The sequence below is a fragment of the Acinetobacter shaoyimingii genome (assembly GCF_011578045.1).
In the GTDB taxonomy this organism is placed as follows: domain Bacteria; phylum Pseudomonadota; class Gammaproteobacteria; order Pseudomonadales; family Moraxellaceae; genus Acinetobacter; species Acinetobacter shaoyimingii.
In genome coordinates, this window is record NZ_CP049801.1 from 3,402,611 (window position 1) to 3,460,281 (window position 57,671).

Here is a 57,671-nt window from a genome sequence, read left to right on the forward strand (position 1 = left end):
CTTAGTGTTTAGTCAAAGAATCAGAAACAGACAATAAAAAGAAAGATGAGAAGAATATTCTCATCTTTCTTTGTCTAAATTGAATGTTTTTGTCCCTTCGAATTAATTTCTACTTTTCACATAAATCATTGCGGCGATACCACAAATAAGTAATTCAACGAGAAAAGACCAATGGAAAATAAAGTTTAACCACCAAGGTTCATAACGTGGCGTCACTTCGAAAAAAACATAAGCTTGATCAATAAATGGTGCAAACAACCAAACATCACCGACAAAAGTATCTAAACCAATGTGCAGTAGTGCTGCTCCAGAAAACAGTGTCGCAATCAGTCCAAACTTAGAGCGATACTCAGAATGTCTTAAATAAAAATAAGACATCAAAAATATTGGAATCCAAAAGGAGAACCAGTGTAAAAAATATTTATGATGATGTACCGATCGATTATCCAATAAATAAAAATAAAACAGATCAATATCAGGGAAAACAGCACCGATCATGATGATTGTAAAAAATAGCTTTTTACTGATCTCATTTTGTTTTAATTTTTTCTCTAATACTTTTGCCAGAATATAACCCGATGGCAAATGTGCAATAAACATTTGTTATTTTCTCTTCTCAATGATCTTAAAAAATTTCTTTTTTACGTTTAAATTCACCAAAATATTACATATAAACGTGATGTAGCTAACATATATAAGTCTATTCACATATCACTTTTCAATAAATCGATTAGCGAGATTCAGACCACGCACTTTGTTTTATCAACTTGCCATCTTTAAGATGTAATAACAGCGTATACTGCGCAGCACCACCATTGGAAAGGCTGTTTAAGATATAGATATCATTGCCTTTACTATAAATTTCCGACAATTCATGATCGTGGAAATTATCTTTTGCCAAAGGTGTATTCGGGAAAAAATATTGCTCCAGATTCTGTTGTGGAATAATGATGGTTTTACCCTTATAAGTTATTTTAATTTCACGTAACTGATACATGCCATCTTCACTAGGCAACCCGCCATCCGTTCCAAAAAATGGTTTATTTTTATAATGTGTATAGGCTTGTGCCGTCTTTTTAAAATCCTGAATAGCGACTTCAGCAGGTTGAACAACTATACGAATTTGATTCTTTCCAGACTGATAAATCGCCTTATTAGAAATGGTTTTTATAAATTTCCATTTTTGAAATCCATTGAAGAAATTTACTCGACTTCTGTGAATAAAATCAAAATTTACTCGACCATTTACATTATATAAAGCATCACAAAAAGAAGAATCCCCTTGTTCGCCTTTCTCAAAACTGCATGAAACCACTTCACCATTCTTTAACTTATCCACGACTTTAGCTTTAAGTGAAGCCTGAGCTCTCACATTCACATAACCATCTGGGTCTTGAATAATGCCGTAATCTGCATACGTTTCTGTGAAGACTAAGAATGGAATTAAGTACAATAATTTTTTTATTTTCATGATCTAATTTTCTTAACTTTTATTGATTCATCATAATAAAAAACCAGCATAGATGCTGGTTTTTTTGATCTCTTTTGATCGCTTAAGGGTATTTCCTAAAGATTTGCCAGATACTGATCAACGCCAATACTGCAAAAAACAAGAATGACCAAACAGGTAATGATTGCCCCAAGAACGTCCAATCGACTTTGGCACATTCTCCCGAACCTTTTAGAACTTGTTCAAAAACAGATTTGATGGGCAAAGTATCTAGCCAATAATCTAGTCCTGGACCACAACTAGGTACTTGATCAGGTGGCAAATGTTGCAACCACACATGACGTGCAGCAACACCAGCAGACCACAAGATCGACAGTGTACCTAAAACAGCATAGAAACGTTTTAGACCATCCTTCGCTGGATGATGAATGAAAGCAATCAACGAAATCAGACCTAAACCAATTAAACCAATCCGTTGGAATACGCATAAAGGACATGGCTCCAAGCCTTGCACATGCTCTAAATACAATGCAAATGCCATCCCGATGATACTGCCTAAAAACAAAAGACCGCTAACCACACGGTAACTCGCCCATTGCATATCCAACCCTCTTGATTGTTTTATATGGTTATCTAAATGCTGCAAGATACTCATCAAATGTTTGAGTACATTGTTGCTCTAATTGTTCTTGTTGTTGCAAAGAACGCTGTGTCAGCTCATTAAAATAAGCAATGGTTTCATCACTTAAATCATGTGCATCATACGTTTCCTCATGCAACTGTGCCATATGGCTACCAAATCCCCAAGTACCATTATATTTTTTCGTATCTTCAATCACTTGTGAAGACAAAGTATGATCAACTTCTTCCACACGCGCTTGCATCACACCCAAAGCATTACCGTAAAGATCTGTCGCATAAGCCTGATTCAGTAAATCTGCTAATGGTTTCATCTCACTTAAATAGCGTTCCGCCCACGTTTCAATGAAAATTGATTCACCATTTTCTTCAATAAATGCATTTGGCGCACGACCGCGATTGACCACTTCGGTTTGATTGCGTTCAACCACTTCCATCTCATCATCCAATAAATCTGGACTGTCTTTGAGTAAGCAATACAACGCTAAAACTTCTAAGAAGCCTGCTGTATCTTCATTGATACCAATCGGGCTATACGGATTGACATCGACTGCACGCAATTCAACATAACCTACACCTCGGTTTGCCAATGCTTCTGACGGCGTTTCACCAGCCTCTGGCACCTGTTTTGGACGAACCAAACTGTAGTATTCATTTTCAATTTGAAGTACATGATCATTGATCTGAATTGGATTTCCATCCGCATCATTCAGACCCAAAAGGCTAAAAGCTTTATACGGCGTACGTACCGCTTTTTGCAAACCTTCTAAATATCCTGACAATGTATTGTAATGGATACCTAACTCTTTTTGCGCAGAGTTTTGATAGCCAAAACGTCCCATACGTAATGCTGTCGCATGCGGTAAAAATAATGTTCCACTAATCAGCGGCAGCAATTGATGCTCACGCCCCGTCATAAAACAACGGCACACCGACGGACTTGCCCCGACCAAAAACATCACCAATGGCGTTAAACGAATAAAGTTACGAATGAGGCCAAAATAACGATGACTACGATAATCTTGCAAACTTAATGCTTGAAGCTTTTCATCTGTTTCATTTTGCTGGAGCGTTTCGAACAATTCATCTGGAAATGACACATTGTAATGCACCCCTGAAATGGTCTGCATACGACGACCATAACGCACGCCAAGACCATGACGATACAGCGTTTTAAAACGACCAATATTGGAGGTGCCATATTCTGCTAAGCGAATATTTTCTTCTTCATCATCCAACATGCATGGCATCGAAAGTGGCCAAAGTTTTTCATTATTTTCTAAATTTTTATGTGTGACTACATGAATGTCTGTTAGAAAATTTAATGCTTCTGGAATCGTTTCTTTAGGAGGCGTAATGAACTCCATTAACGCTTCCGAATAGTCAGTGGTGATATGCGGATGTGTCAGTGCCGAACCCAAAGTTTTTGGGTGATCTCCTTGAGATAAAAATCCATTACTTTGCATTCGCAGGCTTTCACGTTCAATACCACGTAACATGCCTTTTAATAATGCTGAATCTACCCAATTTGGTAATTCAAATGGAGAGATGGCTTCGGGCTGACTCATTACTTACTCGCTTATCTTAAAGTATGACTTTGAATAAAATGATTGATTTATATCAAGTATACCGTGATTTACCGACCGCAATGCAGATTAGGCATGCATTTGAGCCGAACAAATTTATAAATTTGGCAATTTTTTATCACAAACTTCACCTTTAAGACATCTGATATTTGTGATTTTATTGCAGAATAACAGCTAATGAATTGTAAATATTATGAATTACCAACAAGTATTAGATTTTTGGTTTGCACCTGAGACCAAAGAAAAGTGGTTCGCCAAAAGTGATGAATTCGATTTGGAGATTGAAACTCAATTCGGTCACACCTTAGAACAAGCCTTACAATGTGAACTCTGGACTTGGCGCGAGAGCATTCAAGGTCGACTTGCCGAAATTATTGTCCTTGATCAATTTTCACGAAATATTTACCGTGACCATCCGGCTTCATTTGCTCAAGATCCTCTGGCGCTGGCATTAGCGCAAGAAGCTATTCATCTTGGTTTAGACTTAGATTTACCTGCAGAACAACGTATTTTTCTTTATATGCCTTTTATGCATAGCGAATCTAAAATCATTCATATTCAAGCCTTAAAGCTGTTTGAAGCTTTAGCAATTCCAGTCAATTTAGACTTTGAGAAAAAGCATAAAGTCATCATTGATCGTTTTGGACGTTATCCTCATCGTAATGAAATATTGGGACGTGAATCAACTCTTGAAGAGTTAGAATTCTTAAAACAACCCAATAGCAGTTTTTAAAAAATGTTATGATAAAGGTCATTATTATGATCTTAAAATGCGTACATTTGTGTACAACATTGGGAGAACAATATGAAAAAGACAATGATTGGCATGGCCATAGTAATAGCTATTGCACTGTCAGGTTGTACCACAACGCTATCAAAACCTCGTACATTTGATCAATTGGGTAGTTTTACCACCACACCACTGAACAATAAGACTTTTCGTGTCGGTTATCAGGGCAGTCCCAATATGGGCTTTGGTACTGCTGAAGAAATTACTCTGGTCAAATCTGCACAAACCACTGTTCTCAACGGCTTTCAATATTTCAAAGTCTTAAATGACCCGAGTAATCGTAATCAGCAACGTCCACGTCAAGCTGTGGTCTACCCTGCCCCAATGTATCCTTACTACGGGTATGGTTATGGGCACCGTCGTTTTCCAGGTTATTTTGACCCGTATTACAACATGCCACCGCAAGTGGTCAATGTAGATCCCGTGCAAGTGTCGTATACCATTGAATGTTTCAAAGACAAAAAATCTGCACCGAGTGATGCTTTTGATGCTCGTCTGATTTTACAAAATTTAGGACAAAAGTACGGTGTCAGCCCAACAGGTCAAGTATTACAACCTGAATCTGCCACAGCCCCGACCCAAAAGTAAGCATTTAGGACACTGAATGAACCCCACTGAAGAATATACTTCGCCTAATCTGAACAAAAGTAAACGTTATGCTATGACGGCGCTGATTAGCGCTGTTTTGGCATGGATTGCTTTAATGATTGCTGCAAAGCTCTTACCTGATTATGTCTGGCTCATTCATATTCTGATGTTATCTGCGGAAGCAGGTGTGGTGGGTGGTTTGGCAGACTGGTATGCCATTACGGTGTTGTTTCGAAATCCCTTTGGCAAAATTCCAATTCCGCCCTTTTTAAAAAACCATACGGAAATCATTCCACGTAACAAAGCCCGAATTGCGGAGTCAATGGGACGCTTTGTACAGGAAAATTTTCTGTCTCCTCAAATTGTAGAACAGAGCTTAGCGCGTACCGATATTAGCTTGGCTGTGGGGCAATGGTTAGCCAATCCTAAAAACAATACCCAAGTCACCCAAGTTATTCAGCAGACTGTACCAAAACTTTTTGATTTTTTTGGTCAGGATCAAGTCGGCCGTTTTATTCAAAATAATAGTGTGCAATGGGTTCGTAACACACAGGTCAATCACCTTGCCAGCGAGATGTTACGTGCGGTGTTGGAAAATGATTTCCATCAAGATGTATTACAGCGTGGGCTCGACCTTGCACATGAATGGGTCATTCATCACCCTGAACAGACCCGCGAACTGACCCGAACTTTATTTAAAGAGCTCGGGGTGTGGCGACTGGCAAAAGGTGCGAGTTGGATTGGAATTGATGTGCAGCAAAGAACCATTGATTCTTTGGTGGAACGTGTGGAATCCATGCTGGCTGATCCTGAGCATCCTTGGCGTCAAAAAATTGAGCAAGTTGCGCGTGAGATGATGGTTCAACTAGCAGATGGCGAAAGTTCAGCAAGCCAGCGTTTAAATGACACTAAAAATGCCTTACTCAATAGTCCACAAGTTTTAAATTTTATCAGTGGTGCTGTGGTGATTTTGTGTAATGCCATTCGAGATGATTTACTTAAGCCAGACTCAGGTATTGCAGAAAACTTACGTGTCGCAATACAACAGGTGGGACAAAATATTGTCTCAAACCCATCCATTCGTGAATTGTTGAATGAAAAAATGAGTGGTATCGCAGTTAATTTGAGTGATCAATACAGTGAAAAAGTGATTCTTTTTATTAGTGAACGAATTCATGAATGGGATTCGCGTGAAATGATTGCCAAAATCGAAAATGAAGTCGGTGGCGATCTGCACATGATTCGCGTCAATGGCGTGGTCGTGGGGGCTTTTATTGGTTTAATTTTGGGGATTATTCGGGCGATGGTGGAATACTTTGTTTAGTTCATTTAAATCAATTGCATACAAAAATTCAGTATATTTTAAACACAAGCATTCACTCGAATTTATGCTTAGTTTGATGATATCAACCCAAATCCGTAAAGATTAAAAATTCCAATAACACTAAGAAACATATATCCATCACTCTATAACTTTAGAACTACTTAATATTGCATTCTTAACACAGAAGTATACAATTCCATCAAATTGGGTGGAATTTATGCAAAATAAGAATTTTAGACGTGATATTAATGGTCTGCGAGCAATCGCTGTTATTGCTGTCGTATTGTTCCACTTCAATGCATCTTGGATGCCCGGTGGCTTTGCTGGTGTAGATGTATTCTTTGTTATTTCAGGGTTTTTAATGACTGGAATAATATTTAAAGGAATTGAACAAGAACATTTTTCTGTCCTAAAATTCTATGTTGCTCGAGCAAATCGAATCATTCCAGCCTTAGCTGTATTGTGTTTATCTTTATCCGTTTTTGGATGGTTTTATCTTACGCCTATCGAGTATGAGGCCTTAGGAAAACATATTGCCAGCAGTGTAACTTTTCTTTCCAACATGGTTTATTGGAAAGAGGCTGGTTACTTTGATGCTGCTTCTCACGAAAAGTGGTTATTACATACGTGGTCACTTTCAGTAGAATGGCAATTTTATATTCTTTATCCCTTAGTTCTTGTTGCCTTATGTAAGTTTATGTCAATAAAAGCCATGAAATACTTACTGCTAATAGGCACAATTTTAGGTTTTATACTCTGTATTATTTCAACATATAAATGGCCAAATCCATCGTATTACCTTCTGCCTACACGAGCATGGGAAATGATGATGGGCGGCATAGCTTTTCTGTTTCCTTTTCAACTCCAAGAACATAAAAAAAAGTTGATGGAATTATTGGGCATAGCCTTAATTTTAGCTTCTTACATCTTTATCTCAGCAGAAAATCTTTGGCCAGGTTATCTCGCCATATTCCCTGTACTAGGTGCATTTTTACTGATACAGGCAAACCGTCAAAATAGTGTAATCACCAATAATGTAGTCTTTCAAAAAATCGGAACTTGGTCATATTCAATTTATCTATGGCACTGGCCACTTGTTGTAGCGATCTATATTTTTGCTTTGAGTGAAGAGTATTTATATTTAGGGATATTGCTCTCAATCATTTTAGGTTTCCTGAGTTATCACTTTATTGAACGTATTAAGTTTCAAAATGATTTTACGCATGTCTTAAGCTATCTAAAATGTAAACCGATTTATTGTTCAGGACTATTATGTCTCATTGGTATATTACTCTTCAGTAAACAATATGACCTCATGCCGTTTCGCTTATCCAATGAAGAAATTGTGATTGTAGAACAACAAAAACGTGATCCACGTGAAGCGTTCTGTGGAAATGTCGTCAATGGAATATCTCCCGAATGTAAATACGGAACAGGGCCTGTAAAAGCGGTTGTCATTGGAGACAGTCACTCACAGGCTCAAAATATGGCAATTGGTGAGCGAGCATCTTTAGCTGGTGGAAGTATCGTCAGTTTCGGTTTATCTGGATGTCCAACCATTAAGAACAGTTACTCATATGATGAAAAGCATAAAATTGCAGATGATAATTGTGGCAAACTTATTGCGAATGCAATCAAAATAACAGCGCAAAAATATCCCAATATTCCAATTATTGTGATTAACCGAAACTCTCAATATTTATTTGGACATAATGAAAATAAAGACTTTCATTTAAAGCCACCTGTCAATTTTGTCGATCAAGAATTTGATCAAAGAAATGCGGCTTATTTAGAAAATATCTCAGCACATATGATCAATACACTCTGCGAGTTTAGTGAGCATCATCAGGTTTATTTAACTCGACCAACACCTGAGCTGATCACTGATGTTCCAAAAACGATGTTTAGACGTTTAGCGCTCCATCAAACAGCTCAACACTTGAAGATTTCACGTGAAGCTTATATGCAACGTCAACAGGTTGCTTTTGATATCCAAAACAAAGCTGTTCAACGTTGTGGTGTAAAGTTGCTTGATCCTCTTCCTTATTTATGTGACAGTCAATATTGTTACGGCGACAAAAATGGTATCCCGCTCTATTTTGATGATGACCATTTAAGTACGTATGGTTCTAAATTGGTTGCTCCAATCTATGATGAAGTTTTTCAGTAGGTCTATAAAACTTGGTTGAACACGCACCATCTATGTCGATGGTGCCGTGTGGGCAGGAAGCTTTATAGGTTGAGGATGAATCTAATTTTTAGCACTACCCTCATTTTTTTCGATTTCATCAAATATATATCTACCAACAATATTAGCTCCATATATAGATAAATGGCTTGTATCCGTATATATAGGCTCTCTATCTTGGTTTAAAGTTCGACATTGAGCTTTTTCACATAACACAGCATTCGGATCGATATAACGAACCTGATTCGATTGTTTATGTTGAACATAGTGTTTTAACTTTTCATTGTCTTCAATAATCTTGAATGGCTCTTGAACTTTACACGGCGCCATTAATTTTTTTGGAAGCATTAACTGCTTTTCACCTAAACAAGCGTACAGAGATTTTTCTGTTCCTTGTGTTCTTCCAATTAAATATACAGTTGCATTGCTATTCAAAATGCTGGAGACCATATCGTCTAATTCTTGATTAAAGAAAGCGTCAATGAATTCGTGATCTAAAGATTTGGTTGTCCTATTTATGGCAACATGAGGGAACTGGTAAGAGATGATAACTTTCTTATGAGGATGATTTTTTATGAAACTCATGGCTAAGTCATACATTTTACTGCATCTTTCTTGATCATAAGTAGCGAAAAAATTTTTAGTGGATAAACACCCATCTAATGTAATTTCTGCAAGTTTTAAATGATCATCATTTATATAAGAAAAGAAATGCCGAGCATGGCTATTTCCCAAAAGAATATACTCAAAATCTTTTTCACTCGAATTAAAGTATGTCACTTCAACGTTATTTGGACGGTTTAAATGCCCTTCATATTGATTTCTAAATTGTTGCTGAGTTAATTTAAATTTTGAATCTACTCTAAACGAGGCGCCATTGGATTTATAAATAATCAAAATAATAAACAGTACAACAACCACACTATAAATAATTGATCTGGGGCTGAACTGACGTTTTTCGATAAAATAATATGAAACTATTCCACAAACTAACGTAACTAAACAGAATGTAAAAAAATTAATTTTATAACTAAAATAGTTAGAAATTGATAATATTGACCAATGCCATAAGTAAAGAGAATATGACCATAATCCTAATTTTTGAAAAACAATATTATTTGTAAAAATTGATTTCTGATTATTGGCTTGGATTAATATAAAAGCACCTAATGTTGGTAACAACGCTGCATAACCTGGCCAGATCGTATTTTCTGTAAAAATAAAAAATGATACGAATAAAAATGTAATACCTAATATTTCTAAAAAAATTTTCAATGATTGTTTTTTCAATTCGAAAGAATATAAAAAGGCTATACCTCCCAATAGCATTTCCCAGCCTCGTGTCGACAATAAAAAGTAAGATGCGATTGACCATCTTTGAGAAGCATAAATAGAAAAAATTACAGCTAAAACAGCACTAATGACAATGATTTTTTTAACAATCTCTTTGTTAAAATACTTGAATAAAATGAATAAAACTATGGGATAAATGACATAAAACTGCCATTCAACAGACAAAGACCATGTATGTAGTAAGAACTTTTCTCTTGCAAGTGCATCGAAATATCCAGACTCGTTCCAATACACAATATTAGAAAAAAATAAAAGACTACTGCCTGAGTGTTTTGCCAAGCTTGAATAAGCAATAGGACCTAAGAAGAAATAGCCAAATATCATTAAAATAGTGACTAAAAATAATAAGGCAGGAATAATCCTCTTAACTCGAGCGCTCAAAAATTTTCGAATTGAAAATTTATTTTCTTCAAAACCTCTAAAAATAATAGAAGTCATGAGATAGCCAGAAATGACAAAGAATACATCTACACCAGCAAATCCACCTGGAAGCCACTGTCTATTAAAATGAAAAACAATAACAGCAAGAACAGCATAAGCCCTTAATCCATTAATATCTGTTCTAAAACGCATTTTTGATCTTTTAAAAAATTTAATTAAATAATATTCTAGCTACAAATTTTATCTTTGTTGATCTGTTTCACAATATTTTTTGTAGACTTTTTAGTTTATTATTTTTTTCAGAGAATATTTTCACATGATTAATATTATTTAAATACAGTTATTAAGCAACGATAAAACATACCTTTATATAAGGATAATTGAATTCTTCTATAGACCATTTTTATTCAATCTTTCACATGCACCCTGCTACACTATTCCTAACACATTCCAACAAATAAACTCGTCATGATCGACATCCAATCTAAACTCCCTGCTCAGGGTGTGACCATTTTTAGCATCATGTCTGCATTGGCACAGCGTCTCAATGCCTTAAACCTTTCACAAGGTTTTCCAGATTTTCCTGCACCACCAGCCCTGCTCGATGCACTCTGCAAAGCCACTTTAGATGGATTCAATCAATACCCACCAGGCGATGGCTTACTCACCTTAAGACAACGCGTCGCAGAACAATTTCAACAACGTGACGGCTTGAACATTGACCCAATCTCAGAGATTACCATTACCCCAGGGGCAACCATTGGCATTTTTGCAGCCATTCAAGCTACCGTTTCCCAAGGGGATGAAGTCATTATTTTTGATCCAAGCTATGACAGTTATGCACCCAGTGTAAAACTGGTAGGAGCAATACCCGTTCATATTGCACTGCATCATCCCACATTTACAGTGGATTGGAATCAGGTCAAATCTGCCATTAATGACAAAACCCGCATGGTGATTGTCAACACCCCGCACAATCCTACAGGGGCGATTTGGTCAAAACAGGATTGGTACAACCTCATTGAACTTATTCAAGATCGAAATATTTTAGTACTGTCAGATGAAGTGTATGAACATCTGATTTTTGATGGTCAGAAACATTATTCAGCGCTGTCATTCCCCGAACTCCGTGAGCGCAGTTTTGTGGTCGGGTCTTTTGGGAAAACCTTTCATGTGACTGGATGGAAAACGGGTTATTGCATTGCTGCACCAAAACTCATGTCAGTGTTCCGTCAGGTTTATCAATTTGCCAATTTCTGCGGTGTACTACCTATACAAGTTGCACTTGCAGCGTTTATGCAACAACATCCTGAACATATTCAGGAACTTTCTCAGTTTTATCAAAACAAACGCGATTTGTTCAATTCGAGTATCCAAGACTCTCGTTTTAAACTCACTCCTTCTCAGGGCACTTATTTTCAAAATCTAGATTATACCGAGATCAGACCGGAACTCAGTGATGTAGACATGTGCCAATACTTAGCAGAACAGCATAAAATTGTCGCAATTCCTGTGTCGGTGTTTTATCAGCAACCACCAAAAGATTTAAAATTGATTCGTTTATGTTTTGCCAAGAAAGATGAAACTTTGATTCAAGCTGGTCAAATCTTATCAGCAGTTTAAAGGTACGAAAACAGACTGCTCAATCACGACTGATCATTTGATTAAAAAGACACAATTGCAAAGCCTGAGTTACTTAAATGCTCAGGCTTTTGTCTTATCTGCTATGTTAATCTGTTCAAATAACTCTGTTTTTTGGATATCGCAAGAAGATGGCACCTCGTTTAAGCCCCATTGATGAACCTGGTTTTTGGAAAGTTTTTTTAGTCTTTCTTTTACCACTCATCGCCACCAACATTTTGCAAAACCTGTCAGGTACCATTAATACGGTTTTTGTCGGTCAAATGTTAGGGGTCAATGCCATTGCCGCTGTGGCTGTATTCTTCCCAATTCTGTTTTGTCTTATGGCCTTTGTCATTGGACTTTCAGCAGGATCAACTGTACTGGTCGGACAAGCATGGGGCGCGCAAAACATAGAAAAAGTGAGAAGTGTTGTCGGTTCAACCATATTTATGACCGTCATTGGTGGCAGTATTATTGCCATTTGCGGTGTGTTGGCGTCTAAATGGTTATTAACAGCTTTAGGCACTGACCCAGATGTTATGCATTTATCTTTGCCCTATGTGCAATGGATGCTAGCAGGTAGTCCGTTGTTGTTTATGTATATTATTTTCACCTCCATCTTACGTGGTGTCGGTGACAGTGTTACCCCTCTCATTGCCCTAGGCATGACCAGTATTATTGGATTATGTACCACTCCTATTTTAATTAAAGGTTATTTCGGTTTTCCGCAATTAGGGATTATTGCACCTGCAATTGCCACTGCGGTCGGTTATATCTCCGTATTGGTATTCCTCTATATCTATTTAAATCTGAAGAATCATCCATTAAAAATTGATGCTGAACTCATTAAACATATTCGTTTCGATGCTCCGTTGATTAAAAATATTCTACGTTTAGGTGTTCCAACAGGAATTCAAATGGTCACAACATCTGTGGCAGGTTTGGTGATTGTAGGACTCGTGAACCGATACGGCTCAAATGCCACGGCTGCTTATGGTGCTGTAAATCAGGTACTCAACTATATTCAGTTCCCAGCATTATCCATTTCAATTGCTGCCTCTATTTTTGCAGCGCAAGCCATTGGCGCGGGTAAAGCCGATTCATTGGCTCGCGTGACCAAAACAGCATTGGGTATGAACATTGTGATCACGGGGATTTTAGTTGCATTGGGTTATTTGTTTTCCAAATACCTTATGGCGTTATTTATTACCGATCCAAATGTGGTCATTCTGGGGCAACAACTGCTGTTTATTGTGCTCTGGTCAATTTTATTCTTTGGTGCCAGTGCGATTTTTGCGTCTATTATGCGTGCCAGTGGAACCGTGACCATGCCAATGATCATCAATGTCATCGCCATTATTGCCATTGAAGTGCCTTGTGCATATCTCTTTAGTTCGTGGTGGGGATTACCTGGAATTTGGTACGGCTATGCTTTAGCCTTTGTCTGTTTATGTGTAATGCAAGGGCTGTATTATCAATTTATTTGGAAAAAGAAAGCCGTAAAAGTGCTTATTTAAAACCCATTATTTTGATATGAATTTATATAAATCAATATTATATGATATTTTTCTTATGAAAAAAATTCACACTGATTTATATTTAATTCCTATGGTAGAAAACAGATAAGATTTGAATTTAATCATATTTTAAAGCTGAAAATAATCTTGTTATAACCGTATAGATCGTGAACAAAACACTATAAGGTTATAACAATGTCAAAACGTCAAATTAAATTGGGTGCATTTATACCAACCACATCTCAACATGCAGCGGGTTGGCGCCATCCTGAATCGCGCCCACAAGATCACTTAAATATTGATTACGTCATTGAACTGGCAAAGACAGCTGAAAGAGGTTTGTTCGATGCCTATTTTCTTGCGGATGGTCTTTCTGTCCGTTGGGGGTCAGCGACGGAAGGTCAACTCGGACTAGGCGACAAAGGTGTCGGCTTTGAGCCTGTGACCTTATTTGCAGCATTATCGACAGTCACCAAAAATATCGGTTTCATTGCAACTGCATCGACCACCTATGAAGACCCTTACATCTTAGCGCGTAAATTTGCCTCACTGGATCATATCAGCAAAGGTCGTGCGGCTTGGAATGTTGTGACCACAGCCGCCGCAGATACAGCTCGTAATTTCGGATTAGAAGATCATCCAAATCCTAAAGTTCGTTACGAAAGAGCAGATGAATTCATTGAGGTGACGCAAAAACTTTGGGATTCATGGGAAGATGATACTTTTATTTATAACAAAGAAAGTGGTCAATTTTTCCAAGCAGAAAAATTACATGAGCCATTACATGAAGGTAAATATTTCAAAGTCGGTGGCGCATTAAATATCTCTCGTCCACCGCAAGGTTACCCTGTGATTGTACAAGCAGGCCAGTCTGAAGATGGTCGCGAACTTGCAGGAAAATATGCGGAAGTCATTTTTACTGCTCAGCAAAATCTTGCAGATGCACAAGAATTTTATCGTGATGTAAAAAGTCGCTTATTAAAATATGGTCGCCAACCTGATGACTTAAAAATCATGCCCGGTGTTTCGATTTTCGTCGCGAAAACTGAACAAGAAGCCAAAGAAAAATATGAACTTTTAAATAGCTTAATTCATCCTAAAGTTGGGCTCGCACTTCTTTCTGGCTTAGCGGGCGGTATTAATTTAGCTAAATATGATTTAGATGCCCCATTTCCAAAACTAGAAGATACTGACATCAATTTCTCAAGTCGCCAGCAAATGATGATCGATATTGCACGTAAGCACAATTTCACGATTCGTCAGTTATATGAATACATCGCTTCCGCTCGTGGTCACTGGACTTTGATTGGCACACCAGAACAAGTGGTCGATCAGCTACAAGAATGGTTTGAAAATGATGGTGCCGATGGCTTTAACGTCTTGCCACCAACAACACCTGCAGGCTTAAATGACTTTGTCGATTTTATTGTGCCTGAGTTACAGCGTCGTGGTCTATTCCGTACTGGATATGAAGGTACAACGTTACGTGACAACTTAGGCTTAAAACGTCCTGAAAACCAATATGTATTACAGCGTGAACAAACTAAAGCCTCTTAAAATGATGATCAAATACATCATATTTGAAATGAAGAATCCCTCACATTGAGGGATTTTTTTATAGATACAATCTAAATCACATAAAAAAGTCTGCGTTTGCAGACTTTATTGACTGGATAATTAAGCTTACCAAGCAAATTGATAATCTGAGAATGATGCTGGTGCTTTTGATTTTAATAACTCATCTTTAATTGGGTCAGTAAAATCAACCAAAATATTATTCTTAATATTGGTGAGGCGAACATCATCTCGTTTACGTGGATGTGGTACAGGAACATTCACAATACGTTTAATACGTCCTGGATGCGGCTGCATCACCACAACACGATCACCTAAAAAAACTGCTTCTTCCACATCGTGTGTCACAATGATCATGGTGATTTTTTCGGTTTGCCATATGCGTTGTAATTCATCCTGAAGATTTTGACGCGTTAAAGCATCCAGCGCACCGAAAGGTTCATCAAGAAGCAGTATTTGTGGACGATTGACCAAACTCCTCGCAATGGCAACTCGTTGATTCATCCCACCTGAAAGCTGCGAAGGATATGCATCTTTAAAATTTGTGAGTTTCACCAACTCCAAATGTTCATCAATAATTTTATCTTCTTCTGTACGGCTTAAATTGCTTTGATGCAATGCTACACGAATATTTTCTTTGACACTGAGCCAAGGAAAAAGTCGATGATCTTGAAAAATAATGCCACGGTTTAAACTGGTGCCTTTAATTTTTTGACCAGCTGTTAAAATTTCACCTTGATATTGATTTTCTAGACCAACCAAAAGACGTAATAAAGTTGATTTACCACATCCACTGCTCCCAACAATACTGATAAATTCACCCGCTTGAATATCTAAATTGATATCTTCTAGAACAGTCAAATCCTCATTATTATTGGTATAGGTTTTACTGAGTTTTTGAATCGAGACCGCACCTGCCTGATGTTGTGATGCCATTATTAAATTCTCCTCAAACGTAAGTCTACGTGCGATTGCATAAACTTATAATTTCGCGAGTGAAACTTCAGTCGATTTAATGAGAACGACCACTTCTGAACCGATTTTAAGTTCAAGGTCTTTGACTGAACGGGTGCTAATAATTGAAGTAAAGTGCCCTGCTTTCGTTTCCACATTTATTTCTGAAACGACATCGCCTAATACGATTTCTTGAATAACACCTTTAAATTGGTTACGAACATTGACTGATGTAATTGTCATTATGATTACTCTGTTGTTTATGATTTTCTTAATATAAAAGATTTTATTGCAATCATTTATCTTGATTTAATATTTAGTTATCGATGCACTTTTTATCTGTTATTCGTATATATATTTCTAGAATTACTTTTATCTTACAAACCGATAATTAAATATCGATTTATTATTTATTATTCGCAACTAATTATTCCATTATGACCCTTATTTTTATATCGAATAAAAACAATATGTCTATATTAACTCATCCTAGCGTAAGCGCCACTGTTCGCTATGAGCGAGCGACAGCAACCGTTTTTGAAGATCCGCTCTCTAAAGCACTTTTAGAGCGTATTGAACAAATTGCACCGAGTGATGCCAATGCCTTGATTATTGGTGAAACGGGCACAGGCAAAGAATTGGTAGCTCGCCAAATTCATGCTTTGAGCCATCGTGCTAAAGGGCCTTTTATTGCGGTGAACTGTGGTGCACTCACTGAAACTCTGGCAGAAAGTGAACTTTTTGGACATGAAAAAGGTGCTTTCACGGGGGCAATTAGTCAGCGTATTGGTTGGTTTGAAGCTGCACATAATGGCACCTTATTTTTGGATGAAATTGGTGATTTGTCTTTTGCAATGCAGGTAAAATTGCTTCGAATTTTACAAGAAAGAGAAATTGTTCGAGTAGGTTCACTAAAGCCTATTCACATTAATGTTCGTATCATTGCAGCCACCAATGTAAATCTTGAACAAGCTGTGTTAGCAGGTCGTTTTCGTGAGGATTTATTTTATCGTTTATACGTGGCTTTAATCAAAATTCCAAAGCTTGCTGAACGTCGTGAAGACATTTTGCCATTGGCTAAATTTTTTGTAGAACGTTATCAAACCAATCCACACGCCACCCCATTAAAATTCAGTCCGTTGGCTATTCGAAAGCTACTTCAGCATTCATGGCCAGGCAACATTCGTGAACTTGAAAATACTATGCATCATGCTGTTTTAGTCAGTCAAAATGGTGTGATTGAGCCAGAATGTATTTCCTTTTCCAATCTATTTCATAGCAATGCCAAACATAAGGCACTGCTGTCAAAAGACAACCTTAGACCAGAAAATGCTGCAGAGCACGATATTCAAAGCCTTCAAGATGCTGAATTTTTGTTAAAAAATACGTTTCAGCAGTTATTCAAGGCATCCGAACAATTATCAGATTTGAACATAAATGAACTGATAGAAGAACAATTCATTCGTAGTGCATATGATTTTTGTGAAAATAACCAAGTGCATACTGCGCGTTTGTTAGGTGTAACCCGCAATGTGGTCAGAACACGTTTAATTAAATATGGATTATTATAGAATGAGATTTACATATCATTATTTTCGATGTCAACAAATGATTATATAATAATTTAAAAATATGATTCTTATATGATTATCTTTCAACTCGATATTCCTTATATTTCAATATAAAAGTATTGACCTTCTATTTTAAATATTCTTTTATTCAAAATAAAAATTCATTTAAAAAAATTCCATTGATATATTTTTAACTAAAAAAAAACAGTGCTGATCGCACTGTTTTTTTAATCTTACTCAATACTCTTTTAATCTAAATCATGGCTTATTCTTGAGGCGTCTTTTTCCAAGAAGTAAAGTGCTTTTCAACTGCCAATAAACCATAGTTAAACGCTAAACCGACCAGCGTCATCACCAAAATTCCCACAAACATCTGAGGAATTTCAAAGCTGTATTGCGAGTAGATGATCAAATAACCCAAGCCTGCTTTTGAACCAAACATCTCCACTGCCACCAATGCCAGCACTGAAATTGCTCCCGCTAAACGAATACCGACAAAGATGGTCGGTACAGCTGCTGGTAAAATCACTTTGCGGAATAATTTATGGGGAGGTAGCCCCATTGTTCGTGCAGATTTAATTAAGAGCGGATCTACATTTTGTACACCTGAAATGGTGTTTAAAAGGATTGGCCATGTGCATGCATACACCAACAAGCTGATTTTAGATACTTCACCAATACCAAGAAAAAGAATAAATACTGGCATCAAAGCAAGAGCTGTTGTATTTCGAAAAATTTCCAATAATGGATTCAATGTTTCAGCAACCAATTTATACCAGCCAATGATAAGTCCCAATGGAATAGCAATGAATAATGCCAAGGTAAATCCAATCACTGAACGGGTTAAACTGACCGTAATATGCGTTGTCAATTGGCCTGTTTGATATAACTGCCAACCTGTTTGAATTACAGTCGATAGCGAAGGTAAAAAGGCGCTACTCACCACACCAAGACGTGGCAGCACTTCCCAAAGTGTTAAAAATAGAATAATGGCAATAGAGCGCTTAAAACTGGAACTGAGCCAATTCAATTGAAATTTTGGTTTGTTCGATTGAGACGCGACATAAACTGTTTTAGGATAAGTTAAAACCTGATTTTTTGCTGTAGACATAATATTGACCCTCTTCTTTTATTTGTTATGCGCTGTGCTGAAGTTGTTTGGTCTTTTCTAAAGCTTGCGCTTTAATGACTTCTTCACTGAGTTGCGTCCAAATATAATGACGAATTTGTCCATATTCTGGCGTAGAGCGCACATCCTGATGTTTACTTTGTAGTGTTAAAGGAATATCGATCACTTCTTTAATTTTGCCTGGACGTGACGTCATAATCGCCACACGCTGACTTAAATAAATCGCCTCATCGATACTATGGGTAATAAAAATAATAGTGCGTTTTGAGCTTTGCCAAATGTTGATGAGTTCTTCCTGCAAGGTTTCACGTGTTTGCGCATCTAAAGCGGCAAAGGGCTCATCCATGAGTAGAATTTCAGGCTCATAAGCCAAACTACGTGCAATGGCTACACGCTGTTTCATACCACCTGACAATTCATTGGGATAATGATTTTCAAAGCCTGATAGACCCACCAGATTCAAATAATAATTGGCTTTTTCACGACGTGTTTTTTTATCAACGCCTTTTGCTTCTAAACCAAATTCAATATTTTCTAATGAGGTTAACCAAGGATAAAGTGCGTATTGTTGAAATACGATGCCACGGTCCAAACCAGGACCAGTAATTATTTTACCATTCAGTAAAATTTCTCCAACACTTGGTTTAGTTAAACCCGCGATTAAATCGAGTAAGGTCGATTTACCACAACCACTTGGTCCAACAATAGAGACAAACTCACCTTTTTGAATATCTAGTGTCACATTTTCAACAGCAACAAATGGCGGCTGCTCTTGTTTACCAATCGTTTTTGCTGGAAATTCTTTGCGGATATGATCCAATTTCAATGCAATAGTCATTTGAATAATCCTTAATTTTTATCTTTTACGTATGGGTTATAGCGATTGCTAAAAATGGTGTTCGGATCAAGTTCATTCGGTTTTAATTTATGGTCTTTGACCATTAAATCGATCCAAGGTTTGAAGTCTTCTGCTTTTTGCACGCCACCACGCTCATTCACACCATAGCCTTTGAAATAAGGAATTAAAGCTAAGGTTTCATTGCGTCCACGTGCTTCAATAATGCGTTTGCAACGTGCCTGAATTTCTTCAACTGGCGTGGTTTGCAACCAAGTTTGTGCTTGTGCAACACCTTCAACAAAAGACTTCACCAGTTCAGGATTTTGCTCGATAAAGTCTTTACGCATGGAATAACTACCTGCGGTAAATGGTCCATATAAATCAATATCGGAGAAAATTTTGCGTACCCCACCATTTTTGAGTGCTCGTGCTTCAGTAATGCTACTGAGTACTGCGACATCAATTTGTTGATTGCGCATCGCTTGTTCAGAAGTAATTGGCGGTAGCATGATCAATTCAACTTGCGCAATTTCTTCAGGGGTTAAACCATTGCGTTCGAGATAATCCTTCAACACAAAATCGTGATGTGCGCCGAACGTATTCATGGCGACTTTTTTGCCAATAAAATCTCGTGCGGTATGTATTGGACTATCTTCAAGTACATAAAAACCTGCGGACTGTTGCTCATCACTGCCGTAAGAAGCCACTACAGGAACGACATCTAGTCCTGCAGCAACAACTTTGACCACCGCACCATTAAATGCAGCAGCGAAATCAACATCTCCAGCCACTAAGGTCAGTAGATCCTGAGGACCACCTTGTACAGTTCCTACATAAGTGAGTTTTACGCCTTTTAAATAACCCAAATCTGCTGCCAATTCGGGTAAATTTACCAATCCTGCTGAGCTTTGATATCGCAGCTCTTTAATCGTTTGCGAGCCGGTTGGTGCACGATTGGTTGAACAGCTGCTTAGACCTAGACTTGCAATCAGCGCTAGCGATATTGTTCTGAAAAATTTGAGATGTTTATTCATCACTTTTTCTCCTAGGCCTTTTGCCATGTAAGTACACGGCGCTCAATCACAAGAAGGATTCGATTCAAAATTACACCAATAAAACCAATGCTAAACATGCCTAGTAAAATAAGGGGTACATTGAATTGCTCACGACCACGAATCACTAAATTTCCCAGACCTACACCGTAATTTGCCAATAAAAATTCTGAACCGACGGTTGCCAACCACGCAAAAATTAAACCCAGTTGCAAGCCCACAAAAATTTGCGGACTCGCTGCGGGTAAAATGAGTTTGCGATAGGTATACAGCTTTGGGAATTGATAGACCTGTGCTACTTCACGGTATTTTGTCGAAATACTACTGACCCCTTCTAAGCTGTGTAATGCCACTGGATAAAAGACTGAAAGCGTGATGAATAAAATTTTGGCACCATTGTCATATCCTAAAAAGGTCGAAATTAAAGGCAACCATGCAAACAGTGAAACTTGACGTAATACGTTAAAACTCGGCGCTAAAAACCAGTTTGCAAAGCGTGACGTTCCCAATAAAACACCAAATGCCACACCTAGGCTTGCACCTAATGCATAACCTGTAAAATTACGTGCCAAGCTTGCAAAGAAACCTTGCCAAAATTCAGCTTTCGTTAAAGTCTCCACTGCTTGAATCACCACGGAAAACGGAGAAGGAATCAGTTTTGGATCTAACCAAAGTTGGTGTGATGCAATTGCCCAAAGCACAATAAAAATCACGGGTAAAATCAAGGCTTGAGAGATCTGGATTGCTCTATTTTTTAGTTTTTGAAATCGCTGTGAATTCTGCTTTTCGATACGACTGAGTAGCGTATTTGTTTCAAGCTTCGAATCACGATGGATATGTGTTGTTGTCATCATTAAACCCTCACTCGAGTCGCATAGAAACGTGCTAAACGCTCAAAAATCGCCAAGAAACTGTCCAATGCAAACCCTGTTAATCCAATGAAGATAATGCCCATAAACACGATATCCATTTGCATCAATTGGCGTCCCCAAACCATCAAGAACCCAATGCCTTCACTGCTTGCCAAGAGTTCTACAAAGACCAGTGCCAACCAAGCTTGCATCACGCCTTGTCGAATCCCACTGATGGTTGCAGGTAAACTTGCAGGAATCACCACTTTGCTTAAGGTCTGCCATTTTGAAAATTGATAAACCTTTGCGACCTCCAATAAATGCTGTGGAACTTGCTGAATCCCTTTAAAGGTTGCAATCAAAACCGGTGAAACCACAGCCAGTGAGATCGCCACAATTTTCAAGGCTTCATCGATGCCCAAGAAAATCATCAATAGTGGTATCCAGCCAATAATTGGAAATTGAGCAACCAATTGAATAGTCGGATAAACAAATCTTTGCGCCCGCGTTGATAAAGCAAACCAAGCACCAAGTCCCAGCCCAATTCCTACGCCCAATAACACACTCCATAAAATGCGTTTTGCGCTGACTAGAAAGTTAAATTGCAAATCACCTGACTGCCAAAGTTCAATGGTGGTACTCCATACCAATTGTGGTGCTGGCAGAATTTGCTCAGGTAACCAGTGTTGTTTGGCAGCAATCCACCAAATACACAGGACAAGCAATGGCAAGGCGATTCCACAGATCCATTTCAATCCATGTGAAAATAAAGTTTTTAATGTATCTAGGGCTCTACGGTCGCTTTGCCAAGTTACCGATTGCGCCTCAACTTGAGTTAGGCTCATGGTTCTTGCCTCTGTAATTGTGTGATTGAAGAATCTTCTTGTAAAAATTGTTGAAAGCTCACATTTCTAAACACAAAAATGGTGAGCAGTAAAAATGCCAGACCAATAGGTGCAAAAATTGCCTGTAGACCAATGTGATGACCTAAAGCAGCACCTGTTAATCCACCCAGTAGTCCACCTGCGGGACCAACCATTGCTAAAAGCGGAGAAATTTTACTCATTGAGGTTTGTTCACCAACTTTGGCAAAAGACATAAAATTAGAGATATGCAACATGCCCAGTCCCAATCCCAGTGAAACGCTGCTTGGCCAGAGCCAAATCGATTGATGTGCAACACTCAGACTGATCAAAGCAAAGCTAATCAGTGCAAGACCAATCACATAAAATTTGTGATAACCCACCACTTCAGCCAATGCACCTAAGCTGAATAAACTCCCTACAAACACCAAGCCTTGTACGGTCAACAGCATGACGGCTAAGGATTCTTGAAGGTGGAAGGTCTGAATCGCAATCACTACAATGAAGAATCCAAAGTAGTTATTGGCAATGTTGCTCATAAATTCCAAACTACAAATGGTGCGCAAATGTGGGTGTTGTTGAATGAGTTTGAGGGGCTCAATTACCTCACTGAACTTAAATTTGGGTTGGACTGTGAGTGATGTCGCTGTATTTTGCGCAAAGCAAATTGGAGCAAAAACCATGGCAATGGTGAAAAGAAATGCCACGCCAATAAAAGCTCCGCTATAGTTCAGGTGTTCAATTAAAAAAACCGTTAGTGCTGGGGCAATTAAGAAAAACCCCATCATATGAGAACCGCGAAACCATCCTGCTTTTGCCGGCCCCAAACGCTTTAAATGACTTAAAAAAACGGTATGAATGGACACAAAACGCATCGGTAAAACAAAACTGACCAATGCTGTGATCAGCAGTAAATACCAAGCATTTGAATATAAAAGTTGCAAGCTATACAGCACAGCAGCCAATAAACTACCCAAGGCAAAGATTTTTAAAGAGCCAAAGCGTTGTACAAGCACACCAACAGGCAGTGCCATAAAGAGCAGTCCAAAACTTTGCGCTGCTGCAATGAGTCCAAGCTGAAATTCTGAAGCCTGAATATGCACGGCATATAGAGAGGTCAGCACACGTGCCACGCCCACACCTAGACCTGCCAATATGGTCAGTAAAATAAAGCTACTGGCAAATTTAAAGCTGATTGGCTCTAGGTTAGAGGCGTTTTCTACTGGCTGCATGCTCATACTCCTTATTTCGCCTGCCCTTTGGCATTAAATGGAGTCCAGTAGTTTTGTAGGTTCAACTCTTTGAGCGCGTTGTTTAAGTATTTCGGTTCGTACCATGTTTTGGTATCGACATCACGACGAATTAATTTGGCATTTTTAGATACACGAACTGCATCATCAATTTGAGAACGATGAAAATCATCTAACAAAGGATTAATGCGATCTTTAAGCGGAGTACCATCCCAATCTTTTTTATAGTCAAGAAACGGTGTGCCACTTTGTGCCCATAATTTATATTGAGGGGTGCGATTGGCCTCTTCTGAACTCCAATGCGCCTGTTTTACGAGGGTTGTCACCACACGCTGCACAATCTCTGGATATTGTTTTTCAAAACTCTCCGTTACCCAGAAACTTGAAAGTGGCGATACTGTACGATCATTAATGGTCAGTAGGCGTTTTGCCACACCACGTGCTTCTAAACTCCATGGCGAAATAATCGTCCCATCAATATCACCTGTAGATAGTGCAGTGCGAGATGAATAGCTATCTTGGTTAATGACACGTAAATCACGCTCTGTTAAACCATACTTTCCCAGTACACGGTTCAACACGATTTGACCATTTGTGCCCTTAAAGTTGGCGAACTTTTTCCCTTTTAAATCTGCCAATGTTTTGGCTTTGGAATCTGCTGGCACCACAACATACACAGGACCAAAACGACCTGCGCTTAATAATAATTTTGTTTTTAAACCTGTAGAACGTCCCACAATAGAGGGTAAATCCCCTTGGGTAGCAAAATCGACTTTACCATTGGCTAAAGCTTCATTGGTTGCCGGACCTGCACCTGGGAAAAATAGCCATGTGACTTTAATGCCATCTTTTTTAAATTCTTGTTCCAACACACCACGTAAATGTGCAGATGCAATATAAGCACCGCCTACTTTTGGTTTACCACCTTCACCAGCACTGGATACCGAAATACGAATTTCTTTGGGTGTAGCCGCTTGCAGTTGCAAACTTAAGCCCAGTGCAGACAACGCTAAGAAGGTGGCAGTTATTTTTTTAGACAATTTGTTCATGGAGATGATCCTTAAGTTAAGTATTGAAATAATTAAAAGGTGTATTGAAATTGGGCTTGAACTTCGTTGGTGTCTTTCTGCGTTTGATTTTCAACGTCATAGGCGTAGTGACTGAGTTGCAATTGAAACTTGGTGGTTTGTGCAAAGAAGAAGTTCAAACCCAGTGAATGAATGTCATATTCACCAATGCGTTTAGTGACTGTATCTAAGTAATTTTTATCGTGTTTATTTGGGTTGTAGGTGTCAAAACGGTAATAGCCTTGAATTGACTTCGGCCAAAAATCATCAAATTTTGCATTGGATTTAATACTGTTATAGAACTGATCGCCCAAGGTATAGAAGGCCGTAAACGTATGTCCTTCTGCTTTGGCATTACGAATTGCTGGGGTAATGGCATCGATATAATCTGTTTTGCCTTGAACATACTCATAAGTCACACCAAACGGTGCATGGTTGTAATACACATCAAAACCAAGACGATCACGCTGTGCTTTTTTATCGGTCAGGCCTGAGCCTGTAATTTTGGCTTCGCCTTTGATATAGGACGCACCAAACTTCAGTTCACGTAACCAACTCGCATAGTCCACTGGCAAAGTAAAAGCGACACGACCGATATAGTCTTTACTGTTGTTATCGTCGGATTTGTTGCTGCCGTTACCGTTGGTCACACCCACTGCATATTCGAGTAATGGCGCGCGATAATTCGATCCATAATCGACAAATGGTTTTACATCACCACGAGCAATAAACCCGTTTTGACGAGTAAATAACCCTAGAGAATTCAGTGAAGAAGCTGTAGTAATGGTTGGACGTAAATCTTCAGGCGATTGAACATCTAGACCAAAAGGTAATAGTTGTTGTCCCAGAGTCAGATTCAATTTTGGTGTTTCTAAACCTGCATTGGTGGAAAACACGTGATAACGTAAAAATGCATCGAGTAAGTTAAAGTTACTGTTATTTGAGCCATCATTGGTCTTAGAAAAGCCATAAGACAATTGATAATCGAGATTTTTACCTTCGTTATAATCTTTAAATAAATTGCCTCGAACACCAATTAAAGCCGTACCAATATCAAAGGTCGATTTTGCTGAATTGCTATTGTCCTGTGCATTGGCACGTAACTGAACCGTTCCATAGAAAGTGGTATCACGTGCCGATTTGACTGTTTGACGCTCGTATTGACGTGACTGATCATATTTATAGTTTTCCAGCTCACTGCGCACGCCTTCAATATCATCTGACGTTGCAGGTGTTACTTCAGCTGTAAGTGCTTCATCTGTTGATTCATCATTATTGCCTTCAACAGTGTCGGTTGTTTGATGATTAATTTTAGCTTGCAATGGTGCTGACTTTGTTGCCCCTGATTTCGCTTGCGTTTCAACGGCTTCTAATCGATTTTGTAACAGTTTTATTTGTTGTTTAATCGCCTCAACTTCTTGATTCAGCGATTGTTCTTGAGCAAGACTTAAGCTTGAAGCAGTACTCAGTAAAACCCCAATCGCAACAGTTAAAGCATGTTTTTTCATATTCAATTTCACTTCAAAATCGTCCCAAAAACGTAAAGTTCCCCCTACCCCATGAAAATGAGCATGGGGAAAATGTGTTTAGGGGGAAATGATTAAATTAAGCAGCTTTTAATTTTTTTAACTTCTGCTCGACTTGTGTACCTGCAAAGAAATCAGGTTTGTTCGCAGTGTAGAAACGGTAAGGATTGTCAAAGACCAATGCTTTAAAATCTTCTTCAGTAATCGCACCTTCACGAACCAGATCATAAGACTCCGCTAAAGGCTCAGTCAGTTCTGGAACATCCCAATGACCTGAATCTGAAGAATAAAGCGCATGTACTTTTTTACCAAAAGGATTGCCCTTAGGATTCAATGCTCCCACAATGGTTCGGTCATCTGCCTCATTACCAAAATAGAAATTTGGCACCCAACGATCATAAATGTCGTCAATGTTTTGAATTTTAGCTAAGGCAAAATCATTAATATGTTCAGGTTTTTGCTCACGGAAACGGAATGCAGAGGCCACTCCAAAGACACTTTCAATAATTTGATCGTCTGAATATTCACGTCCACGGAACAGCTCTTGCCCATGTTGACGATACAAATCGATAATCAATTGACGATCAATATTGGCTGGGTTGTATTGCTGAACATTGTCATTGCCACGCTTTTCAAAACGATCGACCAGATGCGTTAATACATTTGCACCCCATGCAGCACCTGCTTCTAAAAGTGCGATACGTAACTGTGGGAACCGTTCAGTCACACCACCAAAGAACAAGGCTTTGGCTAAGGCTTCTGACGCATCGGCAAAATGGTTAATATGATTGAACATGTAGTTCGATGGAGAATTACGGGCTACCCAACTTTGACTGCCCGAATGGGTCGATAGATTAATCCCGAGCTCAATACTCTTTTTCCAAAATGGGTCGTAGTCGTATTCACTGTCGATGCCAAAGAAATCTAACCAATATGCATAACGACGCAATTCTTGATCGTCTGGATATTTGTCGGCAATGGCTTTCACTGGACGGCGTACAGCACCTGGAATTAACGCCGTTTTTAGACCCAAGGTATTTACTGCATATTCCAATTCTTCAATCCCTTCTTCTGGGGTATGCAGTGGGATTGCAGCCACAGGGGTTAAACGATCTGCATAAGGACGATAAATATCTGCATGGTAATGATTCACCGCACGTGTCAAAGAACGGCGCAAGTCTTCGTTGGCAGAATTAATGGGAAATAACGACACATTTGGATAGAGCACGGCATAATCTGTGCCTAATTCCTCAAGGCGCTCATTTAACAATGATGGCAAAGAAACTGTCGCTAAGTCATAGCTATTCTGTGCAGGCAGTGCCCAAAATGGCGGACGGAATAAACGTTTATCCAGACGCTCTTGTGGCGTTGCTTTATACCATTCCGCAGCAAGCACATTTAAACCATTCTGTTGTAAATGCTCACGGAATGTATCGACGACCTTCGCACCACCATATTGAGCAATATAATCCTCGAGCAAAGGACTAAATTCATTGGTGTGAATATCGGTGTCAATCACAGGATAATCTAAACCTGCTTTCACCTGAGCAGATCGAGATTGTTTAGCAGCTAAATCTTGTAAACTTGTCATGGAAATTCCTATATTTTTAATATTTTCGTCACAGTTATTTCGCAACAAGCGTGCCAACCATATAACATCATGATTTTTATAATAAATATTTTTTTATTCCGATAAAATCTGTTGGTTTTCAGACGTGTTTGGTGTTGAAATATCAACACTTGCTTATTTCAAATCAGCTTGTTTTTTTATTTTTATTTCTTTTTTTAGAATATACAACTACTCTAATACATCCCTATTTGAGTCAAATTTTCACATAAAAAAACCCGCAAAATGCGGGCTTATGGATCACAATAGATTATTCAAATCGTTTGGTTAATTTGGTGGCAAATGCAGTCACTTTTTGATATCCCGTCGGCAGGACACGTTGCATTAAATCAATCACTTTAGCATCGTTACCAATCAATAAACGACGGCGGTCTTTTTGTACTGACTCTAAAATTTGACGTGCTGCTTCTTCAGGTGGGCAACGCAATAATTTATTAAATGTTTTTGCAGACTTCTCAGGATTCATACCTAAACTTTTTAAACTGTCATTCATTTTCGCAGCATTGGCGATGTTGGTACGAATTCCACCTGGGTGTACACAAAGCGCACTTACACCTGAATTTTCGATGTCCAATTCTTGGCGTAAAGATTCTGTAAACCCACGTACTGCAAACTTGGTTGCATTATAAGCAGACTGAGTCGGTTGTGCGGTTAGACCAAACAAACTTGAAATATTGATAATATGACCATCACCTGTTTTTTTAATGTATGGTAAAAATTCTTTGGTACCATACACCACACCCCAAAAGTTGATATTGACAATCCACTCAAGCTCTTCATATGAAGCGCCTTCAACCGTTGAGCCCAAAGCAACACCAGCGTTGTTAAAAATCATATTGACTGAACCATGATTTTGCACAGTTTCAGCGGCCCATGCTTTTACTTCTTCAAGTTTGGCTACATCGACTTTTTTAGTGGTCACACGAATACTATGATCTTTAATCAACTCTACAGTTTCAGCCAAACCTTTTTCGTTCACATCACTAAGAGATAAATGACATCCTTGTTTCGCCAACAAAACAGCCAATTGTTGACCAATACCTGAGCCAGCACCTGTAATCGCTGCGACTTTATTTTTAAAATTTTTCATTGTTGTTCCTATTCATTTTATGCACGAAATGATTGCCAATGTGCGTTACATTGACCACTATAAGTTTGACAATGATTATTGTCAATAACACTAAAATCGATTAGATTGAGCAGTTTTGTCATAGGCAAATCTTGACAACATAGGTTTCCTTAGCGTTTATTGTTAATATGATGAAAAATGCATGCAATGAACGACAGTTTTTTAACTATGAATCAACAAATATCAAATAATCTAGAAACAGAACGAGATTCAATAAAAAAAGCCAGCAAAGAGCGCCAGTTCAAAGGAATGTCCTTGTCTGAACGCAAACAGGCTCGTCGTGAAAAATTGATCGAAGCAGGTATTCAGGCTTATGGGACACACGGTTTCTTTTCGGTTACGGTCAAAGATATTTGTAATGAAGCAAAGCTGACTGAACGTTATTTTTATGAGTCCTTTAAGAAAAGTGAAAACTTGTTTCAAACCATTTTCTTACAGCTGATTGAAAACTTACAACAAACTTTAATGCAGGCCATTATGCAGGCCTCACCTGATCCACTCAAAATGATTGATGCAGGACTGCATGCTTTCTTTTCACTACTGCAAGATGATCCGCGAACTGCACGTATTATTTACATTGATGCCATGCTGGTGCAAGAGCTTCATAACCATGCCACCATCAGAGAAACTATGGCACGTTTTGATCGGATCATTCATGCCTTTGTTACACTGATGATGCCGCATACCCATTTGACTGAACAACAAATTTCACTCATCGCAACGGGGCTGAATGGATATGTCACACAAATTGCTGTTCGTTGGGTGATGGGTGGCTTTAAACTTCCATTAGATGAAGTGGTGCAATCCTGTCGCGTGGTATTCCTTGCATTGCTTGAAAAAATGTCAAAGTGATAATAGATAAGTAGATTATCTAACATTCTGATTTGATTTGAAAACTCAAAAAAAGAATGGATGATTGATCTTGTCTTTTCATCTTTTTGTCACAAATCATTGCGAAAACATGCATAAGTACATTTTTTGCAATGATACTGTCATAATTAATCTTTGTAATAAGCCTGTCATAAATAAAAAACGGTTCACCGTTCATCATAGGATATTGCGTTGTGAAAGATGACTACATATTAATCGTCGATGACGAACTTCCAATTCGCGAGATGATCCATACTTCATTAGATATGGCAGGTTTTCAATGTCTGGAAGCTGAAGATGCGAAGCAAGCCCATCAAATGGTGGTCGATCAACGCCCTTCTCTTATTTTATTAGATTGGATGCTCCCTGGCGGTGTCAGCGGTGTCGATTTTTGTCGCCGTTTAAAACGGGATGAATCCCTGTCTGAGATTCCCGTCATTATGTTGACTGCACGTGGCGAAGAAGATCATAAAGTTCAAGGTCTAGATGCGGGTGCCGACGACTACATGACCAAACCTTTTTCCACTCGTGAATTGGTTTCTCGAATTAAAGCAGTTTTACGTCGCGCAAATGCCTTAAGTGGCGAAAAAACTATTGATGCCAATGGTTTGATGCTTGATCCTGTCAGTCAGCGTGTTAGCTTTAACAACACCATATTGGATATGGGACCAACTGAGTACCGTCTACTCGCTTTCTTTATGACACATCCTGAACGTGCCTACACTCGCGCTCAACTGCTTGACCAAGTTTGGGGTGGTAATGTCTATATTGAAGACCGAACCATTGATGTACATATTCGTCGTTTACGTAAAGTGCTTGAACCTTATGGAGCAGATCGCTATGTACAAACTGTACGTGGTACAGGTTACCGCTTCTCGACTCGTGCCGATGTGGCATTGGGTTGATATCGCTCCCTAAAGGTTTAAAAATTTTAAAGTTTTAGTGCAATGCTGATAAAGTAGAACTGATTGATTGATTTTGGGTCACTAAATTTATATGTACGAACCTTATCCCGTTCCACAACTTGCAAACGAGCATCAAAAATTTCGCTATAGCAGTTTGTGGACCTTTGCCAAACAAGATTTACGACTACTGGCATTTTTAGTGGTCATTGGTGGATTCATTGGCTTAGGGATTGGTTTTTTTTGGCCTTGTGTTTTTATCGCAATTGCTTTCTTTTTTGGGTTGCAACTTCGATCACTGTATTTGGTCAATGATTGGATTTCCAATCGACCTTATGACGTCCCCCCAAACTTAAATGGCATTTGGGGTGCATTATTATTTAATGTTTATCGTGCTCAGCGCCAAGAACGAATCGTTCAAGCTGAAATGGTGGCGTTGATTGATCGTACGCAATCTTCTCTTGTCGCTTTATCTGAAGCGGTGATTTTGACCGATGATATCCAACAAATTGAATGGTGGAACCCAGCAGCCGAACATTTATTTGGTATTCAAGCACAAGACCGTGGTCGTAATATTTTGACGATTATTCGCCAACCTGATTTCGTTGAATATTTTAATCATACTGATCAAGCACCAGATGGCATCAAGATTAAGTTAGCCACAGATGAAAATAAATACGCACAAATTAAGCTCACTCGCTTTGGCAATGAAAGTCGCTTATTGGTAGCGCATGACATTACCCGTATGCAAAACCTAGAACAAATGCGTTCCGACTTTGTCGACAATATTTCCCACGAATTACGCACTCCACTCACGGTACTCAGTGGTTATATCGAAACCTTTAAAGATCAGGAAGACATCAATCCTCGTTGGAAACGTGCATTTGATCAAATGCAGTCGCAAACCCGACGTATGAATGCCTTGGTTAATGATCTGTTGCTTTTATCTCGTTTAGAAAATGACAAGCAAATTGCCAAGAATCAAATTATTGAAATGCCAAGTTTAATGAATCACTTGTTTGATGATGCACAAGCCTATAATACCGATTATGGTCATACCTTAAATTTAGATATCGACAGTCATTGTGATCTCATTGGTTCAGATATGGAACTTGCCAGCGCCTTCAGCAACTTGATTACCAATGCCATCAAATACACCCCTAAAGGGGGAACCATTACCATTGGCTGGCATGATGATGGCGAACATGGTTATTTTTCTGTAGAAGATACGGGCATTGGGATTGATCCCAAACATTTACCTCGTTTGACGGAACGGTTTTATCGTGTCGATAGTGCACGAAGTCGTGCGACAGGTGGTACAGGTTTAGGTTTAGCAATTGTTAAACATGTGCTCATGCAACATGGCGGTTATTTAGAAATTGAATCTAAAGAAAATCAAGGTTCAACGTTTATTGCAGTGTTTCCAAAAGAACGACTTTATCGGATGCAGTGATCATAGATATCTAAAAAAAGCGCCATTGGCGCTTTTTTTATAGAGATTCTGTTTTAAAGTAAGTATGAGTTGCAGATCCGTTTTAAATCGTATGTCCTAAAGCTTCGCCCATCACAACCGTTGAGTTTGCTTTAAATTGTACATCCCAATTGATTTTATTCGGTTCAAATAAAACCACAGCGGTAGAACCTAAATAAAAACGACCCAATTCATCACCCTTTTCTAAATCAAGTTGATGATGATTCAATTCCAAACGACCCGTTGGTTTAACTTTACCCGTGGCTACAGTTTCGATGCCTGCTACGATCATCGCACCCACCAATACCACCGCCATACGACCAATTTCAGTATCGAATAAGCAGACCATACGTTCATTACGTGCAAATAAACCTGGAATATTTTCAGCAGTGGTTTGATTGACCGAGAACAACTCACCTGGAATATACAAGGTTTCCGTCAATGTACCTGCAAATGGCATATGCACACGGTGGTAATCTTTAGGTGATAAATACACCGTTGCAAATTCACCATTTTTAAACGGTGCTGCAAGTTGTGGATCACCAATCAATTTATCTACAGAAAAACTTTGACCCTTGGCTTGGAAAATATCACCTTCATCAATATGACCGATTTGCGAAATCGCACCGTCCGCAGGAGACACAATACTGCTTTCATTTTGGTCAATTTGGCGTACGCCTTCTTTTAAAGAACGCGTAAAAAACTCATTAAATGATTTAAATTTGAGTGCATCTGATTGCTCAGCAATCGACATATCAATACCGTACTGTGCTTTAAATGCTTGAATCACAATATTTTTAACAATTGGATTTTCACTAGCAGCAACTTTCCCCACCACACGACTTAATTGTTGCTGCGGTACAATACGCTGAGCTTGAATAAATACTTTCTTTTTTAAATTTGACAGACTCACGAAGGTGATTCTCCAGTAATGATTGGACTATCTAAACGATTGCCCCATTCGCTCCACGCACCATCATAAGCTTGAATCTTCCAACCCAATAATCGACCTAAAATATAGGCTAATCCTGAACGGTGATGCGATTGACAATACACCACCACAGGCTGATCCAGTTGGAAGCCCAATTGTTCTAAACGTTGTTGTGTGCGTTCCAGGGAGTGTAATTTTAAATGATTTTGACGATTTAGGGCAGTACTCCATTCAAAATGACGTGCCGAAGGAATATGACCACCACGACGCGCAGCCAAACGTTGCCCTATATATTCATCATGTGTTCGACAATCCCAAACTTGCACACTGTTTTGATTGACTTTTTCGAGTAGATTTTTATATTCAATTTGATATTCATCAATATGTGTTTTATCAATTTTGACTGTATGTTCAACTTTTTCAAAACGCTCAATATCTGAGGAGGTCGGTAAATTTGCACCTAACCATGCATGAATGCCGCCATTAATTAAACTGGTGTTATAAAAACCGATACAGTGCAAATTCCAAATGAGTCGTCCAGCCCAAGCACCACCCTCATCGTCATACACCACCACATGATGTTCTGGTGAAATATTTAAAAAATCAATCAGATTTCTTAGACCTTCATCATCAGGTAATACCCCTGAAGCTTGTTCTTCTTGGCGCACCAATAGATTGGGTTTTAAGTGGATTGCATGTGGAATATGTAGCTGTTCGTACACCGAACTGCGAGATAAATCGACAATACGTAACTTATCATTACCCAAATAAGGAACCAATTGTTCAGCTTCAATGAGCAATCCGAGATCAAATTGAGAGTCAGTCATAATTTTCGATTTTTTATTGAGTTCATCTAAATGATCTTAACACAAGACTATTTCATCATTATTCTGATTTTTTGCATGGTTTTAGCAAAAAATCAGATAAGGAATCATGATGTCATGGTGGGTTTAAGCAGGCTCTTGAATATTAAATACCTGACGTAAATAGGCCAAGAACGTGTCATTGTCCGTCATGGTTTTTCCAGGGCTATCTGAAATTTTTGCCACAGATTGACCATTACACTCCACCAATTTCAACACAATATTTAACGGAGTTTGTCCCATATCATTGGTTAAGTTGGTGCCTATACCAAAACTCACTTGGAAACGGTCTTTAAAGTAATTATGTAAATCCCATGCTTTCTCTAAGTCTAACCCATCACTAAAAGTAAGCATTTTGGTTTTACTATCAATTTTAAGCTTTTTATAATGCGCATAGGCTTTATCACCCCATTCATATGGGTCGCCACTGTCATGACGCAAACCATCAAACAGCTTTGCAAAATATAGATCAAAATCTTTTAGAAATGCATCCATGCCAACTACATCGGTGAGCGCAATCCCCAAATCACCACGGTATTCTTGCACCCAAGCTTCCAATGCCGATTTTTGGAAGTCTCTTAAGCGTACATCTAAGGCTTGGAACGCTTGTAAGAACTCATGTGCCATAGTACCAATTGGAGTTAAACCCAATTTCATCGCAATATAAACATTACTGGTACCACGAAAAATATGAGGCGCTGCTTTGTTGAACTCTTCAATGACATGGGTTTGCCAAGCAAGACTATAACGACGGCGTGTACCAAAATCAGAAACAAGGAATGGTGGATCATTTGGATTTTGTTGTTGTTGATATTGTTTGAGTAATTCTACTTTAGCTTTTAAGCGACGTTCACCTTCAATCAGAACATCATCACTTCGAATACGTTGGAAGTACAGCTCATTCACAATCGCCAAAACAAAGATTTCGAACATCATTGCTTGGACCATTGGACCTTCAACCCAAATATCTAAGCGACCCTCATCATCTATACTGACTTTAATAAAACGGCGTTTGAGTTGGAACAATTCGAGATAATCAACAAAATCACTTTTTATAAATCTTAAACTTCTTAAATATTGTAATTCTTCTTCTTTAAAATTCAGTTGGCAGAGCAAATCGAGTTGATGATTTAAATCATCCATAATGTCGACCAGTGGATATTCTGTATCTTCTAAATTTCTGCACCGAAAATGATAAAGACTATGTGTTTGTGGAAATTGATGCAAAACCACTTGCAGCATGGTGAATTTATACAAGTCTGTATCAAGTAATGATTGAATTATGGGTTGCATACGATGCTCATCAAAATATCCTTGCTTCACTATAAAAACTAAAAATAAGAATGCAAATCAAAAATCTAAATACGTAGTATTTTTTTAGCCATGATTTATTTTTTTACAAATTTTATTGTAATAGATTTTGATGAGCATCTAAACACCCCACCCTTTTTCAACTTAGAACATCTTTATGTTTATACAAAGACCAATCGTTACAAATGGCACTATTCAAATCCCCCTTGCTTTTGATGAATGTATTGATCCTGAATTCTAGATTCTGAATGAATTTATTAACATATTATTACCATCTTATTAGAATCTAATATTTTTTTATGAGATACCTATTGAAATTTGGTTATTTTTTAGTTAACATTTTTAGTACTGAAAAAAACAATTTTTCACGTTTGCAACATATAATGAATACAAAATCACATATTATAGGAAAAGAATAATGGCTAGCCTAAACTTAGAAGCACTCGCAGATATCGATGGTTTTATTGCAGCAGCACTAGTAGACAGTTCAAGTGGCTTATCACTTGCAACTCAAGGTAGTGGTCTTGATCTTGATTTGGCAGCAGCAGGAAATACCGAAGTCATTCGCGCGAAAGTAAAAACAGCTAAAGCATTAAAACTCAATGATAAAATTGAAGACGTTTTAATTACTTTAGGCAAACAATACCATCTACTTCGTCCACTCGATCGTAACGAAGATTTATTTTTGTATTTGGTACTTGATCGTCAAAAATCAAATTTAGCTATGGCTCGTCACGAACTCAAAGGTTTTGAAAAAGAATTAGATTTTTCTTAATGGTTGAGCAGTGTAAAAAAACCAGCAGTTGCTGGTTTTTTTATTGCTGAAAAGATATGTTTCAGTCAAGGTCGTTATAAAAATTCAATGCGCCCGAATTTTAAATTTAGGCCTCATCCTCAGAAGGCGAAGTCGATGTTGTCATTTTAGTCGCGTATTCAACACCATGGGTTTTTAAATACTCTCTGATGAGTTGACGGACAACTTGAGACGGCTTTAAGTCTTGTCGATTACAAAGATCTTCAAATGCTTGTTTTTTGACTGGATCAATAAGTATTGTTAATCGCGCAGTTTTATTTTCCATAACATACCAATGTAATTCTTGTATTAATATAAAATGATAATTCGATTATCATTACATGATTTTAATTTGTTAGCAATCTGATATTTCTCAGATTTTTTTCATTATGACGATTCTGTTCCAGTATAGATTAAAACCATAAAAATTTTAAGCATTTCATAACTTTTATTGATCAATTTTAGTAAAAAATTTATCTATGTGTCTTATTTATTTCAATAAATGCCAAATCTTACTTGGCATTTATTCATAGTATAAAGTTCAAATCCTGAAATCAAGTGCCTAAACTGGCTTTTATTTTGACCTAGATTTAATTTTCAAGGATTTTTTTGAACTTTTCTTCCTGACCAAAGTATTTCGCAAATTCTTCAGCAGTCATTTGTTTGGTTTTTTTTGCATTTACATCGCAGTCAACTTTACGCAATTGTTTTGCAATAGACCATTCTGCTTTCACAATTGCACCCATCAGTGCAGTATGTCCTTTGTTGTCTCGGATACAACGGTTAGCGCCATGTGCCAATAAAGGTGTGACAACATTTTGATGACCATAATACGTTGCCATCATTAAAGCGGTATAACCTTGAGCATTTTTGACATCAACGGGAAAACCACTTTTTAAAAATTCTGAAATCACCTCTTCATTGCCTGTTTTAGCTGCAGCAAAAAACAGATCAATTAATTCTTGTTCTGATTGTTTTAAGCTTGCTTGATCTATGGTTGAACTCATTGCGACATCTTGAGCATGAAGTTTTGTAATGCCTAAAGTGAGTACTGTCATTAAACAAATACTGGTTAATGACATCACAACTGTATTTAATACCAATTTCATTTCAATTTGCCTCAAATTCACTTATTAAAACAACAGTTCAACAAATCAGTGCCTGTAGAACTCCCCTAGGGTGCAGGAAAGGTCATGAGTTCTACAGGGCTTTCTTGTGGTGGTGCTTTATTCCCTACTCACCAAACTTTTTAGACCAATTGAAATTAGTCTTTAAGCATTGCAGCTTTTGCTTTAACAGTAGCTAAGTTACCGTTTACCGCTTTAGTCATACGAGTACCGTAATCGGCATCTGCTTTGTAGAAGTAAGACAACATGATGTGTTTGGTTTCTGAATCTTTCACGTTGCCTAAGTCAGCCGCTAAGTTCATGATCAAGTCATCTTTTTCTTTTGCAGTGTATGAACGATAAAGTTCACCCGCTTGCTTGAAGTTTTGCTCTTTTACGCCAATTTGTTGAACAGTGCCAGAAAGTGGCGTTTGAACTGCGCGTGCTTTTTCAGTTGCAGCTTTAGGCTCTTTACGGCTTGGTTCATAGTTCACGTCAGAATCACGTTCGCTGACATTCATGTAACCATCTTGGTTATTGTTGTTCACTTTAACCAATGGACGGTTTACAGGAATTTGTTGGTGGTTCGCGCCCAAACGGTACATTTGAGTATCTGAGTAAGAGAAGATACGACCTTGAAGTAAACGATCTTCAGATGGTTCGATCCCTGGTACTAAGTTACCTGGAGCCAATGCCACTTGTTCAGTTTCGTTGAAGAAGTTCTTCGGCATACGGTTAAGAGTTAAAGTACCTACTTTAGTTTCAGGGACTAAGTTTGTAGGCCAGATTTTTGTAGAATCCAATGGATCAAAATCAAAGCTGTTCAAATCTTTAGGATCCAATACTTGGATATAAAGATCCCATTTCGGGAATTTACCAGCGTTGATGTTGTTGTAAAGATCATTGGTTAAGTGGTTAAAGTCTTTACCTTGTTGTTCCATTGCTTCTTTAACGTTAAGACCTTTTACGCCTTGTTTAGAGCGGAAGTTGAATTTAACGTATTTGTATTCTTCTTTGTCGTTGTACAACTTGTAAGCGTGAACACCGAAACCATCTTGTTCACGGTAGCTTGTAGGTACACCTTGTTTACCATACACATAAGTCAACATGTTGGTTGACCATGGTTGGCTAGACAAGAAATCAAACACGCGGTTCGCATCTTGAACGTTGTTGATTGGGCTTGGTTTCATTGCATGAATGAAATCAGGGAATTTGATTGCATCTTTAATGAAGAATACTGGTGTTTGGTTACCCACTAAATCCCAGTTCCCTTCTTGTGTATAGAACTTGATGGCAAAACCATGTGGATCACGTAAAGTTTCAGGAGAACCTTTACCGTGAATTACAGTAGAGAAACGTAAGAATACAGGAGTTTTTGTACCTGCTTTGAATAATGAAGCAATGGTTAAGTCTGATAAATCTTTAGTCGCAACAAATTCACCATAAGCACCTGTACCACGTGCATGTACTACACGCTCAGGAATACGCTCACGACCAAAACGTTGTAATTTTTGAACCAATTGAACGTCTTGAAGTAACACAGAACCATTTGGACCCGCTGTAATCGAGTTCTGGTTGTCACCCACCGGTGCACCGTTATCTTTTGTCAATGGTGCAGCTTGTGTTGCTGCCGTTGCTGCTGAAAGCATTGCAACTAATAAAGTACGCTTAAACATTGTTTAATCTCTCAAATTTTGCCTTTCCTGCAGGCGCTAAGATACACATACCAAAACCATAGGTAAAAAAGTTAATTTTTATCATATTGATCGTTTTTTTAAATATTATATTTTAGATAAACTAAGTTGTTGATTTTTATAGTATTGAATAGTTAAAACAGATCGCCTATTTAGGAAATCGATTTGCTACAATTCATTCAATTTTTTTCAATATGCTTTGGTTTTGATATGCGAGCGTTATTACAACGGGTTTTAGAAGCAAAAGTGGTGGTGGATGGAGAAACCACTGGAGAAATTGATCACGGCATTTTAGTTTTTTTAGGCTTAGGCAAAGAAGATACGCTCGATAAAGGCAAAAAGCTGATCGATAAAATTCTCAAATACCGTTTTTTTGATGATGAACAAGGTAAAATGGGCTGGAATGTCAGTCAAGCAGGCGGTGGACTATTACTGGTTTCTCAATTTACCCTCATGGCACAAACCCAAAAAGGCTTACGTCCAGATTTCGGTCCTGCTATGCCCCCCAATGAAGCAAAAGCACTCTATGAGCAATTAGTGGACTATGCCAAATCACAATTTGACCATGTCCAAACGGGCATTTTTGCAGCTGATATGAAAGTACATTTGGTTAATGATGGACCTGTGACATTCAATTTGGAAATTGAATAACCATAAAATATAACAAGGTTATCTCTTTTCAACCGTATATAAAAAAAGCTCCATCAATTGGAGCTTTTTTACAATAACACATCGTTTAAATTAACGACCTGTTTTCTCTTTTAAAAACTGGCGTGCAACCTTAATCTTATCTTTCACTGGCTTAGGAATTTTAGGTGGAATGAGTTTCGCCACTTGGTTAAACCATACCAATAGGCTGAAATCCCCTTCCATTTTAATCGTGCCATTTTGCATGCCCGTCATAAATGCAGTTGGATCACCTTTCATTAAGGTTTTAACGCCCTGCTCACTGTCAGCAAACTGTAAAATAAAGTCAGCTTTTTCTGCATCACCTGAAACAGTATCAATTTCACCATGATTGACAATAATCTGGCGGGCTACACCCAGATCTGTACCAATTTGGATACGGAACTGACGATCGTGAATCAGCTCAATAAACTTAGGACTTGTACGCGCTAATTGTTTCATGCGTAGGGCTAGACCATAAACCAAAAGGTCAAGCGGATCAGTGCTTGCATCGACAATTGGCAGTTTCACGACTGGAATTGAAGGAAATTTCATGACATTTAAGCCTGTTGTTTTAATATAAAAGAGAATCTAACCATCGTAGCATACCTTAATCTAGATACAGTTATGCTTTGTATAACAAAAGTATAAGATGAAAAAAAGGTATATCAATTGGATATACCTTTAAAGAATTTATTATTACTGTTCAGTGTACAAATCGTATTGGAAAATTAAAAACTAAAACTATTCATCTTCATAAACAGGGGTATGTTCAATATATTGACGATTCGCAAGCGCTTTTTGAGCACGACTGTCTTCACGCAATAACACGGCAGTCAATGCCATCATGGCAATACTTATCGCTGTTAAATAGCTATATGCAAGTGACATGTCCAAAACGTTCTGTATACCAAAACGCATCGCTTCTAATACACCCCAGAAAATCATGCCCGCAAACATGAAACCTAACCAGTGACGGTAAGGGGAAAAGAAAACAGTAGCCAACGCTGCAGCAATCAGACTAAAGCCGATTATTGTTGCTAAAGTCGCTGATACCATAATAACCTCCGTCAAAAATAAATTTATAGTTCAATAGCCGCTTCACATGTGTTTCACAACATCATTAAATTCATACTCTACATGTTCTTGATGTCATCTTTATGAGAGTCCATAAATTGCATTATGGTGAGTTTTGAAAAGAAAAAAAGGGGTGATGCTTTTATGAACGACACATATTGTCGCAACATTCTCTTGTCATTACATTTTTAAAAAGTCATGTTTATGTGCAGAGCTAATCTCTATCAAACTTGGCGTGTCATTACAAAAAAATACATAGTTTTTTTAAGCAAAAAATATTTTTTCCGATGCCATTTATCGGTTTTATTATTCCTTATTTTGTATTCTATAATTTATTGTTTTTGATTAATTTAATCCAAAAAAAAGCGACGATCACGTCACTTTTCTTTGCTCATATTCTTAGCGTTTAAGCTTGATTTAAATCTTTGTCGTGCACACCTAATAAATACAATACACCGTCTAAACCTACACTCGAAATGGCCTGATTGGCATTTTGACGAACCAGTGGTTTAGCTCGGAATGCCACCCCTAAACCTGCAATTGACAGCATAGGCAAATCATTGGCACCGTCACCCACAGCAATCGCTTGCTCCAGTGAAATTCCCATTTTTTCTGCAAGCTCACGCAGTAATAATGCTTTACGAGCCCCATCGACAATATGACCTTTGACTTCACCTGTCACGATGCCATTTTGTACATCTAAGATATTGGCATGAACTTCATCAATTCCGAGTTTCTCTTGTAAATATTCAGCAAAGTACTGGAAACCACCTGACAAGATTGCAGTGCGATAACCTAATGATTTGAGTGTGGAAATAAGACGTTCAGCACCTTCTGTAATGGTCAAGCGTTCTGCGATTTTCGGTAGAACTGATGCATCGAGCCCTTTGAGTAGCGCAACGCGTGCACGGAAACTTTGTTGGAAATCAAGTTCGCCTTGCATGGCACGCTCTGTGATTTCTGCAACTTGATCGCCCACACCAGCTTCAATCGCCAACTCATCAATCACTTCTTGTTCAATCAGTGTCGAATCCATGTCGAAGCACACTAAACGACGGTTACGGCGATAGGCATTATCTTCTTGCACAGCAACGTCGACATTGAGTTCGGTTGACAATCTCAAACATGCTGCACGCATTGCTGTGGCATCCAACATTTGACCTTTTAACCCAAACTCAACACATGCGCGTTTCGGTCCTTCACTGTTTCCATCACGATGAGGACGACCCGATAATCGTGTCACTGTTTCAATATTAAATCCCTGACTTGAAACAATATTTGTCACCGCTTGTAATTGTGCTGCTGTCAATTCTGGTGCTAAAGCAGTGACAATATAACGAGTCCGACCGCCTTCGCTCACCCATTGATCATAATCATTGTTTGAGATCGGTTTGAATCGAACAGTTAACCCGATATCATGTGCTAAGATAAGAATATCTTTCATGGCTAAGGCTGTTGCTGTTTGGTCTTCAGAGGCAACAACAATACCTAAAGTCAGTTGGTTATGGATAACTGCTTGCCCTACATCTAAAATTTGTAAAGAATGTACGGACAACACCTGCATCAATCGAGTAAACTGATTCGGTTGGTCAGGACCTAAAAATGAAATAAGAATGATTTCTCGCATGAATTGACTCGGTTCTGAGCTACGACAATTGCAAGAATCATAATCGAAATTGAATATATTTTCTCTGGAACTTTACGTTGAATGCGCCAAGACAAGGGCTATTTGCTAGCCTACTTATAGTTAGTTTTGCTTTGCATACCTTTTTAATGGTACTTGCAACGACTCATCAACTCAATGAAAACCGTGCCAATCAAGGTCAACTCATGACCACACAATTGGTTACCGATAGCCTCACTGAGTTGGAACCTGCAAACACTGTTTCATTGGCTTTGCTGGCAAATCGTTACGCAACCAATCCAAGTGTCGCTTATATTCGTATCTTAAATTCGAATAAACAGGTTCTTGCCACAGCGGGTTTATCAAAAACTCGTTCAGGTGAGGTTTTTGTTCGTGATGCTTTAGCCAATGAAAAGAAAGTCGGTAGCGTAGAAATTACCCTTGTTAAACCAAGTATTGGTGAAATCCTACGTACACAGTGGTTGACTATTTTAGTGTCTTTGATTATTCATGGCTTATTGTGGTTAGCGTATCGTGCGATTGCCCGACCAACGCGTAGTGAATATTTGGCTCGCTTAAACAATGAAGCGCGATTGAAACATGAAATTCAGCTTTTGACTGATGCCTTGGAGCATGAAAAGTTACAAAAAACCTTGGCAGAGTCTGAACCTAAAACCCCAGAGAAACCGCAAAGCCCAATTAAACCGACAGCGCTACGTGTTTTAGATGAAAATGCTTTAGCACTCAATATTCAGTTTTATGATCCTAAACAGTTGATTCACTCTGTGAACCAATCTGTATCCTTGCCATACTTCAACTTATGTCAAATTTTCTTGAACAAGAGTATTGATTTGTGTACGACACACTTCCAACTCAATAAAGAAGATTTTGTGCTTAACCAAGAGTTTGGTCAACAAGGTGCAATGATTACTGTTGCTGTTCAACAAAATAATACCACCCAATGTTTACTCATGATTGGTTCTGTATTCCAACTTTTATCAGAAGTGTTATACAAACGTTATCGTGAAGATAAACGCTTTGTGCTCCAAACACGTTGTGCTGTCAGCACCGCTGTGGAAGCGATGCAACTCGATGCCATTCAAGCTTCTGAACGTTTAACACATCATTTGATTGCCAAAGAAATGGCGTTGTATTTGACCAATGAACAGTTAAAACATATTGGCGATTGCTATCAATTGGTTGCGATGCCAAATCCGACCAGTGTACTGACTCGTCATGCCTTTATGATTAATGGTATGAACAGTGACTGTGCTGAATTGGCGCAGCATATGCGTACGGAAATTTTGAAAGGTAAATCAAAGCATTCTGAAATCGAAGATCAGGCTGAACGTGCTTCATAGATATAATATCTTTCAATATATAAACCAGATTTAATGCTAAATTAAATCTGGTTTTTTTATTTCATCTCATTTTAAATCAAAAAATAAACGACAAACGCTCACTCCTTGATCAAAAATACCCCATTTTCGACTTTTAGTGGCTTTTCAATACGCCAATAAGCTGTGTATAACAGAGTTCGCAAAGGGACCCTTGAAAGCATAGGCAAAATGTTTGAAAAAGCGTTAGACTATGCCTCAGTGATTTTTACTCAAATGTCAGCATGACAGAACAAAAAGGTGAAGTTGATGTCGCTCAATACTGTTGAAGAACTTGTAGCAGATATCCGTGCAGGAAAAATGGTTATCCTTATGGATGACGAAGACCGTGAGAATGAAGGTGATTTAGTCATTGCTGCGACCCACGTTCGCCCTGAAGACATTAACTTTATGATTACGCATGCGCGTGGTTTAGTTTGCCTGACACTCAGTAAAGATCGTTGTAAGCAACTTGATTTACCTTTGATGGTCGATGCTAACGGCGCGCAACACGGTACTAACTTTACCTTGTCAATTGAAGCAGCGAAAGGCATTACTACAGGTATTTCAGCAGCAGAACGTGCGCATACCATTCAAACCGCTGTTGCAGCACATGCAAAACCTGCTGACATCGTTCAACCAGGGCATATTTTCCCGTTGATGGCTCAACCAGGTGGTGTGCTTCATCGTGCTGGCCATACTGAAGCAGGCTGTGATTTGTCTCGTCTTGCAGGCTTAGAGCCAGCATCTGTGATTTGTGAAATCATTAAAGAAGACGGCACAATGGCGCGTCGTCCTGATCTTGAGATTTTTGCAGAAAAACATGGTTTAAAAATCGGTACAATTGCGGATCTGATTCATTACCGCATGACCAATGAACAAACGGTTGAACGTTTAGATCAACAAACTATAGATACCGAATACGGTACATTTGATTTATATCGTTACCGTGAAATTGGTAACCCAGATATTCATTTAGCTTTGGTGAAAGGCCAACCAAAAGACGGCGTGACCACTGTACGTGTACATGGCTTTAGCCCTGCTCGTGATTTACTAAAGATTAACAAACAAGATGGTGAGCCAGCTTGGAACTTAGATAAAGCGCTTAAAACCATTGCATCGAGTGATCGTGGTGTATTGGTTTGGATTGGTCAACGTCATTTATCTGACTTAGGTCCTGCTTTAGAAGCACTTTCTACACCAAAACCAACAAAATCGAATGCTGCGCTTTCACAGCAGTATCAAACCATTGGTGTGGGTGCACAAATTTTACGTGATTTAGGTGTTGAAAAAATGAAGCTTCTTAGCTCTCCATTACGTTTCAATGCATTATCTGGTTTTAATTTAGAAGTGGTGGAATACATCACTGCTGATCAAACTACAGTTGAATAACTCTTATTACATATCGAGGTTGCTATGGCGATTCGCCGTATTGAAGGTTTATTACATCTCGCGAGCGAAGATCGTTACGCGATTTTAGTTGGTCGTTTTAACAGCTTTGTTGTTGAACATTTACTAGAAGGTGCAATTGATACGTTGCATCGTCATGGTGTATCCGACGATAATATCACTGTCATTCATGCACCAGGCGCATGGGAATTACCCGTTGTTGCAAAAAAACTCGCAGCTTCTGGTAAATTCGATGCCATCATTGCCTTAGGCGCAGTTATTCGTGGTAGCACTCCACATTTTGACTTCGTTGCAGGTGAATGTGCCAAAGGTTTAGGTGTGGTTGGTTTAGAAGCTAGCTTACCTGTAATCAATGGTGTATTAACGACAGACAGTATCGAACAAGCGATTGAACGTTCTGGTACAAAAGCAGGCAATAAAGGTGGCGAAGCTGCCCTTACTGCAATTGAAATGGTTAACTTGCTAAAGGCGATCTAAAGCATGTCGCAGACACTCCAAGCTACTTATGCAGCAAAACGCAAAGCACGTCGTTTTGCTGTACAAGGGATTTATGAATGGCAAATGAGCCACAACCCTGTGCATCAAATTGAAGCGCGTACACGTGCTGAAAATGCCATGCATAAAGTGGATCTCAGCTATTATCATGAATTGCTCACGCAAGTGGTCGAAAATCATGAAGCATTGGATGCGTTATTAATTCCAGTACTCGATCGTGAGATCAGTGCATTGGATGGTGTTGAACTTGCAACATTGCGTCTTGGCGCATACGAATTGAAAGAACATCTTGAAATTCCGTACCGTGTTGTCTTGGACGAAGCGATTGAACTCGCTAAACACTTTGGCGGTGCTGACAGTCACAAATACATCAATGGTGTATTAGACCGTTTAGCGCAAAGCCTGCGTGAAGCAGAAAAGCAACAAGCTAAATAAGTTGTTGTTGAAATGGCTGAGTTTTCTATCATTGATACATATTTTAATCGTAAGAATGCAAATTCGGTCGATTTAGGTGTTGGTGATGACTCAGCCCTGCTCACCCCTCCTTCAAATCAACAATTGGTCATCTGCGCAGATACATTAGTTGCAGGACGACATTTTCCTCTCGATACTGATCCTCATGCTATAGGCTGGAAAAGTGTTGCTGTAAATCTCTCTGATATTGCTGCGATGGGTGCAAAACCTCACAGTATTTTACTCGCATTGAGCTTACCCCAAATTGATCATGATTGGCTGAAAGGTTTTAGTCAGGGTTTATATGATTGTTGCGATCAATTTGGTGTGAGTTTAATTGGTGGTGACACCACCCAAAGCCCACACCTCACCATTTCTGTTACTGCCTTAGGCTGGATTGAGCAAGGACAAGCTGTAACACGCTCAGGTGCTCAAGTTGATGACTTAGTCGTGGTCAGTGGTTCAGTCGGTGATGCGGCGTTTGCACTTCAACATTTGGGACACCCCTTGCAACAACGTTTGGATTATCCAACACCACGTTGTGAATTAGGACAATTATTGAAAGGCTTAGCCAACAGTATGATCGATGTCTCTGATGGTTTAGCACAAGATTTAAAGCATATCTTGGATGCATCAGAAGTTGGTGCTATTCTAAATTTAGATCAACTTCCAATTAGTGATGCATTAAAAAGCCTCCCTTTAGAACAACAATGGCAATATGCACTCGCAGGTGGTGATGATTATGAGTTGTGCTTTACAATAAATCAGCAAAACTACGCCAAACTTTTGCACTTACACCCCAATGTAATGACTACAATCATCGGCAAAATAACGGCGCAGTCTGACTTACAATTTGAAAAAGATGGATTAGTTCACTTGCTTCAGTTTGATGGATATCAACATTTTGCATAAACCACCGATTATTTTTAAAGAGATGAGTTTTGCCCAGCGTTGCATCGTATTTTGCGGCGTAGGTTTTGGCTCAGGTTTATTACCGAAAGCACCAGGCACTTTTGGTTCTGCTTTTGCATTGTTGTTCGTACCTATCTGGCTATGGCTCGGTTTTCATGCAAGTGTGATTGCTATACTTATCATGTCACTCGTTGGTATTTATATTTGTGGCAAAACCGCAAATATCATGGGTGTGCATGATGATGGTCGTATTGTTTGGGATGAGTTTGCAGGTCAATCCATCACCTTTCTTCCTTTAATCTATTGGGGACACATGAGTTGGCTTTGGGTCATCATTGGTTTCGCCTTATTTAGATTATTTGACGTATGGAAACCTTGGCCCATTCGTGTCATTGACAGACGTGTCGGTGGCGGATTCGGCATTATGTTTGATGACATCATTGCGGGTCTTTGGGCTGCAATATGCATTTTGATTTATTTAAATATATAGATATGGCTTAAGCCAGAGTTGTAGGGTGTTTTATGTCAACCACTGTCGTTATTCTTGCCGCAGGAAAAGGTACTCGCATGCGCTCAAGCTTGCCAAAAGTACTCCAACCTCTAGCAGGACGTCCCCTTCTTGGGCATGTGATTGAGACCGCCAAAAAAATTAAAGCAAACAATATCATTACAATTTTTGGTCATGGTGGTGATTTGGTTCAACGTGCTTTTGCACATGAAAATATTCAGTGGGTTGAACAAGCGGAGCAACTTGGTACAGGCCATGCTGTCAAAGTCACCTTACCTGTATTGCCAAAACAAGGCGTGTCACTCATTTTGTCTGGTGATGTGCCATGCGTACAACAAAGTACTTTGCAAAACTTGGTCGATGTTTCAACTCAAACAGGAATTGGTATTGTCACGCTGACCCTCGATGATTCTACCGGTTATGGTCGTATTGTTCGTGTCGACAACAAAATTCAAGCCATTGTTGAACATAAAGATGCAAGCGATGAACAGCGTCAAATTAAAGAAATTAACACGGGAATTTACTGTGTCAGCAATGCTAAATTGCATGAATGGTTACCCAAGTTAAGCAATAACAATGCTCAAGGTGAATATTATCTGACAGATATTGTTGCAATGGCATTGGCCGATGGAATTGAAATTGCATCGATTCAACCTGAGCTTGCTTTTGAAGTTGAAGGGGTCAATGATCGTGTGCAATTGGCAGCATTAGAACGTGAATTCCAAGCGTATCAAGCAAAAAAACTGATGCAACAAGGGGTTCATATTATTGATCCATCTCGTTTTGATTTACGCGGTGAATTAACTGTAGGTCAAGATGTTCGTATTGATATCAATGTCATCATTGAAGGTCATTGTACCTTTGGTGATAACGTTGAAATTGGTGCTGGCTGTGTGATTAAAGACACCAGTATTGCGGCAGGAACAGTGGTGCAACCTTATAGTATTTTTGATAAGGCAGTACTTGGTGAAGCTGTTCAAATTGGTCCTTTCGCCCGTTTACGACCAGGTGCAAAACTTGACAACGAAGTGCATATTGGCAACTTTGTGGAAGTGAAAAACTCAACAGTAGGTTTAGGCTCTAAAGCCAATCATTTTGCCTATTTAGGTGATGCTGAAATTGGTGTGAGTACCAATATTGGTGCTGGTACCATCACCTGTAACTATGATGGTGCAAATAAACATAAAACCATTATTGGCGATAATGCCTTTATCGGTACCAACAACTCCCTTGTTGCACCTATCAAAATTGGTCATGGTGCGACAACTGGTGCAGGTTCTGTCATTACCCATGATGTAGCTGACAACAGTTTAGCTTTTGAACGTGCTAAACAAGTGTCCAAAGAAAATTATCAACGTCCCCAAAAGGTCAAAAAATAAGAGGTAATCCATATGTGTGGTATTGTTGGCGGCGTTGCTGAACGTAGTATTACAAATATCTTAATTGAAGGCTTAAAACGTTTAGAATACCGTGGCTATGACTCTGCTGGTTTGGCGCTCGTCAATCACGGTCATGTTTTACGTGAACGTCGTGTTGGTAAAGTAATTAACCTAGAACAAGCAGTCAATGAAGCTGAAATTCTAGGTTCTTTAGGTATTGCACATACACGCTGGGCAACGCATGGCAAACCAACAGAAAAAAATGCTCATCCGCATATTTCTGGTCAAGTTGCCGTTGTACATAACGGGATCATTGAAAACTACCAAGAACTTAAAGATGATCTTGAAGCTTTAGGCTATGTATTTACCTCTGAAACTGATACAGAAGTCGTTGCACATTTAGTTCACGATGCTTTGAAATCTACACCAAATTTACTGAAAGCTGTTGAACAAGTTGTTCCTCAACTCAAAGGTGCTTTTGCACTCGGTATTGTGCATACCGACTATCCAAATGAATTGATTACGGTTCGTGAAGGTTCACCGCTGGTGATTGGTGTGGGTATTGGTGAAAACTTTATTAGTTCTGACCAACTTGCATTATTGCCGATCACTAACCGTTTCATTTACCTTGAAGAAGGCGATATTGCACGTTTAACTCGTGACAGTATTGAAGTATTTGTAAATGGTCAGCTGGTGCATCGTCCAATCAAAGAACTTGATGCAACAGTGAGTAATGCTTCTAAGGGTGAATACAAACACTACATGCTCAAAGAAATTTATGAGCAACCTGAAGCGATTCAACAAACTATTTCTCAAGCATTAAATGGCAACTTGCTACGTGACGATTTCTTAAAAGATGCCAACGCAGATTTTGCAAAAATCCAAAACGTACAAATCATTGCCTGTGGTACAAGTTATCATGCAGGGATGATTGCGAAATATTGGTTTGAGCAACTGATTAACTTACCGTGCCAAGTCGAAATTGCCAGTGAATTCCGATACCGCTCACCCGTGATTGTGAACAATACGCTTTATGTATGTATCTCTCAGTCTGGTGAAACAGCAGATACCTTAGCTGCGCTGCGTGATACGCAAAGACGTGCAACTGAGAAGAAGCTTGATATCGCAACATTTACTATTTGTAATGTCGCAACCTCTTCGATGGTGCGTGAAACAGACCATAACTTGTTAACATTGGCAGGTCCTGAAATTGGTGTTGCTTCTACCAAAGCTTTCACCACTCAACTTGCAGCGCTCATGCTTTTAGTGCTCAAAATTGGTCAAGTGAAGAATTCAATTGCTCAGCAACAAGTATCAAGTATCATCTCTGACTTATGGCATACGCCTAAAGTGATTTTAGATACATTGCAAAAAGATAAAGCAATTTTGCGCTTATCTGAATTGTTCAAAGAAAAACAACATTGTTTATTCTTGGGTCGTGGTACTGAGTTCCCTATTGCGCTTGAAGGTGCATTAAAACTCAAAGAGATTTCTTATATTCATGCTGAAGGTTATGCGGCGGGTGAATTGAAACATGGTCCGTTGGCACTGGTAGATAATGAAATGCCAGTGGTGATTTTAGCGCCTCAAGATGACATGTTGGATAAACTGAAATCGAACATGGAAGAAGTTCAGGCACGTGGTGGCGAATTGTTTGTTTTTGCCGATGAAAATAGCGGAATCAAAGAAAAAGACCGTCAACATGTGGTCTATATTCCAACCATCAATGCACTTTTAGCACCGTTGGTTTACAGTATTCCAGTGCAGTTGTTGTCTTATCATGTGGCTGTGCTTCGTGGTACCGATGTCGACCAACCACGTAATCTTGCAAAATCAGTGACGGTTGAATAATTGAATTTTATTCAATGCTTTATGTTGTATGAGAGTAATAAAGTTTCATACTGAGTAATAAAGTCTCATACTGAGTAATAAAGTGTAATACTGAATTGCTCAAAAAATCCACACAAGCTATGCTCTAAACAGCATGATGTGTGGATTTTTTTATGGCCAACTTTAAGAACACACAAAATCATGAACTCAAAATTCAAAAATGGATTAAAGAAGGACGAGGACAGGGTTTTGGAAATAGCTATAAACCTTGGCTCACAATTCGAGATGTGAGTTCAGAAGGTCGATCTCACCGGGTTTTTGGTCATAAAAGCCAAAGAACTCATCACCTTCTCTCTGATCTAGAACTTTCTACTTTCCTATTACTAGAGTGGCATTCAACGACTATCGATATCCGAGAACAATACCCCTTAGACATCGAAAAAACTCTAGAAATTGCGAAGACAATAGGAATTCCTCACCCTAGATTTGGGAAACACTATCAAATCATGACAAGTGATTTTTTAGTGGATACACATAATGCAATAAAACCCAAATTTGTAGTCCAAGTTAAATATTCAAATGCTCTCAATGACCCTCGCACAATAGAAAAAATAGAAATTGAACGACAATATTGGAAACAGCAAAACATACCTTTTTATATTTTTACCGAGCACCAAGTTCCTAAGACTGTTAGCCAGAACATCCAATGGTTATACAGTTCAATAAATACTACGGAACTAAGTGAAAAAGATACGCTAGATAAACTTAATTTTTATTCAGATATTTTCATTAAACATAAATCTAAAAAGATTAATGAATTAGCGAGAACGATTGATCAAAAATATCATTTTGAGTTAGGACAATCGTTAAGAGAAATTAGAGACTTACTGGCTCAAAGGTATTTCATATTTGATCTTAATATTTCTTTTAAGGATTTGAACACAGACCATATTCAATTAGGCGAGCTTAATATTTGGAATGAGGTACTTCATGCTGAAAATCAATGAAGTATTAAGTTTTGAAAGCTCTTTATTTAGGATTTTAACGATCCTACCTGACTCTGTGATTTGGATTAGTCTTGACTTGGAAAATTGTATGAGAGTAATAAAGCTTCATACCAAGTATTAAGGTGTCATACTGAACAATAAAGTTTAATACTATAATGTTCAAAATTAAGATAAAAAGGTGAGCTTATGAATTATTTTTCAGATAATCCGAGAGATGTTGGAATTACAGTTATTGGTGGTCTTACAGGTCATGGAGATATGACTCAAGCAGAACTTGATCAAAAGATTGAAGATGTTAAAGAATCATTACGTGCGAAAAAACCTTTAATTATGGATGAATTTTGGGATGCACAAAAGTCAGATGCAATTGACGAATTGAGTAAAAAGCATCCTCCTTTCAAAGTGGGTAATAATAATTAAGTTTTCTAGTATGAAACTTTATTACCCCAAAACACTTTAAAAGATTCATATTTAATTAATTGAGTATGAATCTTTTTTATTTATTGGCTTGTATGCTGTCACATGAAATCAAAGGCTTGAAGGTAATTCAGTATGATTCTTTTTTACTCTTGTACAAAAATGCTTTTCCAATTGAAGTTAGTAGAACAGAAATCTTAAAAGGTTTGGAAGACGGCAATATTGAAAGAGCAATAGACCCACATGAGTCACTTGCTTTCATTCAGCCTGAGAAGGAATCAGTACAAGAAATAAAACGTGACCAAAATTATGCACTTATTTATCCTCTGATCTCTCATGAATTATTTTATATTCCAGTACAAAGAGGAAAAATAATTAGCGAAATCATGAATCAACATGAAGTAACCAAACAAACTATTTATCGCTTAGCTCGCAGATATTGGCAAAGAGGACAAACTCCTAATGCATTGCTTCCTGATTACAGAAATAGCGGAGCTAAGGGTCAAAAAAGAATAGCTAAAGACAAAAAATTAGGTCGACCTCGTATCCATAATAGTGAACAAGGCATTAATGTTAATGAGAACATTGAAAAACTTTTCTATCGCACCATTAAATTATTCTTTTTAAAAGACAACAAACATTCACTCCCATTTGTATATCGAAAATTTCAAACCACATATAAAAATCTCTATCCTGATATAGCAGAATCAGATATTCCAACAATATGGCAGTTTAAGTATTACTACGAAAAAGAATTCAAAAAAATTGAAAGCATAAAATCTCGTATTGGTACATCCAGCTACCGAAAGGACTATCGTCCTTTGCAATCAACGTCTAACGCTCAAGTCACAGGCCCTGGTGCACGTTATGAAATTGATGCCACGATCGCTGATATTTATCTTGTTTCCAATTCAAATCCAGAAAGTATCGTTGGTAGACCCACCATTTACTTTGTGATTGACGTCTTCAGTAGATTAGTCGCAGGCTTTTATATAGGTTTTGAACCACCTTCATATTTAGCTGCAATACAAGCATTGAATATAGCGATGACCGATAAGGTTCAGTATTGTGCTGAGTATGGGATCTCAATTCAGCCAGAAGATTGGCCAGCTGTTGGTCTACCTGATGCTTTACTCGCGGATCGAGGAGAACTACTCGGTTATCAAATCGAAGTCTTAGAAAAAACTTTCGCTGTAAGACTCGAAAATGCGCCAGCTAGACGTGGTGATGCTAAAGGCATAGTGGAACAGGCTTTCAATACGTATCAGGCTTATTTCAAAAAAGAAGGTAAAGGAAATGGTGTTGTTGAAGGCACCACTGTAAAAAAGACTGGTGGTAATGATTACCGTCGAGATGCCACATTAAATATTCACCAATTTACTGAAATCATTCTTGCCTGCATCATCTCGCACAATCAATTTCATGTGTTAAAGACATATGACCGTGAGTCAGACATGCCTAATGACTTACCAACTATTCCCTTACATTTATGGAATTGGGGTATTCAAAACAGAACAGGAAAATTGAGGAGTGTTCCAGAGGAAGCACTCAGAATCGCATTATTGCCACGTACTAAAATCACAATATCAGACTTAGGCATAAAAGCATTTGGTCTTTACTACCTAGCGAAAGAAGTACTTGATCTCGGTTGGTTACATCGTAAAACAGGAAGTTCTCGTCCTCAAAACCTTGAAGCTGCATATGATCCTTACTCAGTGAATAAAATTTATATTTTTCCGAAAGATAATAGTCTCGAATATTGGATAGGGTCTCTGTCCGATCGATCGAGAGAATTTATAGATTGTACTTTGTGGGAAGTCAAAGAAAGGCAAAAAGCCCAAAAAGAGCACCTTGTACAGCACGAACTAGAGGCTTCAAAAAAACGAAGAGAGCTTGAAGCTTTTATCAGTGAAAAACTTAAAACTAAGCTTCTGAAGAGTCCAATTAAACCATCTCAACGAATCGCTGAAATCACTGAAAATAAAGCAAAAGAAAAAAATATTGAACGCAAAGCTAAGGTAAAACAGCAAGAAATAGTGGATACCAATATTATTCCAATGTCTAAACTGAAAACCTCAATTAAGCCTCAAGCTGCTGAAACGGTTCATTATCCAGACTTAACAGACGAATTATTTGGTGAGGATGAATAAATGACTTTGCCATTAAATTTTATTCAAGCACGTTACACTCCTAGTTTTGGTGAATATAAAGACAATCCATTTATTGAAGCTCTACCACCAATCATGCAAGAAATTGCAGATATCAAAGCTAATCTGATTGGTAAGGTGGACTTTAATCCTGAGGATATTCTGAGATCTAAGAACGAAAGAATTCATCTTTCATCTCAACTTCTTCATCAATTTTTTCAACCCATTACTCGGCATATTTCATTAGAACAAAAAATTGCAATATTAATTCGTCAAGGCTATGTCGGGCGCAATATTGCTGATGGGAAATTACACCAACATTTGCAAAACGGTTATGAGCGTATTATGTCGGGAGATATTAATGCCTTTCGTTTTGATGCACCAAAATCTACAGCTTTAAGCTATTCACTGATCGGTTGTTCAGGAAGTGGCAAAAGTACAACCCTACAGCGAATTCTGAACCTATATCCTCAAGTGATTTATCATGAAAAATATAACTTCACTCAACTCGTTTATCTCAAAATAGACTGCCCTCATGATGGCTCATTAAAAAATCTATGTTTGCATTTCTTTAAGGCAATTGATGTTGCATTAGGAACAGATTTTGAAAGAAAAGTTGCCTTAAAAAGATTAGGAATCGAAGCTCTACTCAACTATATGCGTCAAATTACCAATACCTATGCTATTGGTGTACTCGTCATTGATGAAATCCAACATCTGAGTGTTAAAAATTCAGGTGGTGCTGAAAAAATGCTGAACTTCTTTGTCACCTTAATCAATGTTGTAGGTTTGCCAGTGGTTATGGTCGGCACACCCAAAGCCAAATTTATATTTGATGGAGATCTGCGTTCAGCACGTCGTGGGGCTGGTTTCGGGGCTGTTATATGGGAACCTATGAAGAATATTCCTCCATTATCAAATACTACGACGAGAACAGAATGGATGGCTTTCACCAATGCCCTTTGGAAATACCAATGGCTAACCAATAAAGAACAACTGAGTGAAGAAATTCGAGACTGTTGGTATGAACTGTCTCAGGGCGTACTGGATATAGTCGTTAAACTTTTTGTTTTGGCTCAATGCCGAGCGATCATGACAGGACTAGAAAGAATAACGCCGAGTTTGCTTAGACAAGTCTATGAGGATGAACTTAAATTTGTCCATCCAATGATAGAAGCGCTTAAGTCTGGGGATCCTAATCGCATTGCACTTTATTCTGACTTAACTATTCCATATGTGGACAAAACATTACTTTTACTTCAGAAAAAAATAGAAGAAGAACAAGAAAAATTTGAACAATATAATGGAAATGTACATGCACAAAGATTGCATAATCTACTGATTGCCACTGGATATTCAGAATCTAAAGTGATTTCTGTAATCAAAAAAGCCTTTGTCGATTTCCCTCATCTCAATATGCAAGAACTCATGCCTATCGTTTCGAATTGGCTTACTGAAGTTGAGGTGGATAAAGAAATCAAACCTGAAAAAATGAATATCAGAAAAATAAAACAGAGCGAATGGATGACCTTACCATCAGATGATTTAAGGTTTAAGTTTTCTCAAAAGCACAAATCCCAAAATTTTTATGACGTTCTTCAATCAAGTGATTTAATTTTTGATACTCAAACTTGGGTACAATCAATGTAATAGTGGAATTGGCATGTTGAACTTTCCTACACCATATCCCAATGAGTTAATTTACAGCACGATAGCACGAGCTGGAATTCACCATGCTATTACAAGTCCTAAGCAATTACTCGAAGAAGTATTTGCTAATCGTAAGGTCATTGCCACGATTGACTTACCTAGCCATCTAACATGTCTTTTAACGCATTTATCACCGAACTACACACTTGAAAAGATTGTTTATGAACATACACTTTTTCCAATCCACGCTCTATTTTCTCCTGAAAATACACGGTTAAAATGCCTTCACTGGATGGGGAGTCAATCAAAAGGTTCTATCCATTTAGCATTAGGCGTTGCGGCATCCAAAGTTAAACAGATAACAACACATCGATATTGTCTCTATTGTTTAGAAGAACAATATCGCCAATATGGAGAATTCTTTTGGTCAAGAGTTTGGTATATCCAAGGCGCAAATTGTTGTAGCAAACATAAAGTTAAATTGTCAGAATTTTTACCACCAGCCCATTTGAATGGACGACATCAATTTATTCCTGCAAGTTTCATCCTAGATCGCAAGAAACCTTATACCCCTGCTCATGAGTTAGATCTAATCGTGAGTAGACGTGTTGATGAACTCTTAAAACTTCCTCCAACAACATCACCTACCTTTCATCAATGGAGTCAATTCTATCAGCGTACTGCAAAACGATTAGGTTTCAACAGAGGTTTTAAACACATTGATCATTCAAAAATTCATGTAGAAGTTATAAAAACATGGGATTTAAAATGGTTACAGCAACATGACCTAGATGAACTGGAGTCTGAAACATGTTGGCTTAGAGCTGTTTTTAGAAAGCATCGTAAGTCATTCAGTTATCTTGAACATGTTATTGTCTTAGAGACGTTTTTACCTAAAGACTGGACATGGGTAGCCATTCTGGGTGAAATTCATCAATTACCTGCTAAGTACTCTAATACTGATACACCTAGTGAAAGAACTAAGTGCAAAGACATATTGATGCTCAAAGAAAAACGTAATGAATGGATGTCTTTGATTAAAAATTTTGGAATAAAACCTTCTAGAGCCAAAAATGCTGCCTTATATGCATGGCTTTATCGAAATGATAAAACTTGGTTACTTACAAAAAATAGAAGCTTTCATGCTTTGCCCGCAAGTATTCCAAAGAAAGTAGATTGGCCTCTTAGGGATTGGCAAATGGTGAGGCGATTATTCAAAATATTCTATCAATCATTAGACGATTTGAGTTTACCTAGGCAATCTAGAAACTGGTATCTCAAGCAACTACCGCAACACTCCACCGTAGAGAAAAACCTATATCAGCTGCCCTTAACACATAAATTTTTGAGTACTTTTTCAGAAGATATTAGCTCTTATCAAATCCGAAGAATTACTCGAACCATTATTCAATTTCAAAAAATTAATCAACACCAAGCGAGTTGGCAATTATTACGATATTCGGGATTAAGTGAAGAACGATTAACAGATGAAGCACTCAAATTCCTAAATCAAATTAAAAGGATTAATCATGGCTAAGATAAGTCACATCGCTAAGAATATGAAAATAAAAAAGATTGGTTCTTTGTTTAAAAAACATAACTCAGGCAGTTGGGCAATAAATTTAGCTTTGGAAAATGAAAATAAAATACCTGAGACGACTTTCACTAATTTTTCTAATGCAAAATTATTAAGAAAAAATAGCCACATCAACCCCACTCAAGAATATCCCAAAGGCTACAATTTACGCTTTAAAATTAGTTCAACTCAAGATTGGCTATCTTCTGTCAATAATACAAACTTACCGAAAGGAAAGTTTCTAGAACATTATTTCTTGTTTGATGCAGTCCGTGTGGATCAATTCGGTCAGCCAATGTCCGAAACCATCAAAATTAAGCTCCCTCAATTTG

54 protein-coding genes (2 of these 54 running past the window's edge) are annotated in these 57,671 nt (G+C 38.2%); 28 read left to right on the plus strand and 26 right to left on the minus strand.

Annotated features, from left to right (window positions below):
- Window positions 1-5, plus strand: the final stretch of a protein-coding gene (locus G8E00_RS15495) for a PGAP1-like alpha/beta domain-containing protein (protein WP_166226072.1). Its footprint begins 1,327 nt before the window's first position; 5 of the gene's 1,332 nt are visible here — the last part of the coding sequence; its start codon lies beyond the left edge, outside the window; it ends in the stop codon at window positions 3-5.
- 97 nt (window positions 6-102) lie between these two features.
- Here the strand turns inward: G8E00_RS15495 and G8E00_RS15500 are convergent, their stop codons facing one another.
- The 4 genes from G8E00_RS15500 to gshA all read right to left on the minus strand — a co-directional run bounded on the left by G8E00_RS15500 (window position 103) and on the right by gshA (window position 3,657).
- Window positions 103-600, minus strand: coding sequence for a metal-dependent hydrolase (locus G8E00_RS15500; protein WP_166226075.1), 498 nt, complete (start codon window positions 598-600; stop codon window positions 103-105).
- A gap of 130 nt (window positions 601-730) precedes the next feature.
- A complete protein-coding gene (locus G8E00_RS15505; protein ID WP_166226078.1) occupies window positions 731-1,471 on the minus strand; it encodes an SH3 domain-containing protein in 741 nt (246 codons plus the stop codon).
- Between the two features lie 82 nt (window positions 1,472-1,553).
- Window positions 1,554-2,051, minus strand: a complete 498-nt coding sequence (locus G8E00_RS15510) for a disulfide bond formation protein B (RefSeq protein WP_166226081.1) — start codon at window positions 2,049-2,051, stop codon at window positions 1,554-1,556.
- 28 nt (window positions 2,052-2,079) lie between these two features.
- On the minus strand, window positions 2,080-3,657 hold the full coding sequence (gene gshA / locus G8E00_RS15515; RefSeq protein WP_166226084.1) for a glutamate--cysteine ligase: 1,578 nt from the start codon (window positions 3,655-3,657) through the stop codon (window positions 2,080-2,082).
- Between the two features lie 211 nt (window positions 3,658-3,868).
- Between gshA and G8E00_RS15520 the strand changes: the two genes are divergently transcribed.
- The 4 genes from G8E00_RS15520 (at window position 3,869) to G8E00_RS15535 (ending at window position 8,547) form a co-directional block, all read left to right on the plus strand.
- Entirely contained in the window at window positions 3,869-4,408 is a 540-nt protein-coding gene (locus G8E00_RS15520) for a DUF924 family protein (RefSeq protein ID WP_166226087.1), read from the plus strand.
- 72 nt (window positions 4,409-4,480) lie between these two features.
- Window positions 4,481-5,053 (plus strand): CC0125/CC1285 family lipoprotein, encoded by a 573-nt coding sequence (locus G8E00_RS15525; protein ID WP_166226090.1) that lies wholly within the window; start codon window positions 4,481-4,483, stop codon window positions 5,051-5,053.
- Window positions 5,054-5,069: 16 nt separating this feature from the next.
- Complete coding sequence (locus tag G8E00_RS15530; RefSeq protein WP_166226093.1) at window positions 5,070-6,377, plus strand: DUF445 domain-containing protein; 1,308 nt, start codon at window positions 5,070-5,072, stop codon at window positions 6,375-6,377.
- A 217-nt stretch (window positions 6,378-6,594) separates the two neighbouring features.
- Window positions 6,595-8,547, plus strand: coding sequence for an acyltransferase family protein (locus G8E00_RS15535; RefSeq protein ID WP_166226096.1), 1,953 nt, complete (start codon window positions 6,595-6,597; stop codon window positions 8,545-8,547).
- A gap of 81 nt (window positions 8,548-8,628) precedes the next feature.
- Here the strand turns inward: G8E00_RS15535 and G8E00_RS15540 are convergent, their stop codons facing one another.
- Window positions 8,629-10,491 (minus strand): acyltransferase family protein, encoded by a 1,863-nt coding sequence (locus G8E00_RS15540; protein WP_166226099.1) that lies wholly within the window; start codon window positions 10,489-10,491, stop codon window positions 8,629-8,631.
- Window positions 10,492-10,767: 276 nt separating this feature from the next.
- Here G8E00_RS15540 and G8E00_RS15545 point away from each other — a divergent pair, with 276 nt between their 5' ends.
- The 3 genes from G8E00_RS15545 (at window position 10,768) to G8E00_RS15555 (ending at window position 14,996) form a co-directional block, all read left to right on the plus strand.
- Window positions 10,768-11,922, plus strand: a complete 1,155-nt coding sequence (locus tag G8E00_RS15545) for a methionine aminotransferase (protein ID WP_166226102.1) — start codon at window positions 10,768-10,770, stop codon at window positions 11,920-11,922.
- 149 nt (window positions 11,923-12,071) lie between these two features.
- Window positions 12,072-13,439 carry an MATE family efflux transporter gene (locus G8E00_RS15550; protein ID WP_166012443.1) on the plus strand — a complete coding sequence of 456 codons (1,368 nt, stop codon included), beginning with the start codon at window positions 12,072-12,074 and terminating at the stop codon, window positions 13,437-13,439.
- A gap of 195 nt (window positions 13,440-13,634) precedes the next feature.
- Window positions 13,635-14,996, plus strand: coding sequence for an LLM class flavin-dependent oxidoreductase (locus G8E00_RS15555; protein WP_166226105.1), 1,362 nt, complete (start codon window positions 13,635-13,637; stop codon window positions 14,994-14,996).
- A 126-nt stretch (window positions 14,997-15,122) separates the two neighbouring features.
- On the opposite strand, the gene G8E00_RS15560 is transcribed toward G8E00_RS15555, so the two are convergent.
- Complete coding sequence (locus tag G8E00_RS15560) at window positions 15,123-15,950, minus strand: ABC transporter ATP-binding protein (RefSeq protein WP_166012445.1); 828 nt, start codon at window positions 15,948-15,950, stop codon at window positions 15,123-15,125.
- A 45-nt stretch (window positions 15,951-15,995) separates the two neighbouring features.
- The gene (locus G8E00_RS15565; protein WP_166012446.1) at window positions 15,996-16,211 is read right to left on the minus strand and encodes a TOBE domain-containing protein; all 216 of its coding nucleotides are present in this window, start codon (window positions 16,209-16,211) and stop codon (window positions 15,996-15,998) included.
- Between the two features lie 227 nt (window positions 16,212-16,438).
- Between G8E00_RS15565 and G8E00_RS15570 the strand changes: the two genes are divergently transcribed.
- A complete protein-coding gene (locus tag G8E00_RS15570) occupies window positions 16,439-17,539 on the plus strand; it encodes a sigma-54 interaction domain-containing protein (protein WP_166226108.1) in 1,101 nt (366 codons plus the stop codon).
- Between the two features lie 265 nt (window positions 17,540-17,804).
- On the opposite strand, the gene G8E00_RS15575 is transcribed toward G8E00_RS15570, so the two are convergent.
- The 10 genes from G8E00_RS15575 to G8E00_RS15620 all read right to left on the minus strand — a co-directional run bounded on the left by G8E00_RS15575 (window position 17,805) and on the right by G8E00_RS15620 (window position 28,832).
- Window positions 17,805-18,650, minus strand: coding sequence for an ABC transporter permease (locus tag G8E00_RS15575; RefSeq protein WP_166226111.1), 846 nt, complete (start codon window positions 18,648-18,650; stop codon window positions 17,805-17,807).
- Between the two features lie 25 nt (window positions 18,651-18,675).
- On the minus strand, window positions 18,676-19,506 hold the full coding sequence (locus G8E00_RS15580) for an ABC transporter ATP-binding protein (protein WP_166226114.1): 831 nt from the start codon (window positions 19,504-19,506) through the stop codon (window positions 18,676-18,678).
- 11 nt (window positions 19,507-19,517) lie between these two features.
- Window positions 19,518-20,540: an ABC transporter substrate-binding protein gene (locus G8E00_RS15585; protein ID WP_227591379.1), complete on the minus strand. Its 1,023-nt coding sequence runs from the start codon at window positions 20,538-20,540 to the stop codon at window positions 19,518-19,520.
- 11 nt (window positions 20,541-20,551) lie between these two features.
- Window positions 20,552-21,409: an ABC transporter permease gene (locus G8E00_RS15590; RefSeq protein ID WP_166226121.1), complete on the minus strand. Its 858-nt coding sequence runs from the start codon at window positions 21,407-21,409 to the stop codon at window positions 20,552-20,554.
- Window positions 21,410-21,411: 2 nt separating this feature from the next.
- Window positions 21,412-22,254, minus strand: coding sequence for an ABC transporter permease (locus G8E00_RS15595; RefSeq protein ID WP_166226124.1), 843 nt, complete (start codon window positions 22,252-22,254; stop codon window positions 21,412-21,414).
- Window positions 22,251-23,504, minus strand: coding sequence for an MFS transporter (locus G8E00_RS15600; protein ID WP_166226127.1), 1,254 nt, complete (start codon window positions 23,502-23,504; stop codon window positions 22,251-22,253). Before G8E00_RS15600 ends, G8E00_RS15595 begins: the two co-directional genes overlap by 4 nt.
- A gap of 11 nt (window positions 23,505-23,515) precedes the next feature.
- Window positions 23,516-24,571 carry an ABC transporter substrate-binding protein gene (locus G8E00_RS15605; RefSeq protein ID WP_166226130.1) on the minus strand — a complete coding sequence of 352 codons (1,056 nt, stop codon included), beginning with the start codon at window positions 24,569-24,571 and terminating at the stop codon, window positions 23,516-23,518.
- A gap of 32 nt (window positions 24,572-24,603) precedes the next feature.
- Window positions 24,604-26,097, minus strand: a complete 1,494-nt coding sequence (locus G8E00_RS15610; RefSeq protein ID WP_166012455.1) for a porin family protein — start codon at window positions 26,095-26,097, stop codon at window positions 24,604-24,606.
- 97 nt (window positions 26,098-26,194) lie between these two features.
- Window positions 26,195-27,706, minus strand: coding sequence for an amidohydrolase family protein (locus tag G8E00_RS15615; protein ID WP_166226133.1), 1,512 nt, complete (start codon window positions 27,704-27,706; stop codon window positions 26,195-26,197).
- Window positions 27,707-27,992: 286 nt separating this feature from the next.
- A complete protein-coding gene (locus tag G8E00_RS15620; protein WP_166012457.1) occupies window positions 27,993-28,832 on the minus strand; it encodes an SDR family NAD(P)-dependent oxidoreductase in 840 nt (279 codons plus the stop codon).
- Window positions 28,833-29,039: 207 nt separating this feature from the next.
- Between G8E00_RS15620 and G8E00_RS15625 the strand changes: the two genes are divergently transcribed.
- The 3 genes from G8E00_RS15625 (at window position 29,040) to phoR (ending at window position 32,096) form a co-directional block, all read left to right on the plus strand.
- Window positions 29,040-29,723 carry a TetR/AcrR family transcriptional regulator gene (locus tag G8E00_RS15625; protein WP_166012458.1) on the plus strand — a complete coding sequence of 228 codons (684 nt, stop codon included), beginning with the start codon at window positions 29,040-29,042 and terminating at the stop codon, window positions 29,721-29,723.
- Between the two features lie 212 nt (window positions 29,724-29,935).
- Complete coding sequence (gene phoB / locus G8E00_RS15630; RefSeq protein WP_166012459.1) at window positions 29,936-30,646, plus strand: phosphate regulon transcriptional regulator PhoB; 711 nt, start codon at window positions 29,936-29,938, stop codon at window positions 30,644-30,646.
- Window positions 30,647-30,737: 91 nt separating this feature from the next.
- Window positions 30,738-32,096, plus strand: a complete 1,359-nt coding sequence (phoR, locus tag G8E00_RS15635) for a phosphate regulon sensor histidine kinase PhoR (RefSeq protein ID WP_166226136.1) — start codon at window positions 30,738-30,740, stop codon at window positions 32,094-32,096.
- Between the two features lie 82 nt (window positions 32,097-32,178).
- Here the strand turns inward: phoR and asd are convergent, their stop codons facing one another.
- From asd to pncB, 3 genes are all read right to left on the minus strand, one after another.
- On the minus strand, window positions 32,179-33,027 hold the full coding sequence (gene asd / locus G8E00_RS15640; protein ID WP_406741443.1) for an archaetidylserine decarboxylase: 849 nt from the start codon (window positions 33,025-33,027) through the stop codon (window positions 32,179-32,181).
- On the minus strand, window positions 33,024-33,872 hold the full coding sequence (locus tag G8E00_RS15645) for a sulfurtransferase (protein WP_166226139.1): 849 nt from the start codon (window positions 33,870-33,872) through the stop codon (window positions 33,024-33,026). Before G8E00_RS15645 ends, asd begins: the two co-directional genes overlap by 4 nt.
- 123 nt (window positions 33,873-33,995) lie before the next feature.
- Window positions 33,996-35,201: a nicotinate phosphoribosyltransferase gene (gene pncB, locus G8E00_RS15650; protein ID WP_166012462.1), complete on the minus strand. Its 1,206-nt coding sequence runs from the start codon at window positions 35,199-35,201 to the stop codon at window positions 33,996-33,998.
- Between the two features lie 436 nt (window positions 35,202-35,637).
- On the opposite strand from pncB, the gene G8E00_RS15655 reads away from it, so the two are divergent.
- On the plus strand, window positions 35,638-35,994 hold the full coding sequence (locus G8E00_RS15655) for a roadblock/LC7 domain-containing protein (protein WP_166012463.1): 357 nt from the start codon (window positions 35,638-35,640) through the stop codon (window positions 35,992-35,994).
- Between the two features lie 106 nt (window positions 35,995-36,100).
- Here G8E00_RS15655 and G8E00_RS15660 read toward each other — a convergent pair whose 3' ends face one another.
- From G8E00_RS15660 to G8E00_RS15670, 3 genes are all read right to left on the minus strand, one after another.
- A complete protein-coding gene (locus tag G8E00_RS15660) occupies window positions 36,101-36,298 on the minus strand; it encodes a CopG family transcriptional regulator (protein ID WP_166012464.1) in 198 nt (65 codons plus the stop codon).
- A gap of 304 nt (window positions 36,299-36,602) precedes the next feature.
- The gene (locus G8E00_RS15665) at window positions 36,603-37,121 is read right to left on the minus strand and encodes an ankyrin repeat domain-containing protein (protein WP_166226142.1); all 519 of its coding nucleotides are present in this window, start codon (window positions 37,119-37,121) and stop codon (window positions 36,603-36,605) included.
- 155 nt (window positions 37,122-37,276) lie between these two features.
- Window positions 37,277-38,794, minus strand: a complete 1,518-nt coding sequence (locus G8E00_RS15670; protein WP_166226145.1) for a catalase — start codon at window positions 38,792-38,794, stop codon at window positions 37,277-37,279.
- Between the two features lie 228 nt (window positions 38,795-39,022).
- On the opposite strand from G8E00_RS15670, the gene dtd reads away from it, so the two are divergent.
- Entirely contained in the window at window positions 39,023-39,463 is a 441-nt protein-coding gene (dtd, locus tag G8E00_RS15675; protein WP_166012466.1) for a D-aminoacyl-tRNA deacylase, read from the plus strand.
- A 90-nt stretch (window positions 39,464-39,553) separates the two neighbouring features.
- On the opposite strand, the gene G8E00_RS15680 is transcribed toward dtd, so the two are convergent.
- From G8E00_RS15680 to serB, 3 genes are all read right to left on the minus strand, one after another.
- Window positions 39,554-40,033 carry an SCP-2 sterol transfer family protein gene (locus tag G8E00_RS15680; protein WP_166012467.1) on the minus strand — a complete coding sequence of 160 codons (480 nt, stop codon included), beginning with the start codon at window positions 40,031-40,033 and terminating at the stop codon, window positions 39,554-39,556.
- Between the two features lie 189 nt (window positions 40,034-40,222).
- On the minus strand, window positions 40,223-40,537 hold the full coding sequence (gene aciT / locus G8E00_RS15685; RefSeq protein ID WP_166012468.1) for a ciprofloxacin tolerance protein AciT: 315 nt from the start codon (window positions 40,535-40,537) through the stop codon (window positions 40,223-40,225).
- A gap of 424 nt (window positions 40,538-40,961) precedes the next feature.
- Complete coding sequence (gene serB, locus G8E00_RS15690) at window positions 40,962-42,182, minus strand: phosphoserine phosphatase SerB (protein ID WP_166226148.1); 1,221 nt, start codon at window positions 42,180-42,182, stop codon at window positions 40,962-40,964.
- A gap of 53 nt (window positions 42,183-42,235) precedes the next feature.
- On the opposite strand from serB, the gene G8E00_RS15695 reads away from it, so the two are divergent.
- From G8E00_RS15695 to G8E00_RS15760, 14 genes are all read left to right on the plus strand, one after another.
- A complete protein-coding gene (locus G8E00_RS15695; protein ID WP_406741473.1) occupies window positions 42,236-43,540 on the plus strand; it encodes a hypothetical protein in 1,305 nt (434 codons plus the stop codon).
- A 285-nt stretch (window positions 43,541-43,825) separates the two neighbouring features.
- The gene (ribBA, locus tag G8E00_RS15700) at window positions 43,826-44,947 is read left to right on the plus strand and encodes a bifunctional 3,4-dihydroxy-2-butanone-4-phosphate synthase/GTP cyclohydrolase II (protein WP_166012471.1); all 1,122 of its coding nucleotides are present in this window, start codon (window positions 43,826-43,828) and stop codon (window positions 44,945-44,947) included.
- A gap of 24 nt (window positions 44,948-44,971) precedes the next feature.
- Complete coding sequence (gene ribH, locus G8E00_RS15705) at window positions 44,972-45,442, plus strand: 6,7-dimethyl-8-ribityllumazine synthase (RefSeq protein WP_166226154.1); 471 nt, start codon at window positions 44,972-44,974, stop codon at window positions 45,440-45,442.
- 3 nt (window positions 45,443-45,445) lie between these two features.
- Window positions 45,446-45,895 (plus strand): transcription antitermination factor NusB, encoded by a 450-nt coding sequence (gene nusB / locus G8E00_RS15710; protein ID WP_166012473.1) that lies wholly within the window; start codon window positions 45,446-45,448, stop codon window positions 45,893-45,895.
- Window positions 45,896-45,907: 12 nt separating this feature from the next.
- Window positions 45,908-46,825 (plus strand): thiamine-phosphate kinase, encoded by a 918-nt coding sequence (thiL, locus tag G8E00_RS15715; RefSeq protein ID WP_166226157.1) that lies wholly within the window; start codon window positions 45,908-45,910, stop codon window positions 46,823-46,825.
- Window positions 46,803-47,315: a phosphatidylglycerophosphatase A family protein gene (locus tag G8E00_RS15720; RefSeq protein WP_166012475.1), complete on the plus strand. Its 513-nt coding sequence runs from the start codon at window positions 46,803-46,805 to the stop codon at window positions 47,313-47,315. The genes thiL and G8E00_RS15720 overlap by 23 nt, the downstream gene beginning before the upstream one ends.
- Window positions 47,316-47,347: 32 nt before the next feature.
- Complete coding sequence (glmU, locus tag G8E00_RS15725; RefSeq protein ID WP_166226160.1) at window positions 47,348-48,712, plus strand: bifunctional UDP-N-acetylglucosamine diphosphorylase/glucosamine-1-phosphate N-acetyltransferase GlmU; 1,365 nt, start codon at window positions 47,348-47,350, stop codon at window positions 48,710-48,712.
- Between the two features lie 12 nt (window positions 48,713-48,724).
- Window positions 48,725-50,563 (plus strand): glutamine--fructose-6-phosphate transaminase (isomerizing), encoded by a 1,839-nt coding sequence (gene glmS, locus G8E00_RS15730; protein ID WP_166012477.1) that lies wholly within the window; start codon window positions 48,725-48,727, stop codon window positions 50,561-50,563.
- A gap of 152 nt (window positions 50,564-50,715) precedes the next feature.
- On the plus strand, window positions 50,716-51,549 hold the full coding sequence (locus tag G8E00_RS15735) for a TnsA endonuclease N-terminal domain-containing protein (RefSeq protein ID WP_166226163.1): 834 nt from the start codon (window positions 50,716-50,718) through the stop codon (window positions 51,547-51,549).
- Window positions 51,550-51,735: 186 nt separating this feature from the next.
- Window positions 51,736-51,969, plus strand: a complete 234-nt coding sequence (locus G8E00_RS15740; protein WP_166226166.1) for a hypothetical protein — start codon at window positions 51,736-51,738, stop codon at window positions 51,967-51,969.
- Window positions 51,970-52,034: 65 nt separating this feature from the next.
- On the plus strand, window positions 52,035-54,116 hold the full coding sequence (locus G8E00_RS15745) for a DDE-type integrase/transposase/recombinase (protein WP_166226169.1): 2,082 nt from the start codon (window positions 52,035-52,037) through the stop codon (window positions 54,114-54,116).
- Window positions 54,117-55,763 carry an AAA family ATPase gene (locus G8E00_RS15750; RefSeq protein ID WP_166226172.1) on the plus strand — a complete coding sequence of 549 codons (1,647 nt, stop codon included), beginning with the start codon at window positions 54,117-54,119 and terminating at the stop codon, window positions 55,761-55,763. It abuts the gene before it with no gap.
- Window positions 55,764-55,776: 13 nt separating this feature from the next.
- The gene (locus G8E00_RS15755) at window positions 55,777-57,300 is read left to right on the plus strand and encodes a TnsD family Tn7-like transposition protein (RefSeq protein WP_166226177.1); all 1,524 of its coding nucleotides are present in this window, start codon (window positions 55,777-55,779) and stop codon (window positions 57,298-57,300) included.
- Window positions 57,293-57,671 carry the 5' end (the start) of a Tn7-like element transposition protein TnsE gene (locus G8E00_RS15760; RefSeq protein WP_166226180.1) on the plus strand. Its footprint extends 1,232 nt past the window's final position, so only the first 379 of its 1,611 coding nucleotides appear in the window; it begins with the start codon at window positions 57,293-57,295; the stop codon falls past the right edge of the window. The genes G8E00_RS15755 and G8E00_RS15760 overlap by 8 nt, the downstream gene beginning before the upstream one ends.

Excerpts from the sequence above, each read along its gene's own strand:
- G8E00_RS15500 (WP_166226075.1), bottom strand. The coding sequence starts at position 600 with ATGTTTATTGCACATTTGCCATCGGGTTATATTCTGGCAAAAGTATTA.
- G8E00_RS15505 (WP_166226078.1), bottom strand. The coding sequence starts at position 1,471 with ATGAAAATAAAAAAATTATTGTACTTAATTCCATTCTTAGTCTTCACA.
- G8E00_RS15510 (WP_166226081.1), bottom strand. The coding sequence starts at position 2,051 with ATGCAATGGGCGAGTTACCGTGTGGTTAGCGGTCTTTTGTTTTTAGGC.
- gshA (WP_166226084.1), bottom strand. The coding sequence starts at position 3,657 with ATGAGTCAGCCCGAAGCCATCTCTCCATTTGAATTACCAAATTGGGTA.
- G8E00_RS15520 (WP_166226087.1), top strand. The coding sequence starts at position 3,869 with ATGAATTACCAACAAGTATTAGATTTTTGGTTTGCACCTGAGACCAAA.
- G8E00_RS15525 (WP_166226090.1), top strand. The coding sequence starts at position 4,481 with ATGAAAAAGACAATGATTGGCATGGCCATAGTAATAGCTATTGCACTG.
- G8E00_RS15530 (WP_166226093.1), top strand. The coding sequence starts at position 5,070 with ATGAACCCCACTGAAGAATATACTTCGCCTAATCTGAACAAAAGTAAA.
- G8E00_RS15535 (WP_166226096.1), top strand. The coding sequence starts at position 6,595 with ATGCAAAATAAGAATTTTAGACGTGATATTAATGGTCTGCGAGCAATC.
- G8E00_RS15540 (WP_166226099.1), bottom strand. The coding sequence starts at position 10,491 with ATGCGTTTTAGAACAGATATTAATGGATTAAGGGCTTATGCTGTTCTT.
- G8E00_RS15545 (WP_166226102.1), top strand. The coding sequence starts at position 10,768 with ATGATCGACATCCAATCTAAACTCCCTGCTCAGGGTGTGACCATTTTT.
- G8E00_RS15550 (WP_166012443.1), top strand. The coding sequence starts at position 12,072 with ATGGCACCTCGTTTAAGCCCCATTGATGAACCTGGTTTTTGGAAAGTT.
- G8E00_RS15555 (WP_166226105.1), top strand. The coding sequence starts at position 13,635 with ATGTCAAAACGTCAAATTAAATTGGGTGCATTTATACCAACCACATCT.
- G8E00_RS15560 (WP_166012445.1), bottom strand. The coding sequence starts at position 15,950 with ATGGCATCACAACATCAGGCAGGTGCGGTCTCGATTCAAAAACTCAGT.
- G8E00_RS15565 (WP_166012446.1), bottom strand. The coding sequence starts at position 16,211 with ATGACAATTACATCAGTCAATGTTCGTAACCAATTTAAAGGTGTTATT.
- G8E00_RS15570 (WP_166226108.1), top strand. The coding sequence starts at position 16,439 with ATGTCTATATTAACTCATCCTAGCGTAAGCGCCACTGTTCGCTATGAG.
- G8E00_RS15575 (WP_166226111.1), bottom strand. The coding sequence starts at position 18,650 with ATGTCTACAGCAAAAAATCAGGTTTTAACTTATCCTAAAACAGTTTAT.
- G8E00_RS15580 (WP_166226114.1), bottom strand. The coding sequence starts at position 19,506 with ATGACTATTGCATTGAAATTGGATCATATCCGCAAAGAATTTCCAGCA.
- G8E00_RS15585 (WP_227591379.1), bottom strand. The coding sequence starts at position 20,540 with ATGAATAAACATCTCAAATTTTTCAGAACAATATCGCTAGCGCTGATT.
- G8E00_RS15590 (WP_166226121.1), bottom strand. The coding sequence starts at position 21,409 with ATGACAACAACACATATCCATCGTGATTCGAAGCTTGAAACAAATACG.
- G8E00_RS15595 (WP_166226124.1), bottom strand. The coding sequence starts at position 22,254 with ATGAGCCTAACTCAAGTTGAGGCGCAATCGGTAACTTGGCAAAGCGAC.
- G8E00_RS15600 (WP_166226127.1), bottom strand. The coding sequence starts at position 23,504 with ATGCAGCCAGTAGAAAACGCCTCTAACCTAGAGCCAATCAGCTTTAAA.
- G8E00_RS15605 (WP_166226130.1), bottom strand. The coding sequence starts at position 24,571 with ATGAACAAATTGTCTAAAAAAATAACTGCCACCTTCTTAGCGTTGTCT.
- G8E00_RS15610 (WP_166012455.1), bottom strand. The coding sequence starts at position 26,097 with ATGAAAAAACATGCTTTAACTGTTGCGATTGGGGTTTTACTGAGTACT.
- G8E00_RS15615 (WP_166226133.1), bottom strand. The coding sequence starts at position 27,706 with ATGACAAGTTTACAAGATTTAGCTGCTAAACAATCTCGATCTGCTCAG.
- G8E00_RS15620 (WP_166012457.1), bottom strand. The coding sequence starts at position 28,832 with ATGAAAAATTTTAAAAATAAAGTCGCAGCGATTACAGGTGCTGGCTCA.
- G8E00_RS15625 (WP_166012458.1), top strand. The coding sequence starts at position 29,040 with ATGAATCAACAAATATCAAATAATCTAGAAACAGAACGAGATTCAATA.
- phoR (WP_166226136.1), top strand. The coding sequence starts at position 30,738 with ATGTACGAACCTTATCCCGTTCCACAACTTGCAAACGAGCATCAAAAA.
- G8E00_RS15645 (WP_166226139.1), bottom strand. The coding sequence starts at position 33,872 with ATGACTGACTCTCAATTTGATCTCGGATTGCTCATTGAAGCTGAACAA.
- pncB (WP_166012462.1), bottom strand. The coding sequence starts at position 35,201 with ATGCAACCCATAATTCAATCATTACTTGATACAGACTTGTATAAATTC.
- G8E00_RS15655 (WP_166012463.1), top strand. The coding sequence starts at position 35,638 with ATGGCTAGCCTAAACTTAGAAGCACTCGCAGATATCGATGGTTTTATT.
- G8E00_RS15660 (WP_166012464.1), bottom strand. The coding sequence starts at position 36,298 with ATGGAAAATAAAACTGCGCGATTAACAATACTTATTGATCCAGTCAAA.
- G8E00_RS15665 (WP_166226142.1), bottom strand. The coding sequence starts at position 37,121 with ATGAAATTGGTATTAAATACAGTTGTGATGTCATTAACCAGTATTTGT.
- G8E00_RS15670 (WP_166226145.1), bottom strand. The coding sequence starts at position 38,794 with ATGTTTAAGCGTACTTTATTAGTTGCAATGCTTTCAGCAGCAACGGCA.
- dtd (WP_166012466.1), top strand. The coding sequence starts at position 39,023 with ATGCGAGCGTTATTACAACGGGTTTTAGAAGCAAAAGTGGTGGTGGAT.
- G8E00_RS15680 (WP_166012467.1), bottom strand. The coding sequence starts at position 40,033 with ATGAAATTTCCTTCAATTCCAGTCGTGAAACTGCCAATTGTCGATGCA.
- aciT (WP_166012468.1), bottom strand. The coding sequence starts at position 40,537 with ATGGTATCAGCGACTTTAGCAACAATAATCGGCTTTAGTCTGATTGCT.
- serB (WP_166226148.1), bottom strand. The coding sequence starts at position 42,182 with ATGCGAGAAATCATTCTTATTTCATTTTTAGGTCCTGACCAACCGAAT.
- ribBA (WP_166012471.1), top strand. The coding sequence starts at position 43,826 with ATGTCGCTCAATACTGTTGAAGAACTTGTAGCAGATATCCGTGCAGGA.
- ribH (WP_166226154.1), top strand. The coding sequence starts at position 44,972 with ATGGCGATTCGCCGTATTGAAGGTTTATTACATCTCGCGAGCGAAGAT.
- nusB (WP_166012473.1), top strand. The coding sequence starts at position 45,446 with ATGTCGCAGACACTCCAAGCTACTTATGCAGCAAAACGCAAAGCACGT.
- thiL (WP_166226157.1), top strand. The coding sequence starts at position 45,908 with ATGGCTGAGTTTTCTATCATTGATACATATTTTAATCGTAAGAATGCA.
- G8E00_RS15720 (WP_166012475.1), top strand. The coding sequence starts at position 46,803 with ATGGATATCAACATTTTGCATAAACCACCGATTATTTTTAAAGAGATG.
- glmU (WP_166226160.1), top strand. The coding sequence starts at position 47,348 with ATGTCAACCACTGTCGTTATTCTTGCCGCAGGAAAAGGTACTCGCATG.
- glmS (WP_166012477.1), top strand. The coding sequence starts at position 48,725 with ATGTGTGGTATTGTTGGCGGCGTTGCTGAACGTAGTATTACAAATATC.
- G8E00_RS15735 (WP_166226163.1), top strand. The coding sequence starts at position 50,716 with ATGGCCAACTTTAAGAACACACAAAATCATGAACTCAAAATTCAAAAA.
- G8E00_RS15740 (WP_166226166.1), top strand. The coding sequence starts at position 51,736 with ATGAATTATTTTTCAGATAATCCGAGAGATGTTGGAATTACAGTTATT.
- G8E00_RS15745 (WP_166226169.1), top strand. The coding sequence starts at position 52,035 with ATGAATCTTTTTTATTTATTGGCTTGTATGCTGTCACATGAAATCAAA.
- G8E00_RS15750 (WP_166226172.1), top strand. The coding sequence starts at position 54,117 with ATGACTTTGCCATTAAATTTTATTCAAGCACGTTACACTCCTAGTTTT.
- G8E00_RS15755 (WP_166226177.1), top strand. The coding sequence starts at position 55,777 with ATGTTGAACTTTCCTACACCATATCCCAATGAGTTAATTTACAGCACG.